This window comes from Candidatus Arthromitus sp. SFB-mouse-NL, assembly GCF_000709435.1.
GTDB lineage: Bacteria > Bacillota > Clostridia > Clostridiales > Clostridiaceae > Dwaynesavagella.
Map to the genome: position 1 here is coordinate 807,402 of NZ_CP008713.1, position 57,671 is coordinate 865,072.

Annotated in this window: 65 protein-coding genes (2 of these 65 cut by a window edge); 14 read left to right on the plus strand and 51 right to left on the minus strand. The window is 27.2% G+C overall.

Going from position 1 to position 57,671, the window contains the following annotated elements:
* Positions 1 to 667: the 5' portion of a transcriptional regulator gene (locus tag SFBMNL_RS03900; protein ID WP_042294600.1), read on the minus strand. It extends 263 nt beyond the left edge of the window; the window shows 667 of its 930 coding nt (coding positions 1–667); the start codon lies at positions 665 to 667; its stop codon lies off the left edge, out of view.
* A 154-nt stretch (positions 668 to 821) separates the two neighbouring features.
* Between SFBMNL_RS03900 and SFBMNL_RS03905 the strand changes: the two genes are divergently transcribed.
* The 6 genes from SFBMNL_RS03905 to SFBMNL_RS03925 all read left to right on the plus strand — a co-directional run bounded on the left by SFBMNL_RS03905 (position 822) and on the right by SFBMNL_RS03925 (position 4,811).
* The gene (locus tag SFBMNL_RS03905; protein WP_042294601.1) at positions 822 to 1,616 is read left to right on the plus strand and encodes a hypothetical protein; all 795 of its coding nucleotides are present in this window, start codon (positions 822 to 824) and stop codon (positions 1,614 to 1,616) included.
* Positions 1,617 to 1,778: 162 nt separating this feature from the next.
* The gene (locus SFBMNL_RS03910) at positions 1,779 to 2,126 is read left to right on the plus strand and encodes a hypothetical protein (RefSeq protein ID WP_052341890.1); all 348 of its coding nucleotides are present in this window, start codon (positions 1,779 to 1,781) and stop codon (positions 2,124 to 2,126) included.
* 48 nt (positions 2,127 to 2,174) lie between these two features.
* Positions 2,175 to 2,588 carry a hypothetical protein gene (locus SFBMNL_RS03915; RefSeq protein WP_042294602.1) on the plus strand — a complete coding sequence of 138 codons (414 nt, stop codon included), beginning with the start codon at positions 2,175 to 2,177 and terminating at the stop codon, positions 2,586 to 2,588.
* A gap of 2 nt (positions 2,589 to 2,590) precedes the next feature.
* Positions 2,591 to 2,761 (plus strand): hypothetical protein, encoded by a 171-nt coding sequence (locus SFBMNL_RS08310; RefSeq protein WP_158336021.1) that lies wholly within the window; start codon positions 2,591 to 2,593, stop codon positions 2,759 to 2,761.
* Between the two features lie 361 nt (positions 2,762 to 3,122).
* On the plus strand, positions 3,123 to 3,749 hold the full coding sequence (locus tag SFBMNL_RS03920; RefSeq protein ID WP_042294603.1) for an Ltp family lipoprotein: 627 nt from the start codon (positions 3,123 to 3,125) through the stop codon (positions 3,747 to 3,749).
* Positions 3,750 to 3,896: 147 nt separating this feature from the next.
* Positions 3,897 to 4,811, plus strand: a complete 915-nt coding sequence (locus SFBMNL_RS03925; RefSeq protein ID WP_042294604.1) for a hypothetical protein — start codon at positions 3,897 to 3,899, stop codon at positions 4,809 to 4,811.
* 81 nt (positions 4,812 to 4,892) lie between these two features.
* Here the strand turns inward: SFBMNL_RS03925 and SFBMNL_RS03930 are convergent, their stop codons facing one another.
* From SFBMNL_RS03930 to SFBMNL_RS04095, 35 genes are all read right to left on the minus strand, one after another.
* Positions 4,893 to 5,549 carry an N-acetylmuramoyl-L-alanine amidase gene (locus SFBMNL_RS03930; RefSeq protein WP_042295270.1) on the minus strand — a complete coding sequence of 219 codons (657 nt, stop codon included), beginning with the start codon at positions 5,547 to 5,549 and terminating at the stop codon, positions 4,893 to 4,895.
* A gap of 103 nt (positions 5,550 to 5,652) precedes the next feature.
* Positions 5,653 to 6,084, minus strand: coding sequence for a phage holin family protein (locus SFBMNL_RS03935; RefSeq protein ID WP_042294605.1), 432 nt, complete (start codon positions 6,082 to 6,084; stop codon positions 5,653 to 5,655).
* A 228-nt stretch (positions 6,085 to 6,312) separates the two neighbouring features.
* Complete coding sequence (locus tag SFBMNL_RS03940) at positions 6,313 to 7,449, minus strand: DUF2971 domain-containing protein (RefSeq protein ID WP_042294606.1); 1,137 nt, start codon at positions 7,447 to 7,449, stop codon at positions 6,313 to 6,315.
* Positions 7,450 to 7,594: 145 nt separating this feature from the next.
* The gene (locus SFBMNL_RS08315) at positions 7,595 to 7,738 is read right to left on the minus strand and encodes a hypothetical protein (protein WP_158336022.1); all 144 of its coding nucleotides are present in this window, start codon (positions 7,736 to 7,738) and stop codon (positions 7,595 to 7,597) included.
* 5 nt (positions 7,739 to 7,743) lie between these two features.
* On the minus strand, positions 7,744 to 8,028 hold the full coding sequence (locus SFBMNL_RS03945; protein WP_042294607.1) for a hypothetical protein: 285 nt from the start codon (positions 8,026 to 8,028) through the stop codon (positions 7,744 to 7,746).
* A complete protein-coding gene (locus SFBMNL_RS03950; protein ID WP_042294608.1) occupies positions 8,025 to 10,166 on the minus strand; it encodes a hypothetical protein in 2,142 nt (713 codons plus the stop codon). The genes SFBMNL_RS03945 and SFBMNL_RS03950 overlap by 4 nt, the downstream gene beginning before the upstream one ends.
* 24 nt (positions 10,167 to 10,190) lie before the next feature.
* On the minus strand, positions 10,191 to 10,862 hold the full coding sequence (locus tag SFBMNL_RS03955) for a hypothetical protein (protein ID WP_042294609.1): 672 nt from the start codon (positions 10,860 to 10,862) through the stop codon (positions 10,191 to 10,193).
* Complete coding sequence (locus SFBMNL_RS03960) at positions 10,855 to 11,649, minus strand: putative phage tail protein (RefSeq protein ID WP_042294610.1); 795 nt, start codon at positions 11,647 to 11,649, stop codon at positions 10,855 to 10,857. The genes SFBMNL_RS03955 and SFBMNL_RS03960 overlap by 8 nt, the downstream gene beginning before the upstream one ends.
* Positions 11,630 to 12,688 (minus strand): baseplate J/gp47 family protein, encoded by a 1,059-nt coding sequence (locus tag SFBMNL_RS03965; RefSeq protein ID WP_042294611.1) that lies wholly within the window; start codon positions 12,686 to 12,688, stop codon positions 11,630 to 11,632. The genes SFBMNL_RS03960 and SFBMNL_RS03965 overlap by 20 nt, the downstream gene beginning before the upstream one ends.
* The gene (locus tag SFBMNL_RS03970; protein WP_042294612.1) at positions 12,681 to 13,103 is read right to left on the minus strand and encodes a DUF2634 domain-containing protein; all 423 of its coding nucleotides are present in this window, start codon (positions 13,101 to 13,103) and stop codon (positions 12,681 to 12,683) included. Before SFBMNL_RS03970 ends, SFBMNL_RS03965 begins: the two co-directional genes overlap by 8 nt.
* A complete protein-coding gene (locus SFBMNL_RS03975) occupies positions 13,100 to 13,468 on the minus strand; it encodes a DUF2577 family protein (protein ID WP_158336023.1) in 369 nt (122 codons plus the stop codon). Before SFBMNL_RS03975 ends, SFBMNL_RS03970 begins: the two co-directional genes overlap by 4 nt.
* Positions 13,469 to 13,472: 4 nt before the next feature.
* Positions 13,473 to 14,441 (minus strand): XkdQ/YqbQ family protein, encoded by a 969-nt coding sequence (locus SFBMNL_RS03980; protein WP_042294614.1) that lies wholly within the window; start codon positions 14,439 to 14,441, stop codon positions 13,473 to 13,475.
* Positions 14,438 to 15,046 carry a LysM peptidoglycan-binding domain-containing protein gene (locus SFBMNL_RS03985; protein ID WP_042294615.1) on the minus strand — a complete coding sequence of 203 codons (609 nt, stop codon included), beginning with the start codon at positions 15,044 to 15,046 and terminating at the stop codon, positions 14,438 to 14,440. The genes SFBMNL_RS03980 and SFBMNL_RS03985 overlap by 4 nt, the downstream gene beginning before the upstream one ends.
* Positions 15,036 to 17,633 carry a phage tail tape measure protein gene (locus SFBMNL_RS08090; RefSeq protein WP_052341891.1) on the minus strand — a complete coding sequence of 866 codons (2,598 nt, stop codon included), beginning with the start codon at positions 17,631 to 17,633 and terminating at the stop codon, positions 15,036 to 15,038. Before SFBMNL_RS08090 ends, SFBMNL_RS03985 begins: the two co-directional genes overlap by 11 nt.
* Positions 17,634 to 17,781: 148 nt before the next feature.
* Complete coding sequence (locus SFBMNL_RS08095; RefSeq protein WP_052341892.1) at positions 17,782 to 18,168, minus strand: phage tail assembly chaperone; 387 nt, start codon at positions 18,166 to 18,168, stop codon at positions 17,782 to 17,784.
* A 2-nt stretch (positions 18,169 to 18,170) separates the two neighbouring features.
* Positions 18,171 to 18,611 (minus strand): phage tail tube protein, encoded by a 441-nt coding sequence (locus tag SFBMNL_RS04000; RefSeq protein ID WP_042294616.1) that lies wholly within the window; start codon positions 18,609 to 18,611, stop codon positions 18,171 to 18,173.
* An 11-nt stretch (positions 18,612 to 18,622) separates the two neighbouring features.
* Entirely contained in the window at positions 18,623 to 19,678 is a 1,056-nt protein-coding gene (locus SFBMNL_RS04005) for a phage tail sheath C-terminal domain-containing protein (protein WP_042294617.1), read from the minus strand.
* Positions 19,679 to 19,874: 196 nt separating this feature from the next.
* Positions 19,875 to 20,279: a phage tail terminator family protein gene (locus SFBMNL_RS04010; RefSeq protein ID WP_042294618.1), complete on the minus strand. Its 405-nt coding sequence runs from the start codon at positions 20,277 to 20,279 to the stop codon at positions 19,875 to 19,877.
* 1 nt (position 20,280) lies between these two features.
* A complete protein-coding gene (locus SFBMNL_RS08550; protein ID WP_081832587.1) occupies positions 20,281 to 20,652 on the minus strand; it encodes an HK97 gp10 family phage protein in 372 nt (123 codons plus the stop codon).
* The gene (locus SFBMNL_RS04020; RefSeq protein ID WP_052341893.1) at positions 20,642 to 20,980 is read right to left on the minus strand and encodes a phage head closure protein; all 339 of its coding nucleotides are present in this window, start codon (positions 20,978 to 20,980) and stop codon (positions 20,642 to 20,644) included. The genes SFBMNL_RS08550 and SFBMNL_RS04020 overlap by 11 nt, the downstream gene beginning before the upstream one ends.
* The gene (locus SFBMNL_RS04025; protein WP_042294620.1) at positions 20,970 to 21,254 is read right to left on the minus strand and encodes a head-tail connector protein; all 285 of its coding nucleotides are present in this window, start codon (positions 21,252 to 21,254) and stop codon (positions 20,970 to 20,972) included. Before SFBMNL_RS04025 ends, SFBMNL_RS04020 begins: the two co-directional genes overlap by 11 nt.
* Positions 21,255 to 21,256: 2 nt before the next feature.
* Entirely contained in the window at positions 21,257 to 22,072 is an 816-nt protein-coding gene (locus tag SFBMNL_RS04030; RefSeq protein ID WP_042294621.1) for a hypothetical protein, read from the minus strand.
* Positions 22,059 to 23,195: a phage major capsid protein gene (locus SFBMNL_RS04035; RefSeq protein WP_042294622.1), complete on the minus strand. Its 1,137-nt coding sequence runs from the start codon at positions 23,193 to 23,195 to the stop codon at positions 22,059 to 22,061. Before SFBMNL_RS04035 ends, SFBMNL_RS04030 begins: the two co-directional genes overlap by 14 nt.
* A complete protein-coding gene (locus tag SFBMNL_RS04040; RefSeq protein ID WP_052341894.1) occupies positions 23,188 to 23,811 on the minus strand; it encodes an HK97 family phage prohead protease in 624 nt (207 codons plus the stop codon). Before SFBMNL_RS04040 ends, SFBMNL_RS04035 begins: the two co-directional genes overlap by 8 nt.
* Position 23,812: 1 nt before the next feature.
* On the minus strand, positions 23,813 to 25,042 hold the full coding sequence (locus tag SFBMNL_RS04045) for a phage portal protein (RefSeq protein WP_144238982.1): 1,230 nt from the start codon (positions 25,040 to 25,042) through the stop codon (positions 23,813 to 23,815).
* A 10-nt stretch (positions 25,043 to 25,052) separates the two neighbouring features.
* Positions 25,053 to 26,732 carry a terminase large subunit gene (locus SFBMNL_RS04050; RefSeq protein WP_042294624.1) on the minus strand — a complete coding sequence of 560 codons (1,680 nt, stop codon included), beginning with the start codon at positions 26,730 to 26,732 and terminating at the stop codon, positions 25,053 to 25,055.
* On the minus strand, positions 26,729 to 27,217 hold the full coding sequence (locus tag SFBMNL_RS04055; protein ID WP_042294625.1) for a phage terminase small subunit P27 family: 489 nt from the start codon (positions 27,215 to 27,217) through the stop codon (positions 26,729 to 26,731). Before SFBMNL_RS04055 ends, SFBMNL_RS04050 begins: the two co-directional genes overlap by 4 nt.
* 114 nt (positions 27,218 to 27,331) lie before the next feature.
* On the minus strand, positions 27,332 to 27,577 hold the full coding sequence (locus tag SFBMNL_RS04060) for a helix-turn-helix domain-containing protein (protein WP_042294626.1): 246 nt from the start codon (positions 27,575 to 27,577) through the stop codon (positions 27,332 to 27,334).
* 1 nt (position 27,578) lies between these two features.
* A complete protein-coding gene (locus SFBMNL_RS04065; protein WP_052341904.1) occupies positions 27,579 to 27,944 on the minus strand; it encodes an HNH endonuclease in 366 nt (121 codons plus the stop codon).
* The gene (locus tag SFBMNL_RS04070) at positions 27,928 to 28,224 is read right to left on the minus strand and encodes a DUF3310 domain-containing protein (RefSeq protein WP_052341895.1); all 297 of its coding nucleotides are present in this window, start codon (positions 28,222 to 28,224) and stop codon (positions 27,928 to 27,930) included. The genes SFBMNL_RS04065 and SFBMNL_RS04070 overlap by 17 nt, the downstream gene beginning before the upstream one ends.
* Before the next feature lie 246 nt (positions 28,225 to 28,470).
* The gene (locus tag SFBMNL_RS04075; protein ID WP_042294628.1) at positions 28,471 to 29,181 is read right to left on the minus strand and encodes a Panacea domain-containing protein; all 711 of its coding nucleotides are present in this window, start codon (positions 29,179 to 29,181) and stop codon (positions 28,471 to 28,473) included.
* Positions 29,182 to 29,209: 28 nt separating this feature from the next.
* Positions 29,210 to 29,917 (minus strand): hypothetical protein, encoded by a 708-nt coding sequence (locus SFBMNL_RS08100; protein WP_052341896.1) that lies wholly within the window; start codon positions 29,915 to 29,917, stop codon positions 29,210 to 29,212.
* 227 nt (positions 29,918 to 30,144) lie between these two features.
* Positions 30,145 to 30,690 (minus strand): tyrosine-type recombinase/integrase, encoded by a 546-nt coding sequence (locus SFBMNL_RS04085; RefSeq protein ID WP_042294629.1) that lies wholly within the window; start codon positions 30,688 to 30,690, stop codon positions 30,145 to 30,147.
* On the minus strand, positions 30,687 to 31,652 hold the full coding sequence (locus SFBMNL_RS04090) for a DNA-methyltransferase (RefSeq protein ID WP_042294630.1): 966 nt from the start codon (positions 31,650 to 31,652) through the stop codon (positions 30,687 to 30,689). The genes SFBMNL_RS04085 and SFBMNL_RS04090 overlap by 4 nt, the downstream gene beginning before the upstream one ends.
* Before the next feature lie 285 nt (positions 31,653 to 31,937).
* On the minus strand, positions 31,938 to 32,339 hold the full coding sequence (locus SFBMNL_RS04095) for a hypothetical protein (RefSeq protein ID WP_042294631.1): 402 nt from the start codon (positions 32,337 to 32,339) through the stop codon (positions 31,938 to 31,940).
* A gap of 400 nt (positions 32,340 to 32,739) precedes the next feature.
* Between SFBMNL_RS04095 and SFBMNL_RS04100 the strand changes: the two genes are divergently transcribed.
* Positions 32,740 to 33,804, plus strand: coding sequence for a site-specific integrase (locus SFBMNL_RS04100; RefSeq protein ID WP_042294632.1), 1,065 nt, complete (start codon positions 32,740 to 32,742; stop codon positions 33,802 to 33,804).
* Between the two features lie 230 nt (positions 33,805 to 34,034).
* Here the strand turns inward: SFBMNL_RS04100 and miaB are convergent, their stop codons facing one another.
* On the minus strand, positions 34,035 to 35,315 hold the full coding sequence (gene miaB / locus SFBMNL_RS04105) for a tRNA (N6-isopentenyl adenosine(37)-C2)-methylthiotransferase MiaB (RefSeq protein ID WP_014518722.1): 1,281 nt from the start codon (positions 35,313 to 35,315) through the stop codon (positions 34,035 to 34,037).
* A gap of 185 nt (positions 35,316 to 35,500) precedes the next feature.
* Between miaB and SFBMNL_RS04110 the strand changes: the two genes are divergently transcribed.
* On the plus strand, positions 35,501 to 35,875 hold the full coding sequence (locus tag SFBMNL_RS04110) for a TM2 domain-containing protein (RefSeq protein WP_005806262.1): 375 nt from the start codon (positions 35,501 to 35,503) through the stop codon (positions 35,873 to 35,875).
* A 36-nt stretch (positions 35,876 to 35,911) separates the two neighbouring features.
* Here the strand turns inward: SFBMNL_RS04110 and SFBMNL_RS04115 are convergent, their stop codons facing one another.
* On the minus strand, positions 35,912 to 37,057 hold the full coding sequence (locus SFBMNL_RS04115; RefSeq protein WP_242821352.1) for a phosphatidylinositol-specific phospholipase C domain-containing protein: 1,146 nt from the start codon (positions 37,055 to 37,057) through the stop codon (positions 35,912 to 35,914).
* A gap of 206 nt (positions 37,058 to 37,263) precedes the next feature.
* Here SFBMNL_RS04115 and SFBMNL_RS04120 point away from each other — a divergent pair, with 206 nt between their 5' ends.
* From SFBMNL_RS04120 to SFBMNL_RS04145, 6 genes are all read left to right on the plus strand, one after another.
* Positions 37,264 to 37,614: a hypothetical protein gene (locus SFBMNL_RS04120; protein WP_042294633.1), complete on the plus strand. Its 351-nt coding sequence runs from the start codon at positions 37,264 to 37,266 to the stop codon at positions 37,612 to 37,614.
* 160 nt (positions 37,615 to 37,774) lie between these two features.
* On the plus strand, positions 37,775 to 38,149 hold the full coding sequence (locus SFBMNL_RS04125) for a GntR family transcriptional regulator (protein ID WP_014017927.1): 375 nt from the start codon (positions 37,775 to 37,777) through the stop codon (positions 38,147 to 38,149).
* Complete coding sequence (locus SFBMNL_RS04130) at positions 38,150 to 39,010, plus strand: ABC transporter ATP-binding protein (protein WP_005806256.1); 861 nt, start codon at positions 38,150 to 38,152, stop codon at positions 39,008 to 39,010. It abuts the gene before it with no gap.
* Positions 39,003 to 39,656 (plus strand): ABC-2 transporter permease, encoded by a 654-nt coding sequence (locus tag SFBMNL_RS04135; protein WP_042294634.1) that lies wholly within the window; start codon positions 39,003 to 39,005, stop codon positions 39,654 to 39,656. The genes SFBMNL_RS04130 and SFBMNL_RS04135 overlap by 8 nt, the downstream gene beginning before the upstream one ends.
* A 108-nt stretch (positions 39,657 to 39,764) precedes the next feature.
* Positions 39,765 to 40,073 carry a hypothetical protein gene (locus SFBMNL_RS04140; RefSeq protein ID WP_042294635.1) on the plus strand — a complete coding sequence of 103 codons (309 nt, stop codon included), beginning with the start codon at positions 39,765 to 39,767 and terminating at the stop codon, positions 40,071 to 40,073.
* A gap of 217 nt (positions 40,074 to 40,290) precedes the next feature.
* Positions 40,291 to 41,484 carry a pyridoxal phosphate-dependent aminotransferase gene (locus SFBMNL_RS04145; protein WP_042294636.1) on the plus strand — a complete coding sequence of 398 codons (1,194 nt, stop codon included), beginning with the start codon at positions 40,291 to 40,293 and terminating at the stop codon, positions 41,482 to 41,484.
* A 26-nt stretch (positions 41,485 to 41,510) separates the two neighbouring features.
* Here the strand turns inward: SFBMNL_RS04145 and SFBMNL_RS04150 are convergent, their stop codons facing one another.
* The 13 genes from SFBMNL_RS04150 to SFBMNL_RS04210 form a co-directional block, all read right to left on the minus strand.
* Positions 41,511 to 42,719, minus strand: a complete 1,209-nt coding sequence (locus SFBMNL_RS04150) for a uracil-xanthine permease family protein (protein WP_042294637.1) — start codon at positions 42,717 to 42,719, stop codon at positions 41,511 to 41,513.
* A 71-nt stretch (positions 42,720 to 42,790) separates the two neighbouring features.
* Entirely contained in the window at positions 42,791 to 43,342 is a 552-nt protein-coding gene (gene pyrR / locus SFBMNL_RS04155) for a bifunctional pyr operon transcriptional regulator/uracil phosphoribosyltransferase PyrR (RefSeq protein ID WP_005806249.1), read from the minus strand.
* 168 nt (positions 43,343 to 43,510) lie between these two features.
* A complete protein-coding gene (locus SFBMNL_RS04160; protein ID WP_005806247.1) occupies positions 43,511 to 44,248 on the minus strand; it encodes a phosphatase in 738 nt (245 codons plus the stop codon).
* Positions 44,249 to 44,266: 18 nt separating this feature from the next.
* Entirely contained in the window at positions 44,267 to 45,217 is a 951-nt protein-coding gene (locus SFBMNL_RS04165) for a TDT family transporter (RefSeq protein ID WP_242838734.1), read from the minus strand.
* A gap of 98 nt (positions 45,218 to 45,315) precedes the next feature.
* Positions 45,316 to 46,266, minus strand: a complete 951-nt coding sequence (locus SFBMNL_RS04170) for a hypothetical protein (RefSeq protein ID WP_007440030.1) — start codon at positions 46,264 to 46,266, stop codon at positions 45,316 to 45,318.
* A gap of 64 nt (positions 46,267 to 46,330) precedes the next feature.
* A complete protein-coding gene (locus tag SFBMNL_RS04175; RefSeq protein WP_005806244.1) occupies positions 46,331 to 46,693 on the minus strand; it encodes a hypothetical protein in 363 nt (120 codons plus the stop codon).
* 149 nt (positions 46,694 to 46,842) lie between these two features.
* Positions 46,843 to 49,668 carry an endo-beta-N-acetylglucosaminidase gene (locus SFBMNL_RS04180; protein ID WP_042294639.1) on the minus strand — a complete coding sequence of 942 codons (2,826 nt, stop codon included), beginning with the start codon at positions 49,666 to 49,668 and terminating at the stop codon, positions 46,843 to 46,845.
* A gap of 31 nt (positions 49,669 to 49,699) precedes the next feature.
* A complete protein-coding gene (locus SFBMNL_RS04185; protein ID WP_042294640.1) occupies positions 49,700 to 50,647 on the minus strand; it encodes an ROK family protein in 948 nt (315 codons plus the stop codon).
* An 11-nt stretch (positions 50,648 to 50,658) separates the two neighbouring features.
* Positions 50,659 to 51,768 carry an ABC transporter ATP-binding protein gene (locus tag SFBMNL_RS04190; RefSeq protein ID WP_042294641.1) on the minus strand — a complete coding sequence of 370 codons (1,110 nt, stop codon included), beginning with the start codon at positions 51,766 to 51,768 and terminating at the stop codon, positions 50,659 to 50,661.
* 28 nt (positions 51,769 to 51,796) lie between these two features.
* Positions 51,797 to 52,333, minus strand: coding sequence for a hypothetical protein (locus SFBMNL_RS04195; protein WP_005806240.1), 537 nt, complete (start codon positions 52,331 to 52,333; stop codon positions 51,797 to 51,799).
* 20 nt (positions 52,334 to 52,353) lie between these two features.
* A complete protein-coding gene (locus SFBMNL_RS04200; RefSeq protein WP_014017951.1) occupies positions 52,354 to 53,232 on the minus strand; it encodes an ROK family protein in 879 nt (292 codons plus the stop codon).
* Positions 53,233 to 53,314: 82 nt separating this feature from the next.
* The gene (locus SFBMNL_RS04205) at positions 53,315 to 54,787 is read right to left on the minus strand and encodes an ABC transporter substrate-binding protein (protein ID WP_042294642.1); all 1,473 of its coding nucleotides are present in this window, start codon (positions 54,785 to 54,787) and stop codon (positions 53,315 to 53,317) included.
* Positions 54,788 to 54,925: 138 nt separating this feature from the next.
* On the minus strand, positions 54,926 to 57,671 hold the 3' portion of the coding sequence (locus SFBMNL_RS04210; RefSeq protein WP_042294643.1) for an alpha-mannosidase. Its footprint extends 386 nt past the window's final position; only the last 2,746 of its 3,132 coding nucleotides appear in the window; its start codon lies off the right edge, out of view; the stop codon is at positions 54,926 to 54,928.

The following is a 57,671-nucleotide window of genomic DNA, read 5'->3' on the forward strand; positions in this document are numbered from 1 at the left end:
TTAAACTCTTACAAATATTCAAAAATACATGTACAGTTGGCATCATTGACCTTGTAGGTATTACGCTTTTAGCAATCTTAACTCCTCGTATATCTTCAAGCTCTGCCATTCTATTAAATATATCTTTCATTGTTATATTGATATAATTTTCATCTTTTGTTTCCTCTTTCTCTTGATTATTATCTAAAATTTTATATTCCTCATGATATTTACTTGATAATTTATAATTTTCACCATCCAAAAAAAATTGATCTGATGACATCCCTAATTTATCAAGATAACTATAAAATTTAATTAATGATAAGCCTTCCTTGTTATTTTCAAAAGCATATACTCTCCCGACACGATAACTATCTATATCAACGGCTTTCAAGCCTTTTTGCAGTCTAAGATCTTTAAATCTTTTACCTAAAAAAAATAAAAACTCCTCAAATGTTTTAAAGGAATTTTCGAAAATATAAGTATTATCATTAAACATTAATAAATTCCTTACATCAATATCTAGAAATTTTGATATCTTAAACAATGTAATAGTCTTTGTACTCCCTCTTTTAATAATTGAAGTTGGATCACCTAATCCGTTATTTCTAAAACTCATATAAGTTAAATTATTAAGTTTAATGTATTTATTAATCTTTTTATCTAAAATAATACTAAAGTTATTCATACAAAAACTCCCTAAAATAAAATATAAAATTTTATTACATCAATGTTGACATTGCGTAAAAATTTTTATATAATTCAACTTGTAACACAAAACAAATCGCCTTGAGCCTCGGAAACTTAAGCGATTTATCAAAAACACAAGAAGGAGTTAATGTATGAACTTATTAAGCGTAGTTGCAAAATCTAACCTGTTATCACACGGTTGTAAAAGATATTACGAAAAGCTCTTTAAAACCAATAATAGCTCTATAGGAAATAATTGGTTAATTATAGATGGTAAATATAAAAATCAACCATTTATAATAGTCAAAGATACAGAAGTATCTAAAGAGCTTAACATGGGATTAACAAGTATATACAACTACAAAAAAATCCTTAAATCTCTTGGTTTAATTACGACCTTGAAGAAATTTACAACTAGAACTAACCAATGCAAAAATAAGCATTTTTGTCAAATAACTGTTTTAGCCACAACTATGCCTAAAAAGTTCATCGCCAAAACTCTTAAAAGACCTGTAAACATCATCAAAGCTACATTACAAAAGACCTATAACAGTATTATAGCACAATCAAAAGAAAAGATAAATAAAATTAAGCAAAATTTACATGGTAAAATCGAAAAAATATCACACAAAATCAGTACTTTAACACCTAATAACAAAGTAGATCTTAATGATCCAACTATTAAAAAAATAAAAGAAATGCTTGATAAAAATAATGTTAATTATAAAATCAAAGATTTACAAAAATATAAAAATTTATACGAAATATCTATATCTAAATTCGAAAGTGCCTGTATGGCATGCTCAGGAGCTGATACATACTCGCCTTTTAATTATTTTAATAAAATTTTTAAAACATATAAACAAGATTATAAATATAACACTTTTAGTAATTTTCCCCAACGTAATTATGACTTTGAAAAACTAGAAAATTTATTGATTTATTGATTGAAAGAAATTGACGAAACAAGGAGGTTGTTAAAATGGAAAATATACAACAATGTGATGGACAAATATCTATGTATGATCTAATAAAAGATCTTCCGAAAGAAGATGCATACATAACAGTTTAAAAATCGAAACATAAAAGATAAACTTCGAGGTTAATACATGGATAAAATACTTTTAACTATGGACTCTACGCAAGCTTATATGCTTACAAATGGAATTAAAAAATATCATTATTGTACACGAGCATGCAAAATAGATAGCACCGCATTTATATATGTAAAACACCCTATTAACAAAGTTATAGGTAAGTGTGTTATTGTAGATGTGATCAAAAATACACCTGATAATATATGGATGATAACATCACCACAATCAGGATTTACAAAAGATAGATTTGATTTGTTATATAAAAATCGGACAAGTGCAGTAGCTCTTGAAATTAAAGATATAAAACTATATAAATATCCAAAAAGATCTGAAGATTGCAAATTTAATATGATCTTATAATTCAAACAAAAAGCAGTTATAAAATATTTTTGTGGAGGTGCATCAATATTGCACAAAAATAATTATACAAAAGAGAGAGGATGCAAAGAATATAACAGCGTATTAAGTATACGTTTAAGTAAAGATTTTTACACCTTTTTACATAAGATAAACCCTATAAATATAAGCTTAACTCTTAGATCACTTATTAGAGCAGACTTGTATGAAGGAGAAATTGAGATTACACAAAAAGAAATAAGGAAAATGTTTAATACATTTTATCTTGAAGATAGTAGGAAAGAAATATCAGAATATACATATAAACGCAAAAAAACTAAACATTTAAATATACGCTTATATGAGAGTGAAAAAAGAGAAATCATCCGTAGATCTGATAACAATATTAACAATTACATAGACCTTTTGATAATGGAATTTATCAATAATATAAGTGATAAACATGAAAAATATAGGTGGGGATAATCGTGAAAGTTATATATAAAACTAAAACAAAAATAGATCAAGATGATAATATTACACCTAAAATTGATATTGAAACTCCAAATGAAGGAACAAGCAAAACCTTATCAGATAAATTTTTGTACATATATTTAATTGTATGTACAGTAATAATAATAGCACTTAAAATATTTTAGCAATTACCAGCACTTTTTTGATAAATACATATCAAAAAATGAAGGATCGAGTTTTTCCGCAGATAAAGTTAGGTTTATTATAAATGGATTAATTGAATCACTAATTAAAAAAGAAAACCTATCTTTATATCAAACATATGAAGGAATTGAACGAATAGATAAATCTGAATGGCATAAACAAGCCTACTGGAGCCCCACAACAATTAAAGACACAGACCAAGCTTTTAAACTTTTTAATGATTGGTATTACTTCAAATAAAATAAAAAGACAAGCTATTAAATAGCTTGTCTTTTTGAATATTAGGAATATATAATATATTTGCTTATCATTTTAAAATATTATAATTATGGAGGTATCTGAATGTTACTTAAATCTAAATTACGTAAAAAACTACCCCCTGTTATCTTATCTACTATACTATGTGTAAGTATATATAGTTGTAGCTCATCCACAGAAACTAGCAATAATGAAATCCAACAAAATACAAATATAACGACAAATAAAAATGATGAAGTAAAACAACAAGTAGAAGAAGACACTAATTTAACATTAGATCAAAGAAATGCTATAAAATCTACTCAATCATATTCAAATAATATGGCTATGTCAAAGGAAGCAATATACAATCAACTGGTATCGTTTGAAGGATTTTCAGAAGATGATGCACGTTATGCTGTCGAAAATGTAAACATAGATTGGAATGAAAATGCACTAATATCTGGACAAAGGTATTCTGATAATATGGCTATGTCAAAGAAAAGAATATATGGTCAGTTGACATCTACCTTTGACAGGTTCACATCAGAAGAAGCTCAATATGCAGTTGATAACATAAAGGTAGATTGGAATAAAAATGCACTAATATCAGCAAAGAATTATGCTAATAGTCTAAACATGTCAACAACGGCAATATATAATCAATTAACATCCACATTTGATGGATTTACACCAGAAGAAGCTCAATATGCAATCGATAACTTAGAATAAATTATAACAAAAAGTAGTTTTACATAATAATTATACTAAAAGTTTGATTGTAAAAAATAAAAAGACTAGCTATTTAATGGATTGTCTTTTATTTTTATGTACACTAACTATTTATTAAATAACTTAGTCTTATAAAAAGGAGTACTCATGCTTAAAAAAAATAACGAAGACAACAAATTTTATACAAATAAATATTTTATATTTTTATCAGCATTTATTTTAACTATTATAATAGCAATATCTCTATATTCATTAATAAAATCTAATATAATTGATAGACTAATATCCATAATATCTTTAATAATATCTATAGTTACATTCTATGCCTCCATTTTATCACCCTATTTTAAAAAACATAAATTAGAAGTATCATTATTTCAACAAAGTCCTTTAAAGTTATTTTACGGAATATACGGATCTACTTTAAAATTAGGATTTGATATTTATAGTATAAATAAAGCCTGTGTTATAAATTCGATTAAAATGATTGTAAAAAGGGTTTCTGATAATAAAATATTTGAATTAAATTGGTCTGGATTAGAAAATTCATCTATAATATGGAGTGGGGATATTAATAATTCTATCAATCAATTTACATATCCTAAATATTTTAAAATTAATAGTGACCAAATAGAGCCTTTCTTCGTTGAATTCTCAAATGATCACCATTGTTACGAAGCTAATAAACTATGTTTAAATTTAAAAGAATATCTAAATTGGTCAATTAATCCTGAAAATATAAATTCATGGAAAGACGTAGAAAAAGAAATAAATAAAAACAAACATTTACCTGAAATTATAGAATTATTAAAACAAATATCCTTATATAATTTTTGGGAACATGGTGAATATATCATCGATTTAAATATATCATATAACAAAAAATCCACCCTAAATAAATCATTTGTTTTTGGAATATCACGAGAAGAAGCATCAAGAATTAAAAATTATGATTTTTTGAAAAATTTTACGTTAGATGTATTACGAAGTCATGGTAAATATAGAGAATCAATAGTCTATAGTAGTGCTATAAATGTTAAAGCAAAAGAATTAAAAAATTAATCAATATAAAATTACTTATTGTTATTTCTATAAAAAATAAAACAACATACTAGATTAAGAAGGTATACCAAATGGTATACCTTAATTTACAATTAAATATAACTCCCTAAATTCCTCGCTCTCCCCCATAGCCTTTAACATATCTCCAAAACTTAACCCACTATTCAATTTATCATTCCAATAATTGATTCCTTCGCTATCCCCTTCTCTCTGAAATAGATTTTTATACACTAAATTAATATTAGTTGTATAATCCTTTTTAACTTGTAAATCACTTTTAAATTTATCCCACCTATCCCAATTGTTTGTAGCCCAACTATTAGGACAACTTTTTCTGGATGCATCATAATGCCTAACTACTTTATCAATTGATATATTATATTTATCCATTAGATGTTTAACTAAATCTAGTGTGTTTTGATAGGTTTTATTAAAATCTCCATCGCTATTGATACACATTTCAATTCCAATACTATTTTCATTTGTTATGCCATATTTACCATGACCATCTCCACAATGCCAACTTTTATCTTCATCTCTTATAATCCTTAATATCTGTTTATCATCAACAAAATAATGTGCTGATGCTCCCCTATCTGCTCTGTCATGTAATTTAAAATGTGCCTCAGCATCGGCACCTCTATCTGGATTACCTGTATCATGAATAGTTATGTATTTTATCTTTTCGCCCTTGCGACTCGAAAAATTATATTTTACCAGCTTTTCATTTATTTTTATCATTGACTGTAACTCCTTTATATTATATAATTCAATAATAATTCGTATTTTTTACTTAATGACATAGTTAGAGAGGTATGTGATTACTCACATACCTCTCTTCTTATTTTTTATTTTTAAAGATCTTTAAAGCCTGAGATACCATATGGGTTATGTCCAATCCCATTAGCTTACTATTTTCTAGGATCGATATAATCTCGTTAAGTACAAAAGCTATAACAATGATATCTTTTATATACTTAACATGCAGTCCCATACCTATTAAAAAGTTTTCAATTATCACGGCAACCCCAACAAGTAATAACATATTAATCTTTTTAACTAGTCCCTTATACCCTATATGACTTGATAACCCTCCGTCACCATGCTTAGATTTATCGCTTATCGCAAGAGATAACCCCAAAACATAATCAACACACATAACAAGTATTAATGTCCTTATCGCAAAATCTATTCCAATCCAAAGACTTAACCCTATCGCAAAAACTAATATTAAAATTAGTAATCCAATTTTTACAAATCTACTATTCTTCATTTGTTTTCCTCATTTACATAATTTTCTATTTTTTGTCCAATCTCTAAAAAAACCACCTCACCATTTAGCCTGTAAGGCTTTTATTTTAATACTTTAATGTAATAACATTGCTTAAATAAAAATCCTCTTAAAATGCCTATAAATGCATAATAAGAGGATTGAATAAATCTAATTTTATAATTACATAAAAACATAGCTAATTTTAACAAATAATCATAATAATTAACGTTATTTTAAATTATTACAAGATTGCATTTCGAATACGTTTGAATTCAGTATAACGCATTCATATTGAATATTCCTTTTTTTACAAATGTTAATAATTTTTAAACGTTCTTTTTTACTCATTCTGTTACCCAAAAAAACTCTTGTAATTGGAAAAAAATTAACTTTAAAGTCTGAAATATTTTCATCACCTTCTGGTAATAATAACCTCCATTCATTTTGAAATACCCAATCAATGCTCTTCCTTAACGCTCCATGGAGATAAATAACTCTTAAATGCTCCTCTGTTATATCAAAATCAAAAACATTAAATAGATCTTCAGATACACTCGGACGTATTTTACAGTAAATCATAGGAAAAAGATTATAATAAATATCATGATATCTCTCTTCATTTTGTAAAATTGAATATTCAACACAAAATCCCTTGTGATGATTAGAATATAACGCCCACATAGGTTGGGAATATGGATTCGTAGAAAAACAACTAGTTCTAAAAATATCTTTTAATTTTGAAGATTTTTCATTGTAATCTTCACAAATTATTTTAGGCACGACTTTTCCTAAATCAAAACTCTTTGATTTAATTTGTGATTGGTTTAGCTCATCTTGTAATTTAAAACAGAATAGTTTAATTGATCCCTTTCCTATCTCTGTAATCGGTTGTTTTTTAAAAGCCGAATAAAAATTTCCGTTGTCCATATATGATTGATGTAATGATTTAACAAATTCATCGCCAATTTCTTCAAGAGACGATTTTTGAGATATATCAATTTCACAATATTTACAATATTCTTTTAATATTAAAATTTGGTACTCATCAAAGTCTAAATTCAAACCCGAATCATAAACATCATCAAATTCACTTGGTTTTTGCATAAACACAGTATTATTCTCTAAGGCTTGAATTGAATAATTTACTTCCTCATTGTTTTTTCGAATTGTTGAATTGCTAAAATATTTGTACAACTTAATTGGAACGTTTTTTCTAACCCTATAATTAAAATTTTCAAGACTCATTTTTTGTATCTCTTCTAAAGACTGATAGCTACCATTAATAATACAGTAAGAATTTAAAAAATCTGATATCAGTTTATATCCTTTGTTATTAATTTGTGAAATAATTTCATGTATATCCATACAAAACTCCTTCTTAAACAAATACAATTTAAGCTAAGAAATAGTCTAATACATTCACATATTAATTTCACTAAATCAATTAAAAATTTTTAAGAATATTTTATTTTTCTTTATTACCCGACCTTTAAACGTCTTTTAATAATAATTATAATTCATTACTATTTTTTATGTATTCATACTCTTCCTCACTTAAGATTCCCAATTCTTTATATTTCTCTAATTGTTTGTCTGTTACCCCATTTCTTAAATATCTTCTTCTTATTTCAACTGCCTTATCTCTTAATTTCATATTATCTACACTCCTAATTCTAAAATTTTTAAATCTATATCTGTTAACATTTGTTCAATCTGAATTTGATTCAAATCTAATTCTGTTATAAGTTGTTCACTTTCAATTTGTTTATTGTCTAAATATTCTATAATCTCATTTCCTTCAAGTTGTATTTCATCGTACACATACAATTCTTCTTGATCTTCATCCAATTCTTTGTGTACATTACTCCTTATATATAGAGTATTGTAGTTAATCTCTTTTAACTTTGGTTTATCCTTAGATGATACACCTATATATTTTCTCATTGTTGACTCTCTCCTTTTATGTATGTTAAATACGTTGAATAAGATGCAGATACTGTACTATTAACTGCCCCACATAAATTTAAAAATCCTTTATATGCCCCTGAATAATATAAATGTACGCATAACACAAGATCTAAGTTAGCAGTAGTTTGTGGTATACCACTCATATAAGAGCAAAAATATGTTGATGCAGATCCTCCAGATTGATCGGATGAAGGGAACATTATTATCGCATTACGTGCATCAACATATTTTGTATATCCACTAAACCCCGAACATTGGCTATTAGTAGCTCCCGATGCATTATTATAATAGGAATATTGAGACTTTGTAAGCCACCCAGCTTGTGTAACATTTACGGTATAAAAATTTCTAGGTTCCAATATTACAATATTTTGCCTATAAACAGTCCCGCTAACATCAGATGAGAGTTTTGCTCCTGCAAGATATAGATAACTTGAACTTATAGCCCACTCGATCCCTGCAAATTTACCTCCATCTGATTTAAACCACATACCATTTTGATTAAATACACCAGTTTCATTTTTCCACGTGTTAGTTGATAAGGTTAGATTCTCAAATGGCGATCTTGTTCGAAATCTCATCATATATAAAAATACAAGTAATTGATGTATCATGAAGGAATATGGTAGATAATTTCTACCCCTAGCTCTACAAGCATCAAATATTTGATTAAGAGAGTATTTTACATTAGCATTTTTACCTGAATTTGAAAATAGTTCCCCATTTTCGATGGTAGCTTGATAAACTCCAACGTATATTTTATCAGCTATATTATTATCTACATCATAAAAAGCATATGCCGTATAACCTAGATTAGATTTAATAAGGTTTTTATCTGTACTTAAAGATATATTAAATATATTCCCACTTCTACTCAATTTGTGGCAAATGAATGGTATCTCCACCATTACGTCACCATCAACACCACTTAAATTAGAAGGAGTTCCATCAATCTTTTTAGTGTAATCATCCTTATTTAAATAATAATTAACCTGACCATCTTTAAAAAGACACGGCTTAATCTGGAATATATCTGTTCTATCCCAAGCATTACCAACACTTATGTTAACTGCATCATCTAAATATGTACACGCTCCCGATGGAGATGAATTATCCATATTAATACTAAGTGTATATATTTTCCCTGTTGCTGGTACTGCACTTGCTACATTTTCAATATTTGTATTATAATGACCTTCTCTTGAATATGGGAAAAATCCATAAAAATACTCTACATTTTGAGTTGCTGTATCATCTATAAAATACGTATTTCTGTACTTATCCCTATTTGTGTTATCGAGTATTAAGGTTCCATCCGTTTCAGTCGATGGAGGGGCTCCTATCTTACGAACAACTCTAGTACCTGCCCAAGTTGCTTCATTTGTTGATAGTCCATCTGTCCATAATAACTTTATGCTCTTTATATCTGGCAATACACGTATAGTAGTTGTGTTTGCAGGCACGCTTTCGCTCTGCCTATAAAACTTACGTATATTTAAGATATCATAGTTATATACACCATTTTGGTCATATGGGAATAACGCATAATAATATATAGTGTCATTTGATATATTCCCATCTACAAAACCATTTAATTTATAATAATCTCTATCCGTATTATCAACTAAAACTTCTCCATCATTTTCATTAAGTGGTGGTGCATCCTGCTTTCTAATTAATTTAGTACCTGCCCATATAGATATAGTAGCACCATTTAATGTTTGATTATCTGCATCTTCCCACTTTACGGTAACTGATGTATCGTTAGATAATATCTCAATAAACTTAGTTGGTGGTAATTTTATTCCACCATTTCCTCCCATAGCTCCTGCAATTTCTATATCTTCCCATTCTCCAATCTCATTTTTGTGTGAGAATTTATTATCATGAAATCTAAAATTATGAGCTCCATCTTCTGAATTTATTTTTGATAGATTATGTTCTGTATTATCAACTATAATTCCCCCATCTTCACCTATAGAAAAGGACTCTATCTTTCTATTTATATTATCTATCTCATCTTTAACATTTGAATCATTTAAACGAACATTTTCTGCTCTCGTTGTTATATCAAAAGTAATATCGCCCTTCTTAAACGTTAGATTCTTATTCATTTAATACTCCTTTCTGATAAAAAATTAAAGATTTAGAATAAAGTCATCTTCTCCGACCTCTTCCAAATCTTTATCTTTAATAAGTCCTACATAGCTATTTTCATTTTCTTCAATTAATTCAAATTTGCCATTTGATGAAATATTTGGTGTATGTTCCTTTATAAGTTCCATCACTCTTTCATCAATATAATTTTTAACGCTATTATCAAGCATATTTATATTAATACTATTTTCTACAATTATTGTATTATTGAGTGTTACATCAATATTTTCTGCATCTCCAACAACTATATATAAATTTAATATATTTGTTGTAAAATCTCTCTGATTTGTTTTATATAAAGGAACTATATAATCAAATTGTTCTCCACTATTTATATAAGCATATAATATTTCCTCGTTTCCTATCCTTGAATAAATTCCAATTTCTCTATATAAAGTAGCTTTTGTAAGTCCATCACTATCAATACTGCAAGTAAGTTTTACTTGATGTCCTTCTTGCACGACAGAAATAATACTTCCAGTTGTAACAATATTTTTTATTCCAGTAAAATTTTTTAAATCCTCAAATTCTTCTACTTTACCATCCCCAACCTCAATCCTTGTAAACTCCATCCTTTCTCCTGCTAGTACTCTAGTTTGAAATTCAAAGGACTTTCTAGTTAAAACAATATGTTCATAGAACTCGTTATTCAATTGTACACCTCCTTATTTTTACTCTATTTATAATAATTCCATTATAATCAAAACCTTTAGATTTACTTTCCTTATTAAAAATAACTTCTTTAATTTTCACCTTATTAAATAAACTTCCAACAAAAATAGGATTATAAATCTTATCAGAAACCACTTTGATATAAGTAGTTATTTTTCTTATTTTATTAATTGCAAGTTCAGTATATACACTTGTTCTTCCTTTATTTGAGTAAGGTTTAACATTAATATTTGTATACTTGGTATTTTGAAATATCAATGCTGTATTAAAATTTTTGCATATATTCCTATAAATTTCTAAATTAAATCCAATATGAGCCGGTTTGTAATCATGAATTATATCCATAAAATTTAAAAGATTTGCATAACTCATAGGAATATATGTTTTAATTAAAATTCTATATTCATTTATGAATTCTTTTAACTCTGCTTTTTGATCAAAACTTTTAAGCATAGAAAGAAAATTAAAATAATTAGCATGGATTTGAAAAGAAAATTTCTTAATAACAGAATTAACTCTTTCTTCTATAGATAAATTTTCATTATTAAGACCTATGAATTTTTCCCACTTATCAATACTCTTTTCTGTTACTGTTGATATAGAAAGTTCTTTTAATAACTCTTTAGCATATTTATTTAAATAATAACTCTCAAATATTTCACTATTAAATATTTCCTTTAAATAAGGAGCTTTTAAAATAAATTCTGGTAAATAATTATCAAATCTAGATTTAATATTTTCTAAATCATTATTCATACAATATCTCATCTAAAATTCCCTTCTCATGAAACTCAAGAGTTCTATTTTCTCTAGAATTATTTATATAAATATCATCAAAATCCAGCACTCCATAACTATCAATCACAATAGAAATTATTTCATTATATCTAATAATATCTTTTACTTTAAGTAAATAGTTTTGAATACTTTCTTTAAGCTTTAATTTAATAATATCCAAATCATATGTATCCTCTATCTTTAATCCATTTATCTTTATTCTAATCGATACTTTTTCAAATGTTGTTACTATTACAGTTGCACCTATCGGAGCTTTTCCTTGTCCATATTTTTCACCCAATGGACAAATGTAGTCTTGAACTTTTTGAACCAATTCATTATTTAACACACTTCCATATTCTCCTCCAACAATAACTTTTACTGTTCCATTGCCGTAAAAACAAGGTAATGCTTTAGCTATTTTAACTCCATCAACTTCTAATGCCCATCTTTCATAATCTGTTACTGTTCCCACTCCCTCAGGATTAGCAACAACAAAATATACACGTTTCCTTAATTCATCATCACTTTCAATATTTTCTCCTCCTATTATATCTTCAATTATTTCAATTTCCCCTATTTTTAAATTATCCTTAAATAAAACTAGTTTATTACCTTTAATCAAATTATAATTAGACCCAATATCTTCAGCTACAACTCTACATAAATTATTACTATTAGAATCCTCTTTAATTATATATCTTAAACCAGTTCTTTCATTAATAATAATTGTGCCTTCTTCTATTTCTATATCTTCATTACTTTTTAAAATAACTATTCCTTTAGCCTTTTCTCCCTGTTTTCTATATACTCCATGTTCCTTACATCTTAAATCTAAAAATTCTCCCTTAGCTGTTTCAATAAATGAAGCTAAAAATCCATTCTTAAAAAATACTTGATTATTAATTATTTCTAGAGTGATTGCAGATACAATATCATTTAATATGCTTCCTTCACTTTTATCTAAATCGCTTTTTATATTTTTAAATATTCTCTCTTTAATTTCTTGTTCTGTATGAATATCAAACATTAAAACTCACCTCAAAATTTAGAGTTTTATCTGTCTTTGTTTCAATATTTAAATTTAAAAACAATTTAGTATATTCCAGTTTGTACTCTACAAAAAAGACACTTTCTATATATTTGTTTATAATCAGTGCTTCTATTATTTCCTTTTTAAAATCATTTTTAACTTTTTCAGTAAATACTTTCCCTATAAAACTCTTAATAGATGTTCCATAAGAATTAGAATATACCAAATATTTAAATCTAATAGTTTTAATAGTTTTGTAAATCCAAACCTTTAAAGCCTCTATCCCTTCTACAACAATAAAATTATTATTTTTAAATAGTGGTTCATCTTTTTTAAAATCCCATCCAATTTCTTTCAAACTATTTAGTTTCAATCGACTTGTTTCTTTTGCTTTAATATTTGGAAAAATCATAATACCACTACCCTATCAATTACAATAAATTTTTGACCATCTTCAATACTATATAAAACTACTTTTTCTCCAATTTTAAGTTTATCTTCTTCGTATTTATCTTGCTTGATCTTTGCTTCACAACTACAACTGCATTCTCCTGTACAATAAACATTACACTCTATATCTAGTATTAATGGTTCAAGTAATTTCTGTATTTTGTCAGTTAAAATAATATCATCTTCATCTAATGAAATATCACTTAAAGAAATAGACATTGGCTTTAAACTTTTAACTTCTCCAATGTCTATAACATTATTTGTAACTTTAGTATTACTATCTATCTCTTTTGCCAAAGACGAATAAACATTCAATAATATTCTCACCTCTTTATTTTTTAGATTGTGTTTTATTATTTTCTTTTGATTCTTCTTCTCCTGAATTCTGTTCATCCATTATTTTTTCAAAGCTAAGTTCAAGAGTTGTTGTATGAGTACTATTTTCAAAATTATGAGTATCACTTTTAATATAAAATAATCCCTTAATATTTGTATCTTTTTCTGTTATATGCACACATTTACCTGTTGTTAAAGATAAATCTCCAATACATTCAACACTTAAAGTTTTTTCAATATCCTTAAGTTTTAAATTATAATCCTCTTCTTCTCCATCTTTATTCTTTTCAAAACTTAAACTAAGTTTCCCATACAAAGAAATCCAAGAGTCATTTTTAATCTCTTGGATCTGTTCTTGTTTTTCATTATAGACAATAACTGCATTTATCATATTTTGTAAATCCTCAGAATGAGAAACTTTAATAATATTTAATCCTTCTTTTAAGTTGACCCCATTTTCTATAAATGCTTCTTTTATAGTTAATCCATTATTATAAATCATATAGTATTTCTTTTTAGTTTTCTCACTTGCCATTGTATAAGCTGTCTGAATAATTGAATATAAATCTACATTTCTAAATTTTCTATTTATAGTTATTCCTGTACTCTCTATATGATTTACTTTTATATCAAACTCATTACAAATTTTATTTGTAATTCCTTCTGGGGTTTGATTCTTAAAATTATAACTAGCTTGATTCTTTTTTAAATAAATTAACTTATTAAAGCAAATCAAAGTCATCTGTTCCCCTTCTGAATCTATGTCTTTTTTAAAAATATGGTACTCAATTCCATTAAACTCTATTATCTCTCCAAGAAAAATTTCTCTATATTCTTTACAATATAAATTTAAATCAAGGGTTCTAGATACCTCACTTAAGCTAGAACTAATACTCATTTTTATCCTTAGATTACTTATATCTATCTTATTACCATCTCTCTTAATATGATATATCTTAATCATAATTTAAGCTCCCGACCATCTAATATTAAATTGGGATTAGCAATACCATTTTTTTCAGCAATTTCCATATATCTACTACCATCTCCATAATATTTTTTAGCTATATTATATAGCGTATCGCCTGATTTAACTGTATGTGTTTGTACATTTTCTATCTCAAAATTTGCTTCTTTATCTCTATTTACTTTAATTTCATTAATACTTAGTTCCTTGCATTCTATGAGTGTAATATTATAATACATGTCACCTGTACCATCTTTAGATATCCATTCATACTTGCTTATCTGTACCGTTGTATCAACATCCATTCCAAATATCTTAAATGGTACAACTTTATTACTCCTTTGTATGTTATGCAAAAACCAATTAATATCTTCCATAGTATTTATTGACCTCGTATACTCTTTCGCGTATGATGGTTTCGGCTTTGTTGGATCATAAAAAAAAGAACTTATTTCAAAAGTTCTTAATTTCATATTTGTTGTTTTAGAGATTTCCCCAAACCCATCTATAGTAACGGATGCTATATCGTTTTCCTCGTATACATTGAGTTCTGTTTGCCTAACTGGAAATCTAAAATCATCAAGCCATATTTCATATAACATTAATCTTTGCCATCCTTATTTTATTTGCTATTATGTTAGCTACTTGATTAGCCATATTATTTATATCAATATTATTATTTGATCCTACATTAGCATTAACATTAATAGTTATATTGCTACTATTATTACTTGTTGTATTATTAGTAGTCGTAGTAGTTCTAGATCCGCCACTATTAACCATATTAACAATTCTATTATTAGATTTAACAGGTTCCAACCTATCCCTAAAATATAAACTATTATATAATTTATTTTCTTGTTCCGTTAATACTCTTTCACCTTTATGGAGCTGTGCAATATATCCATCATAAGGCACATATGATAATCCAGTTTTATGTGATCCATTAATTAAGGGAGTATTATATCCTGGTGCAGCTAAAGGATTATCCCTAGACACACCTAAAGCATTACCACTTGCTTTAAAATTATCTAACCTTTGTTGCTTAGACTTATCACTCCACTCTACATGTCCAATAGTCTTAATATTAACCATAGGTATAGCATTAAGCTTATCAATTACCCAGTTAACTCCATCTATTATTTTGTTAGTTGCCCATTCAACCTTCTCCACTATACTCTGCCATATATTATGTACAGCATCTCTAAAATTTTCATTTGTCTGCCACAAATGCATAATGACTAATACAATTCCTACCAATGCTCCTACAATAACCACAACAGGATTAGCTGCCAAAAAGCTAAATGCTCCGCCTAATAAATTTATTGCCTTAGATAATCCTCCTATAAGTCCTGGTAAATTACCAATTAATGTGCTTACCATCTTAAAACCACTAACGATTGACCCAACAGAACTAATAAGTGCACCTCCAACTATAATAAGAGGTGGTATAACTGCTGCCAATAAACCAAATTTAACTATATTACTTTGAGTCTCAGGTGATAAACTTCTAAATTTATCAACTAATCCTCCAACAATTTCAATCCCCTTTTTAAGATAAGGCAGTAATATTTCCGATATGCCTATACCAACATCTTCGAGTTTACTTTTAAGACCTGATAATCCACCCGATGCATTATTTTGCATGGTTAATGCCATATCATTAAGAGCTCCGTCAGAATTTCTAATATCACCAGTAAGACCTTCATACTCTTTAGCTAATCCATCAAGTATCCCATTTAGTTCAGTTCCATGTTCTTTACCAGCTATCATTGATAAGTATGTAACTCTTTGTTCTTGAGTCATTCCTTTTAAAGCATTTTCTAATTTGTATAAAGTTCTCCCTAATCCTATAAAATTCCCTTGTGAATCAAATGCTGAAAAATTAAGTTCTTCTAAAGCCTCTTTCGCTTGTCCAATTGGAGATGTTAAATTTGTTAAAAGTGCAGATAGTCCTCGTCCTGCTTGTGCTCCCTTATATCCCCTGCTTGCCATAACTCCTAGTACTGAAGATAATTCTGATAAATCAATTCCCAGTGAATTCGCTTTACCTCCTGATGTTATAAAAGCCTCCATTAATTCAATTACCGATGTATTAGCAGATGTTGAAGTTTTTGCTACCTTATCTAAAAATCCTTCTAATTCATTTACTTCAATTCCTAAGGCAGACATACTATCTGTAACAAGGTCTGATGTTGTAGCTAAATCTGCCTTACTGGCTTCAGATAATCTAAGTATAGGCTCTATTCCCCCTATAATTTGAGTAGTATCCCAACCAGCTAATGCCATATATTCCATTGCTTGAGCACTTTCAGTTGCAGATTTAGTTGTACTTGCTCCCATATCTCTTGCTTTATCCTTTAATAATTGCATATTTTCAATGCTTGCTTTGTCTCCAAGAGTTGCCTCAACTGATGACATCTGAGACTCAAATTCAACCCCTACTTTTAGTGATGCACCAATTCCCAAAGATACAGGGGCAGTAATACCAGCAGTTAATCCCTTTCCTATACCCTTAACGCTATCTCCAAGTTTATTAAAACCTGAGTACTTATCTTTTTCATTTTTAGATTTATCATAAAAACTATTTATGTTATCACTTGCACCTTCTAAATTAATAATTTTTTTATTATTAGATACAGATGAAATTTCTTTTAGTTTTTTGCTTAAAGCTCCTATACTTACATCAAGTTTGGATACCTCTTTTTCAGATTCTCTTAATTCTTTTGCGTACTTATTTTGTTCTGATTTCGCCTTATTTAGAGTTGTTGTTTTTTCTTTTAATGTTTTATTAATATCATCTAGAGCATACTCATATTTAGACAGTGCATTTGTATCACTAGATTCTTTAACCTTGTCCATCTCTTTAATAAGTCTTTGTTTCTTAAGAGATAAATCCTGTACTTCTTTGGATAAACTTTTAACTACTGGTGTAGAATTACTTAATAATTCTTTCCACTTATTCATAGTAGTCTGAGTTTCCTTAAGTTTTTCTTTATTCTTATTTATTGCATCATTAATACTATTTATTGCACTAGTTATATTTTTATCATCTAATTTATACGCATTACTTAATACACCTGATACGCCTTTGGCATTAGAGATAAATTCCGTTTGTTCTTTTTTGATTTTACTTAAAGTACTGGTAAAAGCATCTTTAAGTGTTATTATTGCATTTAAATATTTCATTCGTTTATCCTTTGATCTAATTCAATTTTAGCTATCATACTAGATCTCATAAATAATTCTGATCTTATATCTAATGATAATAAATACTCTAACTTAAACCCTTTTTGCAAATAATAATGATAAAAGTATGCATCATCATTAGATTTAATTAGTTTTTTAGATTATCAACTATAGTAGCTCCATCTGAATCATATAATCCAGTATCTTGCGTAAGTATTTTAGATATACTCGCTATTTCTCCAAGTGTAAATATTTTATCTATTACTTTATATGGTATAGTTACATTATAAGCTTTATGTAATTTAGTATCCTTGAAATTAGGATCAACGATTGAATTATATATTAAATATAAATCACCATCATGTGCATTATCCTTAGCTGTATCCAGTGCATCTAACATTAATTCTGTATCAGGTTTCTTAGCCTTAATTGTACTATCTAAACTTTTTATATATATCTCTATATATTTATCTCTTTTATCATTTTCAGTCGCCATATTTATTAATTCATCAAGCGTTAATCTTTTAGTATTCATATTTACCCCCTTATTAATTCATCGAATCTTATACCACTTGCGGTACATCCAAATTTATATTCTTCTTCGGTTACTTTTTTCTTTTCAAATTGGATTATTGCCGTCTCGTTAAACCAAACATTCTCTATTGTTACTCTTTCAGACCCAAAGGTATCTGGATCCGCTAGTTTAGCTATTATTGTTGATCTAGGATCCAATCCTTGCAACCAATTTTTAATAAGCTTATCAACAGCCCTTGAATGCAATTTTTTAACTGTAAAACTACCTTCTACTTTAATTGCAACAATTTTAGCATCCATATCAAGACCATCTCCTGGTACATCTTCTCGTTCTGGTGTTAGTTTAAGTTCGAATTTATTAATACCTGCAATCTTTTCTCCATCCCACCAGAGTTCGCCATAAGATCCATTTATATATCTTCTTCCCGATAATCTTTCATCCATAATTAAACCTCCTATATGTTAAAATTAATCTTAATATCTTCAATGCAATCCACTGGTTTTATACTACCTGTTAAATATAAATTACTTCCTACATTGCATTTCCTCAGATTAGTTTCATCCATTTGATTAACTTCTTCCTCCGTTTTACCTATAGACATTAAATAAGATCTATGAGCGTCAATATCTATATCAACTCTATTATCTCCCTCCAAAATACCATTACTCTTTAATTCTTCTAAATATGAATTAATACTAGAAATACATATCATTTTATTATCATAAGTATTGGATACCTTACCTATATAGTTATCCTTTACAGTCTTATAGATATCTTCTTTAATCATATCTAATATTTCTACTACGCGTATTTTTTTTAAACTATCTTCTGATTTTACTTGTGTAATCAAAGAGTTTATTCCTCTAGCTATTTTTACAACTCCATCATCTTTAATTAAAATCAGTTTTCCTTTATCTATTTCTGTACTAGGATCAGATATATTTTCAACATCAAGTATATCTTTGAGCTCATAATATGTTGATGATCTAGTAAATGGCATTGATGCAAGTATTCCTGATATTCTAGATACAAATTTATCAGGTGTATAAACTTTACCTGTATTGTCTGTACAAGTAGATATATAATTAATTATTCCTTCGTAATCTGCATCTATATTAGATAATACTGCTTTAAATACTTTACCCTTTTTTCTCTGTTCTTTTATAAAAGATACTATTTTTTGATTATCATCATTTTGTGGTGCTGGATAACATAAATAATTAAAACTCTCTTTAGATAAATTATCTAATGCCTTTTCTAATGTGTTTTCTTCAGTTATCCTCTCTATAATTACTTTATTTAAATTATCTTTAAAAACCTGTTCTATATAATCATTACTATCTTCTGAAAATTTTTCCTTATCTACCTTAACTAAGGATGTGTAGTTATATCTTGTTATATTTATATCGGTATCATCTTTAAGTATCATAGCTACGACTCCCCTACTACTCCTGGTTATTGCAGTTGATGATTTAGTTTTAAAATCTATAATAATCTCTGGTAATCCCACTCTTTATCCTCCTTTAAACTTTTAATTTTTACTCTCCCCTACTTTCAATTCCTTAAAATTATTTTAGTAATTTTTGTGTTACGATATCGTCACACAATTTGTCACACAATTTGTAACACAAAATTTTTCTAGAATCGATAGGGTAGGGTAACAATTTTTGGTAAATAAAAAGCACCATATTTTTAAAATACGATGCTTAAATATTTAATTCAAAATTTTCTATAAATTCTGATTCAGGTTCCAAAATTCCTTCATAGAATTCAATATCAAAATTTAATTCCACATACTCATCTTTAAATAAATTAATTTTATTATGTAATGTAAATATTCGATCTTTAACCTCAAGTGTTTTTACAAATAACAAATTAATATTATCTAGTACATCTAATCTATTAATTTCATCTTTATCTATATATCTCACATAAATATCTAGATACTTCTTTATGGTATTTGAATTATCTAAACTATTTTCATATTTTTCTACGGATACAAAAATACAAGGTGTATCAAATCCTTCTTTGATATTATCAGAGTAAACCTTAATATTAAGAGTTTTAATTTTATCTATTATAGCTTTCTTAATATCCTTAACCTTAACCATTTTACTTAAAAAATTCCTTCATAAAATCGTCTTCTAGACCCTCTTTAACCTCTTTTAATGCACTTTTTAGCATATGTTCTCCCGCTTTAAATCCTTTAACTTGTCCATTTTTATCTTTAATAACATGCCCATCTTCTAGTAGATGTGATACTGGAGACGTATTGTATACTGTTATAGATGTAATAGATCCACTGGATAAATTTTTAATTTTCCAGCTCCTACGAGTTCTACCAGTTTTAACAGGAGTACTATCTCTTGCTATTTTAGATGTTTTACTCGCTATTTTGCCAACAAATCTCTTAACATTAACACTATATCCTTTATTTAATGACTCTAAATAGTCCTTAAATTCATCAAATCCTTTAAGTTCTATGGCTTGCCACCTCCAGAGTCATCTCTTTATTAAGATAATTATAATTATCAATACTTGTAATAAAATAATCTTTATCCTTAAATCTGATCATCATATTAGTATTAATATCTTTATAATATCTTATCTTAATTCTAAGATACTCAATATTATTTACCTTATCATTTATATATTTACCCTCTTTACCTGTCTTATTTTCAACTTTTGCCCATAATTTCTTATATATTACTGGTATTTTGATAATTTCTCCTAAATCATTTTCTGATTCCATATAATCAATAATACTTATTCTATGTCTTAATTTACCTATATTAATTGTATTACTTATCATCTATCTCACCATCTATAATCCAAGTATCTTTTAACTGATATATTATAGATTCCAAACTATACTTAATTAGATCCGTTGATCCTATTAAACCTCTATTATCATACCAATGTGCTATTAATATCCTAATAGCATGTTTATATAGCTCATTATCATAATTTTTAATGCATCCAGCATTATATAAATAATCTTCAGCTGCTTTTTGCAAACTTAATATAAAACTATCTTCATCATCATGATCAACTTTTAAGTATAATTTTATATCCTGAACATTCATAATTAATTATATTTTTTATCAGTTTTAGATACTGATGCTATACGAAATGTAGAAGTTAATAATAATCTAATATCAAAATTTCCAGAAACAATAATTTTATTAAAATTATCTGTTACATTAACATCCTTTTCAAATAAAATACCATTTTCATAATTTATATGTAATTTAGAAAAATCCCCTATTACTGGATTTTCTGCAAATTCACAAAATATTAATTTAACACCTAATATTGATTCAAACTGTTTATTATAAAAATTGTTATTCTCATCAGATAAATCACATATCATTTTTATATAATCAGTTTTACGCATAACTATTGCAGTATTTTCGCAATACATATCCCCTAAATCGGCTAATGAATTTTTTATTGTTTTGAATAAATTTTCTCCCTCAATTTCTTTGATAGCATTTTGAGAGGAATATATATTCATATGTTCTTCTTCTGTATTTATATTTTTAAATATACAATATTTTTCTCTATATTCTAATGCTTGTCTTAATTTATCCTTTAAATATGTTATGACCCATTTATTATCTACATCATTTACTATATTAGGTATGTTAACACTTATTTTAAACTTATTTTTAGTAAACTTTATTAAATCACTTTTTGTTTTAAGTTCTTGTTCTACTTCATTTTCATATTCAATACCATCAACCTTATATGATATACGAGGTAAAATTAAATCATTAATATTTGTTATTGTTACTACTTCTCTTAATGATGTTTTATCTTTTTTAAATAAATCCCTTTTTAATTCATTTTCATGCATTAAAACATTTCCCATATTTATTTCATCTCCTTTACTTATCTTCAATCTTTTTACTTCTTGTAGAAGCTACTTTAGCTATTCTAAAGGCTGATTTTAATTTTATCCGTATATCTGCCCAAGCTGTTAAAACAAATAATTCCTGACCATTTTCAATATCTTTTCCAGAATCAAATACAGAATCTATATCGTAATTTAAATGCAATTGAGAAAAATCACCTATTATTGGCTTTTCTGCGTATTCACAAAATATAACATTAACTCCTAATACTTGTTCTGGTTGTTTGTTATAAAAATCAGTATTAAAATTTGATAACTTGTCTATCATGTTTGTATAATCACTTCTTTTCATAACTATACTGGCTCTTTCATAATATTTATCTTCCAGATCTGATAATGCTGTTTTTATTGCTTTAAATAAATCTTCTCCTTCAACCTCTTTAATCGCATTTTGAGAAGAATATATATTCATATGTTCCTCGCCTGAATTTGTAGTTTTAAATATACAAATTTTCTCCTTCTCTGCTAACCCTTCTTTTAACGCTCCTTCTATATAAGATACTAAATCAGCATTAGTGCCGTATAATACAGTATCAGAAACCCTACATTTAACTTTAAATTTAAACCTTCCAAAACTAATTTTATCACCAGTTAATTTTAATTCTTTTGCAGTTTCATTATCTTTTATAAAGTTATTATCTTCTAATTCATAGGATACTTTTTGTATCTCAAGTCCTCTTGTATTAGTAATTGTCATTATACTTCTAAGTGGATTATCTTTAAGAGGTTCTCGTAAAAGTTCGTTAGCCAATGTCGTAGGTATTAACTTTTCTCCTCCAGTGCTTGGAGTAAGATTTGCTCCAAATAAACTTCTTTTAACATCTTCTGGTATTTCATTTCCTAAAATTATACTTTTATAATAAATTCCCCTACAAATAATCGGATCATCATTATTTATTTGTACTTTTATAGACTCTTTTTCCCTCCTTTCAAGTTCTCCTTTAAGAACTTCAAGGCTTGTTGTAATTGTATCAATATCTTTCTTATTTCTTGTTATTCCTTCTGAATCATTGGATAAAGCAAGTTCTACATTCTCACTATAAAGTTTTTGTAATTGCTCATTAAAATTTTGTAGTTCTCTTTTAATCTCATAAACTGTTCTTTTACTCATTTAAATTCATCTCACTTTCTCTAATTTCTTTTAATTTTCTTTTTGATTCTCTAATAATCTCTTCAAAATCTACATTATTTTCTCTATTTTGGTTTTTGCATTTAATTTCTCTACTCCTTTTAACTTCTGCTTCTGTTACTTCATAAGCTGGTATTGGAGTTATAGTTATTTCAATTAAATCAATTTCAAGAATTTCTCTAAGGATATTCCCTCCATCATCTTTACTCCAAATATTTTTTCTAACATATCCTGCAAAACTACACTGATTAACTATACCTTTATCAATAAGTTCATATAAATCATTCCCTTGAGTTGTGTTTGGAAGTTCAATTTCAAAATAAAGTCCTCTATCTTCTTCAATAAGTTTCATATTTACATCTTTACGAGCTAAAATATTGTTAAAATCGTGATTATATAACGCAAGTATAGAATTTTCTTTAAGACTTTGAGTAAATGCTCCCTTTCGTATACACTCTTTCCACGATTCTCCAAAGCTATTTATATCTGTCCAAGTATTAAATACAACTGCATAACCCTGTATTATTTTCTTATTATCATTATCTTTTTTAGCTCTATAGGTGATTTCAAAACTCCTTTTAATACTCATATCTTCCATATTAATCACCTCCATTTAAAATTCTTTCATGTTGATCAAGCGTATCTAAGTATGAATAATTAAGAGATATTACTGGTCTCTCACCTATTTCTCCATAACTTTCTAAATCTTCTAAACTCCTAACTTCGTTTAGTGTCATAGCCCCCATTGAAACCATTTCTCTGTAAAATTGGGCTCTAGTAGTCATGTCAGCACGCATTAAAGCATTAACATTAAATTTGAAATAATACCCATCTTTTATTTGTTGTTCATTTAATAATTTTTTATTAAGTTCTTGCTCTATTAAGACAACTTCTGGAGCTATACAATTTTGAACAAAATCTATTGTTTGGTGTTCCATATTTGCATATTTCCCATCGGTTTCTCCTAACATAAAAAGAGGTAGCCCAGAAACTGAACTTACCTCTTTAGCGGTTATTTTATTTATATCTGATTGTTTTAAATCATTAATATCGTACTTTATTTGCTCAAAAACCATACCAGAATCTAGTACTACAAGACCATTAAATCCTTGAGAATAACTTTTTTCAAATTGTTCTTTATATTCCTTCATTTTCTCAATAGATAAATTACTAGGAAGTTTTAATGTCGCTCCTGCCTTTATTGATTTTTCCATCTGCTCAGAATTTATTTTAATAACATTTTCTTTAAAGTTTAATTGACTCCTTAAACACTCTAAAAAACTAATTCCTTTATACCCTGAAACATAAATGCTCGAGAAATGGAGAATATCTAAATTATGTAAATATAACTCTTTATCATTATATGGTTTATAATAAACCTCACCTAGTTTATCTAAATATATGCCTACCTTTGATGGATCTAAAATATTAAGTTCTACCACCTCCCCTATACTATTCCTCTTAATATAAACATAGGAATTCCCATATATTTCTTTTTGAGCTATAACAGTTCTCCAAAATATATACGGTGTCATATTGTTATTAGGAGACGTATCTAAAATATAAGATATATCGTTATTAACTGTACTCTTACGTTTAAATACACATTTATTTTCTTTAACCATATCATTTTTATATAGTCTTAACGGTAATTGAGCAATAGCTTTACTCTTTCTATCAACTACTGCATAAATTAAACTATGTATTTCTAATAATTTTTCTCTATATCCACCATTTAAAGAAGGTAATAAATTCAAGTTATTTCTTAAATTAATTCCAATGATTGGACTTTTGTTCCTCTTAAAAAATTCAAATATCTTCTTAAACATATATCCTCCATTAATCAAATTTCCATATATCAAATATTAATTCTTTCTCATTTTGACTATACATAGCTCTTACAAAAGCATTAATAACTGATGCAAGTGGATCTATTCTCTCTTTTGCCTTTCTCTTATCTAATTTAAAGTTACCATTAGTATCACTTATAGTAATAGCATTTAAAACAGCAAAATTAAGTATTGGGTTATTATCATGTACTATTTCTTGATTGTATACTTTTTCTCTAAATGTTTTAGTTGCTTCTCCAAGCGTCCTTATACCTTGTCTTATTTCAACAGTGTTATAACCTAAATCATTTAAATCTCTTGCAAGTATACTAGCATTCCATGGATCGTAACATATTTCTTGTATTTCTAATCCATATTCTTGCTCTATCTTCTGTATATATCTAATCAATACTCTATAGTCAACTGTATAACCTGATGTTAGTGTTATATATCCTTGTTTTTCCCATAAATCATATGGTTTTTTCTCTAACTTTATTTTTTCATCTATATACTCTAATGGGCTAAAATTATGATTAAATATAAAAAACTTATCATCTCTAACACCTATTATACCTATACTTGTCAGGTCAATAGTTGATGATAAATCTATACCTATCCATACTTTACATTCTCTTAAATACTCTAAGGTAATATCTTTTACACACTTACTCCACTTATCTATATCAAGGTATGTGTTATTGGATGTTCCTATCTGTACCCACTTATTCATATGTTTGGTTAGGTAATTACGCATATTTTCTGGTTTGTCCAATGATTCCCTTAAAAATGTTCTAATATTATTGATACCCTCTTCATACGTAGCAAGTAGTGGATTGGCTTTAATCCAGTTTTTCTCATCTTTTATATCGTCTTCTTTTTCAAGCTCGCAAATCAAGGAAAAATATTCGTCATTATGTATTGAACCAGATAATAGCATACCAGAGTATTCATACTCCTTGTGACATGGAGAATATAAATCAAATCCAGCAGTAGTTATTATAAGTGTTAATGGTTCAGTTCTTGCAATCATACCACCCTCTAAGACATTTAATATCTCATCTGTTTTATGGCAATGATACTCATCAATTATCGCAAGGCTAACATCCTTACCATCTCCAGTGTTTATAGCTCCAAGGGATAAAGGCTCAACAATAGATCCTGTTTTTTTGTTAGTAAGTTTATCTCTAATAGCATAGTAAGATCCATCTAAATATTTATTTGTCTTAATAAGTCTAGAAACTTCACGAAAGCATATTTCAGACTGTGATAATCCCCAACCTGTTATATATATCTCTTGTTGTTCCTTAACTACAAACAAAAAATAGCTTGCTATTATAGATATTAATTGTGTCTTACCATTTTTACGCCCTAATTGTATATAAGCCTTTTTGTACTTTCTATAGTTTGTAATTTTATCTTTAATGCACAATATATTAACTATAATAAATAACTGAAAATCCGTAAGTTCTATATTTTGTCCCTTAAGTACACCTTTAGAATATGTAAAATAACTTGCCCATAAATTAATGAGTCTTAACTCTTCTATATCTAAATAATAATTGCTATCCTCTCTTATGTCACTAAAGAATCTGGAACAGGCTTGTTTATGTTTTTTACAAGCGTTAATTTTACCGTTGAGTATCTTATTACAATACTTGATAACTCTATTTTTAAGTTCTGTGCTTGTCATAACTTAAATGCCCCATTGAAATTATGTATTTCGCTTTCTTTCTCATTGCTATGTACTGTTAATCTTAATCTTGATAATGGACTTAGACCAAATTCTTTTGATAGCTTGTTTAAAATCTCAAAATACTTATTCTTAATCTTTAATTTAGGATTTTCTACAACATTAGTAAATCCTTCTCTATTAGTGTATTCAATGGTTTCTCCTTCTTTTTTAATCTCCTTTTCAAGCTCTAAAAATTTTGTATAGTGATGGCAATACAAAGCAAGAGAATTAATATCCAAATTGTTTAATACATTTAAATCTATTAAATCTTCAGATAGATCATTAAATAAGGTTTTAGCTTTTGCAGATAACCAAGAAGGAGGTTTAATTTTATCAATTTTATTACTCTTTAATAACTTATCTTCTCTCTCTTTCCTTTTTCGTTTTTCATCTTTTGTCAAGTGTTTTTTGTTAACTAGTGTTAATTTCGGTGGTCTCCCCATACTCTCCCCCCTTTCAACGATTTTTTAGGGAATTTGTTGAAAACGAAACTGCCCCCCACGGTACCCTTAGACCCATATTAAAACAATTAAACATAGGGGGGACATAAGATATTATTAATCATCCCAAAACTTAATAAATTTATTTTCATTCAATATAATCATTTCATCTACATCCAATATCTCTGCTATTATCTTGATTTTAGATATTGGTATATCATTAATACCAGTTTCTATTTTATTTATTGCAGACCTAGATTTATATCCACACCTTTTAGCTAATTCATCTTGTGATAATCCACGTAATATTCTAACCTTTCTAATACGCTTACCAACATTTTTCAAATATTCAAACCTATCCATATTAAAACCTATTATGTACTTTATTATGACAATCAGCACAAAGTGTTATTAAATTATTTTCATCTAACGCTTTAGAGTAATCTTCTTTAACCTCAATAATATGATGGACTGTATTACATATAGTTATTTTGTTATCTTTTATACAATCTTGACAAATATAGTTATCCCTTTTAAGTATGTAATCTCTAACTATTCTCCACTGTACACTTTTATAAAATTTTCTGTATTTGTCGCCCTTACGTTTATCATCATAATCCTTACGCCATCTCTTTACTTGATTCTGAATTTCCCTTTTATGTTCATTGCAATATTTATCTTTTAAGTTTATTAAGTTATTACATCCAAACTTATTACATAACTTTTTCATTGTCAATACCATGTACTAACCACAAATAGTATGTAAATCCTTTTAGTAAATCCTCTTTTGTACTTCCTTTCTTTTCACACCTACTCAAATATTTTAAAATATTCCCTTTTAAATAACCTATGTACTGTTCCTTAGTTAATTTATCATTTATAAAATCTATAGTTTCAATCCTACCTGAATAATGTTCAGAATTTAAAATTAAATCCTTAACCTTATCAAACATTTTCCCTAATTCATTTACATCAATTTCGTTATTATCTTGTTTAACATTATTATTCATTTTTAAAATCTCCTTTTTCCCCAAAATAAAAAGCTACTGAAATAAATTCAGTAACTTTTTTAATTCAAATACTTTTTAATTTTTTCTTCATTCAAGCTATATTTTTTAACTAGTTTTTATTTTATTATATTCTAATCAGTACCTAATTCTTTTAAGCTTTAAATTAAATTATTAATACTTCATTCTAATCCTTATTTAATATATAAAAATGGTGATTAAATATATAAATCACCATTAAACTTTCAACTAATCATTACAGCTTTTCATAAGATCCCATGATATTGTATTATTACCTAGTTTTTGACTTTCCCTCCATGCTCCACCACTTTTATGAGATATATCAACTAAAGTTTTAGGAAGACAGTTCTTATACTCTTCGAGTACATCATCAATTATATACAATAAATCATAATAATGATCAAATCTTGATAGTTTACTAAATACAATTACCTTAAATTTATTATCTATAGATATCCTTTTCTTACCATATTCCTTATAATTATGATAAACACTTGAAACTACAGGTCCAAACTCCCAACATCCGAATTCTTCCTCAAATAATTGTATGTCATATTTCTTTAAAAATCTAACCGCTACGAAATATAATATCTTTTGCAATTCCAAATTACTTAAATCCTTTTTACATAATATAGCTTTAGCTACATCTATCGCACTAATTTTTGTATCCTTACTAATATAGCTAATAAATTTTTTATAATCTAAATAATCGATAAATTCAGTATCCTCAAAATAACTATCTATATCATATATAGAATTAAAATTACTTGAAGCTGTATATACAACATGAATATTAAAATCAAGGTGGGAAAATTGATTCTTTACATTATCTATAATATCTGTATACTTTTTAACGTTAATACCATCATAACAATAATGTAATGCTAACTTTTTCTTACAAAAATAGCTGGTATACAAAAATATAACGTGTTTATACATCTTATTCTCACCCCTATATAAATAAATTCTATATATCGTTATATTGATTAGTCCAATCCATATATCCTCTCTTATATATTTTATGAGATCTCTCATTAAGTTCCGTGTTTAAACTATCCCAAATCTGTAATTCAATTGGAAAAATATTATTATTTAATCTACTCGAAAAATAAACATGATCAGCTATATATGGACTGATATCATTATATCCTTTAGATGTTAATTTGATTTTATTTCTAAATTTCCCTTCTTGATTTATGCGTATATCCAAATAATCTATAAATTCTCTACGTAATTTATTGTAATCATCTATAATAAATCTAATTCCAAACAAATCATTTAAACATTTATTTATTTTAATTTTGCCATTCTCTTTACGATCTGTGTATTTAGCTAACTTATTCATAATAGATTCAGGACTCTTTATTCTATAACGTGCCTGCTTAACGAAATAAATACCCTCTTCTATTTGTGAAAGTATATTATCTACTGCTTTCAAATCATTTGTGATAAATACATTATTAAAAGAATTTATATAAAATTGAATATAATCATTAAATTCTTTATCTACTATATAGTTAGAAAAAATATCGTCTACTCTTTTTTTATTCAAATTTATCTTATCTAAATTTTTATAACTATCAGTTTTTATAATTGAATTTTCATAAACATAATATAAAGAATCTACTATTCCTACTAATCTTACATAATTGTCTATCATTATACTTAATTTCATTAATCCACCATTAGTTAGAACTTAATATTATATGTCTTATATAATTAAATTATACCATAGATATTTATAATTAAACATATTGTAATATTGTGTTAAATTCCATTACATCTTACAAACCTGCTTATTTACTAGATTATGTATTTTTTACACCTTTGAATTAAACCTGCTCTCAATATGGATAGTTCTATTCAAAAAAATAAAAAAGACCTTCATTTTTAAATGAAAATCTACCAAAATTTTAAATTATTTATTGATTTTTTTATAGTCTCAGAATTTACACCAATATATCTAAAGGTAATATCAGCGTGAGAATGATTAAATATTTTTTGAAGAATTATGATATCTTTATTAGTTTTATAATGAAAATATCCAAATGTTTTACGTAGACTGTGTGGTGATATTCTCAAGTCAAATCTATCTCCACAACTTTTGATTATTTGGAATGCTCTAGCTCTACTTATTGGTCTATCGCCATTATCTCTATAAGATATTATATACTCTTTATCATCCCTATTTTTAATAAATGATTTTAAAATATTTTGTAGATTAGGATTAATATTTAAAGTCTTTCTCTTACCTGTTTTTTTCTCAACTAATATAAATTCATTTCTGTTTTTAACATCTTTAACTTTCAAATTTAAAATATCAGTTATCCTTAATCCTGAGTAAACAGCAAGTGAAAATAGTACATAATCCCTTTTATTATTAGATTTTAAATATCTCGCTATCTCCCCTAATAATTCCTTGTCTCTTATTGGTTCTGTATAATTCATCTGTCATCTATAAAATCTAATGATTTTTTATAATATTCTTTATTTAATTCAAACCCTATATATTTCCTGTTCAATTCTTTCGCCACCTTTGGTATCATCCCACTCCCTGAAAATAAATCTAATACAGTATCTCCTGTATTCGTGCTAATTCTTGTATATCTTTCTATTACTTCCCTTGGTTTTTGACATGGATGTATTCTATTTGAATTCTTTATAGTTGTTTCTATAAAATTTTCCATTTCTAAATCAAACTTATTAAAAGTCACACCTATCTCTTTATAATACTCTTCTTTTTGTCTTAAATATTCTTGTTTTAATTCCTCATATTCTTTCTTAAAACATCCAGTTACTACCTGTAGTTTTTTGTAGTCTTTTTCACTTGGAAAAATAAAATTATAGTCAGAAAAATAATGCTTAAAAGTGTGAGATTTTAAAATGTGATACATCTCTTTATATTTTAACTTAGATTTAATCTTTTCTTCTTTAAGATAATCTCTAATTTCTCTAAATTTGTTTTTATCTCTATGTACTATAGTCCTAGTATCTAGATTACTTTTAGTGTAATAAAGGATGTACTCACATGTTTGAAAAAACTTATTTAAGCAAGTCTTCTTGTTCCTACTAGGATATCCCCAATTTTTAATTAATAAATTCTTCTTATGCCAAGTTATAAAATTTTTGCAATAAAAACTTGTATTATTATCAATAATATCCTGTAATACATGAATTGTATAATATTGATTATGAAAAAAATAAAATGACCCTGTATCCTTAAGTACACGATCACACTCTACAAACACCTTTTCCATGAAACCTAGATAATCATCTCTAAAATCCCATCCCTCATTTTTATATTTGATATTATATGGTGGGTCAGTAAAAATTAAGTCTATTGATCTATCATCTATTTCTTTAAGTCCATCCAAGCAGTCAATATTATATATCTTATTTAATCTTAGCATGAACACCTCTTAATAAAAAAACAATAAATCCTCATTCATTGAAACAAGGATTTAGCAGTTTATAAAATATTTTGATTAGTATCTAATCATTTTGTTACAAATCATTTTATTTAACAATATAAAATTTTATGGAGTACTGTGTAAATATATTTCTTTACAATTCGGTACTTTATCATTTTAACACATTTTCTTTTAAAAAAGCGGACATCTTTTGGACATTTTTTCGGACATCAATTTTCTATTTTTGTTATTAATTTTATGATTTTCTTTATTTACATCTAATTTTCAAATAAATACGCTTAAACTCATAATAGCATCATCCCTCTTACGTCTAACTTGTCGTTCCGAGTATCCTACACTCGATGCAATACTATTTATCGTATATTTTTTACAATAAATATCAACTAAAATTTGTTTATCCCTTTTATCAATCATATTTAATGCACTATCCATATAATCTTTTTCAAGATATTTAATATTTAGTCTTTTAACTAAATCCACTTTATCATCTATTAACTTCTCAAGTATGTACCCATCACTTTGATTTACAGTATCATCTAATCTGCTTGTCTTAATTTTAGTTATCTTATTATCAATAATATTTATTTTATTCCTAAGATGCAGTATATCTTTCTCCACGCTCCCATATTCCTTTAGTTTTTTAATAGTTCTTATCTTTTTGTCCATCGCAAACAACCTCACCAATTATAATACTGATAAGTAGACCACATAAACATTACAAACTAACAAACTTAACTAAAATAATTCAATCTACATCAATTTTACATGCGTACTTAAAATTTATAACTTACCTTATCTAATGCAACAATTATAAAGACTTAATTTTTTAATTGTCAAATAGACTCATCACAAATTAATTATCTTATCCTTCACTATAAACTCTATTTCAATTTTTCATCTTAACAAGAGAGATGTTATATTTATAGTTATATTCATATTATGTTTAGAACCTTCACTTTTTGAATGTTCAACATTCACTTTTTGAATATTCGACCTTCAGAAAAAGTATAAAATCACCTAAAAACAACAAAATAAATTTTATATTTTATCTAGGGGTAATGTTGTTATGGTGATTAAACAAAAAAATAATGGGAAGTGGGAATATTGTGTATATCTTGGGTTGGATGAACGTGGTAAGAAAAAATACAAGAGAAAATCTGGATTTACAACGAAAAAGGCTTGCATAAAAGAGGCAAATAAGATACAAAATGGTGAGAATATTAAATCATCGTATAAAACGTTCGAGGATATTTGTAAATTGTATCTAAAAGATTGTGAATTAAGATTTCTAAGAAAAACAACTATAAGAACATATAAGCATCATATTAATTTTTTCAAAAAACATTTTAAGGAGTATTATACGGATATTAGAAAAATTAAAACACAGGATATAATAGATTTTATGATGCAGTGTAGTTTAATAACACATAGAGGTTTTACAAGGTATATAGCTATAAAATTAAAAGCATTTTTTAATTTTGCCATAAAAAACAAATATATAGATAGTGATATTTTTATTGATGTAACCTTACCTCCGAAATATAGAGGTATTAAAAAAATTTGGAGTAAATCAGATTTAGAAAAGTATTTACCTTTATTGGAGAGATTCAAATATGCAGATGTGATTATATTATTACTCGAAACTGGTCTTAGGCGTGGTGAATTATGTGCATTAACTTGGGATTGTGTAGATTTAGATAGAGGATTAATTTCAATCGATAAATCTTATGTTGTTGTCAGTGGTATGCGTATTATTAATCCGCCAAAAACAAAATCTAGTATTAGAACTATAGTATTGTTACAACGTAGTTTAGATATTTTAAGGAGACGCAATTTGAATAAAAAATCTAAGTATGTTTTTTATGATGATAAGAATTGTGAAGAACCATTAAATCCTTCAAATTTATATAAATCATTTGAATATTTTATAAGAAAACATAAATTAAAACGTATTACTTTACATGATTTGCGCCATATACATGCCACTCTACTTCTTAATAATAATATTGATTATAAGATGTTATCTAAAAGATTGGGGCATTCTGATGTTGCTTTTACTTTGCAAACATACACTCATATATTGCCAGATCATGAAATTAATACCTTTAAAGATATTGGAAATATATTTTAAAAAACAAGCAGATAAAATATTATTAATGTGATATTAATTGTCTGCTTGTTTTTGTACAATTATACACAATGCATTTAAAATCATATTGCCAATGTATCAGAATGTAAATATAATGAATTTCTCCTATCGATATTTAACTCTTTATTTTTGTTAGTTTTTTCATTGACTTCTTCCAAAAATAGTTTTACATCAATATTTGGTAGTTGTTATAAAACAACTACCATTAAGATTTAAATTTGTTCTCCTTCTAATGAAAATGATTTAGGATTTGTAATTTTAACATCCACAATCTTTCCTATAGAATTTTTATCACCAATAAAGTTTACAAGTTTACCATTATCAGTTCTTCCAGAAAGTTTAGTTTCATCATTTTTAGAATTTCCTTCAACAAGAACCTTAACAATTTTACCTTCATAAGTTTTATTTATTTCAGCACAAATTTGATTAACTGTTTCAACAAGCCTATTAAACCTTTTATGTTTAACTTCATCAGGAATTTGATTAGGCATCATGTCAGCACCTGTGAACTTCCTATTTGAATATAGAAACATGAATGCTGAATCGTATCTAACCTCACGAACAAGATCTAATGTTTCTTCAAAATCTTCTTCAGTTTCTCCAGGAAAACCAACAATTATATCTGTTGTTATAGCAAGATCAGGAATTAGGCTTTTAATTTTTTTGATTTTATCTAGATATTCTTCTTTTTTATAATGCCTATTCATAACTCTTAATATTCTATTTGAACCACTTTGAACAGGAAGATGCAATTGACTGCAAACCTTATCACAATTTTTCATAACTTCAATTAAATCATCAGAAAAATCTTTAGGATGTGATGTCATATATCTAATTCTCTCTATACCATCAACCTCATTTACTTTCTTTAAAAGTTTAGGAAAATCAATATCTTCTTCTAATCCTTTTCCATAAGAGTTAACATTCTGACCTAAAAGAGTTATTTCCTTATATCCATCTTTAGCAAGTTCTCTGATTTCATTTATTATATCTTCAGATTTCCTAGATTTTTCACGTCCACGAACTTGAGGAACAATACAATAAGTACAGAAATTATCGCAACCATACATTATAGTAACGAAAGCTTTTAAAGAGCTTTTTCTGTCTATTGTCAGTCCTTCTATAATTTCATCAGAGCCAGCCTCAATCTCGAGTATTCTTTCATCGTTCATTAAAACACGATTTAAATACTCAGGGAATTTATGTAGGTTATGTGTTCCAAATATTATGTCTACAAAAGGATATTTTTTAGATATTTCTTGTGGTATACCTTTTTGTTGCATCATACAACCGCATACAGCTATTATTAAATCTTTTTTAGATTTCTTTAATCCCTTAAGTTGTCCCAAGTTTCCATGAACTTTAAGTTCTGCATTCTCACGGACACAGCAAGTATTAAATATTATTATGTCAGCATCGTTTCGATTTTCGCACGATGAGTATCCCATAGAGATGAGCATCCCAGATAATTTTTCAGAGTCTTCTTCATTCATCTGACATCCCCATGTTTCAATGAAATACAGTTTGTCTTTTTTGTTAGTTTGTAAAAAATTCAATATTAAATTTACTCTCCTTTCTTTTCATAGGAATTTGTACTAATTATAACATAAAAGGCTGAATAATTTCTAATAAAGTATGATATAATGTATCATTGTTTAGTATTAATGGAGGATGAATTATGGATCAGACAAACATAAAAACAGAAAATATAATTAAAAATGAATCATTTATAAATTTGTTTTTATTAACTAATAAAAGATTTTTACCTGCATCAAAGATGGATTTAATCAGAGAAAAACTAATGAGGATGGATAAGAATGGACTTAATAGTTTGCTATCTTTAGATTTTAAAGATCCAATAACGACTTTTATGTTTTCAATTGCTTTTGGAATATTTGGTATAGATAGATTTACTATTGGGAGTATAGGAATAGGAATTTTAAAGCTATTAACATTTTGGTTTTTTGGACTAGCATTTTTTATAGATTTATTTTTTATCCAGAATGCGACAAAAGAATATAACTATAAGAAGTTATTAGAGATTACTAGGTAAATAAAAAGGAGCAAATTTATTGCTCCTTTTTATTTTTTAAGAATTCATGAATGTAAATCCCCATCCATCTTTATTAGTTGTACTTGAACTTGATCCAGAATTATTTCCACTTCCACTTGTATTATTAGATGAACTGTTTGTTTTATAGTTGAGATCTATAATTTCTTCTATAAGTCCTGCTCCTGGAAAGTCTGAAACAACAATTCCAGTAAATCTTACGTCTTTTTCTACAATATAGTTAAGTGTTAAAACATTTGTTCCTTCAAAGGCAATTGAAGAAAAGATACCAAATCTACTAACTCTTGGGAAATCTGGATAATATGATTTAAATCCTGGTTCAGTAAGTCCAGTTAACAGCCTGCTATCTCCAGTTCCAGAACTAGAATGACCACTTGCAACAAAATAAGGTAAAACTCCACCATGACCATTCAAATAATTTATATATCTAGTACTTTTACTATGAGAGTTATTTGTATCTGTTAAATGTTTTTTAACCTTTTCCCATTTTGAATATAAATCCCAATTAGTCGAAAGATAATTGCTATCCTGTATTCTTGCATTTTGGCTATAAGGTATAGTTTTCCACCTTTTACCAGAATAGTCAGATAAAATAATTATTTGTCCTCTTGCTTCTCCTAGAGTAGGATTACTTGTACTGGAACCATCAAATATATATTGACTATAACCTGATTTTTCAAGAGTCCTCTGAACTTCTGATGCAAAATTTCCTGTCTTATCCCCATATTCAGAAATTTTAACTAGTACCACTTCTTCTTGATGTCTGTTGAGAAATTCGGAAATAGTTTTAATTACATCATTTAGACTATATCCTAAATATACCATATCTTTATGTATACCAAGATTTAATTCTCCATTATTTTTAACTGATAAATCAATAAATCGTATTCCAGACTTTAATTGAGTTTCAAGATCCATACTTTGAGTTAAAGTAAAGTCAGTATGATTTCCATATGCCATTGAATCATGAGTTCCTGGTATAGATAACTCATTCATTGTTAGATTATCTGATAACCCAGACATCCAGTTTGATTTGTTTAAATTTACACTCGAATCGTGAGAATATCCACTGTGAGTGTGGGAGCTTGCCTTAATAGGTACCATAAAAAAGCACAAACATAAAAATAAAGATAGAATTCTTATAACTTTTTTCAATTGTTTCACCTCTTGAAAATTTACAAATTTTATTAAAAAATTTGAATTTATTAAACTTTCGTTTACCTTTCATTAATACTTTACCATTTATAAGAAATTTTTTAAATAGTTTTAAAGATATTTTAAAAATTATGAATAAATAGTTAAAAAATAATTTACCAATTATTAATATTATGTTATTATGTGCTCATAATTTTTATATATGGAGTTTTAAAATGAATAAAAATAAATTTGTAATTGACTCTATTGTAACGCTATCATCGTCTATCATTTTTTTAAGTAGTACATACCAAATGGTTTATGCAATAAAACCAAATCCAATAAAATTGCCTACTAATTTTCCAGATGTTACAGCTAAATCTAGTAGTTCTAGAAAACCATCACCATTTCAAAGAACATCACTAGGTAGGACACCTATAAAAGATCCAAGCACTTCAAATAAATTTGGATTGCAAAGAGATGGATTTGCTAGAAGTCCTGTAAGATACCCAGATAGCAGCAGGGATCCACGAAAAGTACCGAGAATTACTAGGGATAGATATAACAATTTTGGATTTAAAAAATGAAATAAATAAATATATAGTGTCTCTTTATTCCTATATAGGAAAAGAGGCACTTTTTTTGTCTATTTTATGGTCTGTGAGAAAAAGATTGATATATAACTGTTCTATGTGTTATACTGTTATCATTAATAATATAACAGTATAGTCAGTTGGGAGGGTGATTGTGAAACTCATTATTTCAAATATATCGGGAGTACCAATATATGAGCAAATTAAACAACAAATTAAATCAGCTATAATGTCTGGTGATTTGAAAAAAGATGAAACACTTCCTTCACTACGCACGCTTTCTAAAGAATTAAAAATTAGTGTTTTGACTGTAACTAGAGCGTATACGGAATTGGAACAAGAAGGTTTCGTAAAGAATATCCAAGGACGAGGTTGTTTTGTCTTAGGGCAAGGTTCTGAACTTTTAAGGGAACAACTTATTTGTAAAATAGAAAACAATTTATTGGAAGCAATAAATACGGCACGTGTTGCGAACATTTCTAAAGAAGAATTACATAACCTTTTAAATATTTTAATGGAGGAAAAATAAATGGATAATTATCTAGAGGTAATAAATCTATCAAAGTCTTTTAAAAGTTTCCAATTACACGATATTACCTTTACACTTCCCAAAGGATATATTATGGGATTGATTGGACCGAATGGATCTGGGAAAACAACTACAATAAAACTTATATTAAATATGATAAAACGTACGGATGGTGAAGTGAAAATTTTAGGGTTTGATAATATCATCGATGAAAAGGAAGCAAAGAAAAATTTAGGAGTTGTTTTTGACTCTAATTATTTTAATGATGAATGGAAAGTTTCACAAATTGAAAAATCTATATCATCATTTTATAAAAATTGGGATACGCAAAAATTTTCAAAAATACTAAAGCAGTTTCATATTTTGCCTTCTAAGAAAGTAAAAGAATTATCGAAAGGTATGCAAATGAAACTTATGCTTGCATGTGCTTTTTCATATGACGCAAAATTATTGATATTAGATGAGCCCACTAGTGGTCTTGATCCTGTTTCAAGAGATGAACTTCTTGATATTTTATTGGAATATATCGAAGATGGTGAACACAGTGTTTTATTCTCTACACATATTACTGAGGATTTAGAACGTGTTGCTGATTATATTACTTATATCAATTATGGAGAATTATTTTTTAGTGGAAATAAAGATGAATTCGTAGATATGTTTCAGATAGTCAAAGGAGGATGTGAAGAATTATCTGAATATTTAAGTAAAAAAATGATTAATATCAGAAATTTTGCTACTGGATTTGAAGCTCTTATTAAAACTGAGGATTCAAATTACTTTGCACATTTAAATATTGAACCAGCAACTATTAATGATATTATTATATTTACTAGTAATAGAGGTGAAAGGTATGAGTAATATTTGGAAATTAACAAAATTGGACTTTTATATAATAAAACCATATATGAAATCAATATATTTAAGAATGTTAATACCTATTATTTTTGCTGCTATTAATCGTTCTTTGATAGCAGGAATTTCATTTGCAATGTTTTTTGTACCTACAACAATAACTCTATATACTTTTTCCATTATAGAAAAGAATTCTATGGAACGACTTTATAGTATTTTGCCAATCCAAAAGAGTGAAGAAGTTATTGGAAGATATACTTCTTCCATTATAATAGGTTTAATTTCATTAATATTTTCTTTAATTTCTCAATCTATTATATTAATGATTTTAGGGGAATTTGTTAGTGTGTTTGAATTTATATTGTCTACTTTTATAGGAATAATACTCTTTATTTTTTATCTCTCTTTTCAATTACCTGGATATTATAAATTCGGGTTTATTAAAGGCAAAATATTTATGTATATTCCTCTTGTTGGATTCCTCATAACGTTTTTTTTAATTATAAAAGTTTCTACCAATATAATTAATTTATTTTCAGTTATTGATAATTCACCTACCTTATTTATGTCGTCGTTCATAATTTTTACAATTATAACACTTATTATTTCTGTATTAATATCTATTAAAATATTGAAAAATAAAGAGATATGATAAAAAATATGGATTTTAGTATATTAACTCTTCTATAATAAATTTGAATTCTTTGTTAATAATATATTATAATTAATTCATAAGTTTTATATGTAGGAGTTAATAATAATGAATAGAAATAAACGTTCAATTATCTACAAATCAGTTGCAGCATTGTCATTATCTATTATATTTTTAGGACTTGGGAAACAAACATCTCAGGCATTAAAATTAAGTTCAATTAAAGTGACTAATTGGTTACCGACTTTTAAATTTAACACAAGTAGTTATGGGGGTAGTAGTTTAGGTAAATCAAAAAGCCAAATACCTACTAATGATAATGTAGGTGTAAATTTGAAAGGTATTAGTGGTTCTAATGGTGATTTTCTTAGTAAGACTGCTCCTAGTGGTTTAGTATTTAGACTTAAATGTTTATAGACTAAATTTAGTTTTAACTTCAAAACAGCAAATATCTGAATGAATACAGTATAATTATTCTTATACAGAATGTTATACTGTTTTTTTATTATTTATTTAGGTTAACTATTAAAAAATTGATAAAATCATTATTTAATTCTAAAATATTGATATAATACATAATGAAATATTTTAATAATTTTTAAATTGTTTACTAAATAAGTTAGGATGTGATTATTTGTTAATTTCAAACAGAATAAAAAATACAAAAATATCAGCTATTAGAAAATTAACACCATTTGCAAAAGAAGCTAAACAAAAAGGATTAAAGGTTTATCATATGAACATAGGACAGCCTGATGTTGCTACTCCTAAAGAATATTTCGAAGGACTTAAAAGTTATGATAAAAAAGTTTTAGGTTATGAGTCATCTGAAGGAATTGATGAGTTAAGATCGGCATTCTCAGATTTTCTTAAGAAAAATAACATATACTATTCTCCCGAAGAAATTTATATAACAAATGGTGGTAGTGAGGCTTTATTATTTTCATTTCTTATTATGTGTGATGAGGGAGATGAAATACTTGTTCCTGAACCATATTACAGTAACTATAACACAATCGCAAGTTCTTGTGGAGTAAAATTAGTACCATTTAAAACTTCAATAGATGATGGTTTTCACATTAAAAATAAGGAATCTATAGAACTAGGAGTTACAGCAAAAACAAGGGCAATTTTATATTCAAATCCATCAAACCCTACTGGAGTTGTTTATTCAATAAATGAACTCCAAATGATTGCAGATGTAGCTTATGAAAAAGAACTATATATTATATCTGATGAGGTTTATCGTGAGCTTGTGTATGATGGAATAAAATATGAATCCATATTTTCTATTGAAAAGATAAGAGAAAATCTAGTGTTAGTAGATAGCTTATCCAAGAGATATAGTGTTTGCGGTTCAAGGGTTGGAATGATAGCAACTAAAAATAAAAATTTAAGAGAAGAAATTGTTAAACTTTGTCAATCACGCCTTAGTACATCATCCGTTGAACAATATACAGCCTTATCTTTATTGAAAATTCCTATGTCTTATATAGAAAGTGTTAGGGATTTATATCAAGAAAGAAGGAATGAGGTTTGCAGAATTCTAGAAAAGATAGAAGGAGTTAAAATATATAAACCTGAAGGAGCATTTTATTTAATAGCCTCATTACCTGTTGATGATGCTGAGGATTTTTGTAAATGGCTTTTAACCGATTTTAGTATAAATAATGAAACGGTTATGTTCGCACCTGCTGAAGGATTTTATATTGATAGAGAACTTGGAAAATCTCAAATAAGGTTATCCTATTGTATATCAGTTGAAGATTTAGAGAAAGCACTTCATATTCTAGAAGAAGGACTAAAAGTTTATAATAGTAAAAATTAAAGGAGAGTTAATTAACTCCCCTTTTTTTATTTTGAAGTTTTGAATTCCTTATTATTTATTATTCTATTTAATATCAATCCAACAATAGCTGCTAAACTTAATCCTGTTATAGATACATTTGAAGTTATTGGAATACCGATTGATATTCCCTTATTTCCTAAATAGCTTGTTCCTATTCCTATTATTAAAATAGATGCTATTATTATTAAATTTCGTTTATTTTTAAAACATTTGCTATCTTTTATTGTTTTTGCTCCTATAAAAGCTATCATTGAAAATAACATTATACTTATCCCACCCATAACTGCTGATGGTATACTTTGAAGAAATGCACCAAATACTCCTATGAATGAAAGAAGTATTGCGTATATAGCAGTAAATCTTAATAAAGATGGGTTATAGTTTTTGGTAATTGCTAGTACTGCAGTATTCTCTCCATATGTTGTATTTGCAGGTCCTCCTATAAGACCTGATATAATTGTAGCAAGTCCATCTCCAAGTAAAGTTTTATTTAATCCTGGATCTTCTATAAAGTTCTTTCCAACAACTGTTCCATTAGTTGTCATGTCTCCTACATGCTCCATAAATACAGCTATTACTATTGGCGCAATTATTATTATTGCTTCCAAACTAAATTTTGGTAATGTAAAATTTGGAATTTGGAATAAGTTAGCGTTTAATATAGAAGTTATATCAACTTCACCAAAAATTAAACTTATTATATATCCAGATGTAACAGCAAGTAAAATTCCTAGTTGTTTTATAAATCCTTTACCATACACATTTATTAATATTGCTATACTTAGTGTTATTATAGATATCATTAAGTTTTCTATTGCCATATCAATAGCACTAGGCAATAAATTAAGACCTATAACGGCAATCATAGCACCTGTTACTTGAGGAGGAAAATATTTTTTGATTTTATCGATACCGATAAATTTAATTAGGAAGGAAAGTATAACATATATAAGACCAGCAATAATGATACCACCTTGTGCAAAAGCCCTATCACCATTTGAAATTTGATTTGCTGATATAACGACTGGTATGAATGCAAAACTTGAACCTAAAAATACTGGAACCTTACCTTTTGTACAAAGGTGGAAAATTAAAGTCCCAAGACCTGCACAAAATATTGCAACAGATGGATCGAACCCTGTAAGTATTGGAACGAGTACCGTTGCACCAAACATAGCTAGAAGATGTTGAATTGACAAAATAAAATTTTTCATAAGAAACCTCCTTATAATCAGGAGAACACGTCTCCTTTTTTAGCATCTCTGTACTAATTTAAAAGGGTATATTAATTTGATTTTTTAGTTATTGTGATAGAATCTTCTACATCGTCAATTTCTTTTAAATTCACATGTATAATTTCATCTTTTGATGTTGGAATATTTTTACCTACATAATCAGGACGTATTGGAAGTTCTCTATGACCTCTATCAACTAACACAGCTAATTGAATTGACTTTGGTCTTGCAATATCTATTAAAGCGTCTAATGCACTTCTAATTGTCCTTCCTGTATATAAAACATCATCAATAAGAATAATAACCTTGTTTTTTATATCGAAATTTATCTTTGAACCATTTATAGTTGGCTCTTCTGAGATGGTTTGGAGATCATCTCTGTAAAGACTTATATCAAGCTCTCCAATATCCAAAGTTTTATTTTCGAAACGTTTTATTTCTTCACCGATTCTTCTTGCAAGATAAATTCCTCTCGTTTTAATACCGATAAGTACAATGTTATCAGAGCCTTTATTTTTTTCGATTATTTCATGACTTATTCTTGTTATAGATCTACTGATAGATTTTTCATCTAATAACTTCCTCACAATTATCCTCCTCATAAAACAAAATAAAACAAAAATAATCCCCTATCACAAGGATAGAGGACTATATAAACAAAATGGAGCAAATATCTATTTGATATGACAAAATAATTTTCAACGTAATCCTGATCCTTATGATATCACTGTATCATTTAAAAAACCCTTTACACCATTATAAATATTAATTTATATTTTTTCAATAATATTTTTACGTTTTATTTGTATAAATTCTTTAAATTTTTGAACATTTGTATTAATTATTAGTTCATGAGGAAAATTAACCTCATTTATTAATTTAATAGCAAGTTCATTTTCTCCAACTTGTGTATAAAAATGGGAATCACTCCCAATTGTAATAAATGCTCCAATTTTTTTGCATGTTTCTAAAAGTTTTTTAAGATTCTCATGAGTATTAGTCCTACTACTATTTGGTTTTAGAGAAGAATTATTTACTTCTATTAGAGTATTTGTATTTTTAGCTTTTTCAACAATTGCCTCAAAATTAATTGGAACACTTCCATTTTCAGGATGTCCAATTATATTTACATATGGGTTATCCATAACTTTAAGAAAAGTATTTGTATTTTCTTCAAGTGTTCCAGATTTTAAACAAATAGTATGAAAGCTTGCAATGCAAACATCTAACCGACGTAATACATTAACTGGAAGATCAACTCCCCCTTCATAATCTATGAGATTTAATTCTGCCCCCATAAAAACCTCAACACCATGAAGAAACCTATCTATTACCTTAAAATTTCTGAAATATATTTCGTGAGCAGCACCTGGCATATTAGGTGTATGATCTGTAATACATAAAAGCTTTAACCCCTTTTTACTTGCAGCTAATATCATTTCATTTATTGTAGAATAAGCATGACCACTGGCAATTGTATGTGAATGAGTATCTATTAAAAACTTCATATTTTAAAACTCCAATCTTTAACTTTGACTTTTTAATCTATTCATTGGTAAGATTTTGTATAAATAAATTAAATAATGAATTACTGAATAAGAAACTAATATTATTGCTATGAATATTTCAATATTAACAAGTGCTGTCATCCATATAGGAATTGTTGCAACTGTACTTATATTAGCCACAACTTGTTTTAACGCTGTCGCAGTAATCACAAAAGGAAATGTAAATGCAGCAAAACTAGGATAAAATTGTGATCTTAATAATTTTGGTAATTGAGTCAAAACAATTAAATACAAAAGTTGAGCTATACATCCAGCAATAAATAAAAATTTAAGTGACTTCTGTTCAAAGACAGCACTATACCCAGCAATCGCTAAACTCATAGGTGCTGTATAAATACAAAACAAAGGTTTTAATGACACATGAACTTCATGTTTAATGTATCTAAGTGTAATTAGGATAAACAAAACGACATAAGCAGCTAATCCGAAAACAAAAATTACTTTTCCTACAGGTTGCATTTTAAAGGGAACAGATGTGATCGCTGCAACTATAATTCCAACATAAGTAACAAAATAAGTTGGGAAAATATCTTTAAGTGAGAAATTATATACTCTACGTATTGTGAAATATATGATAAGAATAATGTGACCGATAACACTAAAAACCCAAATTATAAATGCAAATGTAATGAATCGATCTGCTATATAATTTGTTAATACCATAACAGCCATAAAGAATGAGGCGAATACACTCGACGTTACAGGCATTCTAAACTCTTCTATAAAAGTTGGAGCACAAAAAATAATTTTAGATATCATTAATAGTAAAAAAATAAGTGCAAGAATACCACAGAATGCATACAGAAATTTGGAGGACGGTTTTAATAAATTTCCTAGAGATGCTAATCCTAAACTAACCGCAACTATAGGCACTGGTATTTTTGATAAAAAATCTTTCATGTTATTCATTCCTTCTAAAATTTAATTGTTATACTAATAAGTTTAATAAAAATTATTTAAAAATTACAAGTACAATTTTTATATATAAAAAGCAACTAGAGCTCATTCTAGTTGCTTAATTCGTATTCTGCATACTTTTTTAATTTATTTATCAATTTTTCACGCTCAAATTGCTTATTTCTTAAATAAAACCTTATTCCAAATTTTATAAATTTATAAGGATACTTCATATATAAATTGAACAAATGTTTTTCTGTATCATTAAACTTATAATATAAATTATAATAATCAAACATTTCATTCAATAATCGCATATTAAATTTATTTTTATAAAATACTCTTCGAGCGAACTTAGACAAATCATAAATGGAATTATTGATGCACACTCCACCAAAATCTATCAAATAAATATTGTTCTTTTTCAATATGAGGTTTTGATAGTAAAGGCTATCATGACATATTGACTTGTTGTTAATTAAAAAGTCTTTTATATCATTGTTGTATAATTCTGAAACAATGTTATGTAATATTCTCAGTGCTGTATCTATATTTTCATAATAAAATCTATCTATACAACACCATACATCCTTATTTAAAATGATATTTTTTATATTATAAAGATTAATGATGCTTTCTTCAAATTTTAAATCCCAACTTGAATTATCTTTTATATCCATACATGAATAATCTAAATCACTAAGATATTTATGAAATAAATAAATAGATTTTATAGACCTCTTAATGTTTTTAATTTCTCTAAGATCAACCTCTTTCCCATTTATCCATGAGAAACAAGAATAGTACTTATCATTAAGCTTAAAATAAAATCTATCATTATTATTATAAAAAATTTTTTGACAAAATTTAAAATTCTTATTGCATAAATGAGAAATTATAATTTTAGTATTTAAAACTTTTGTTTTGGATTTAAATCCTTTTAATAGAATATTGCGATCTTTCGTTGATATTTTATAAACACTTCTGAATTTTTGAATTTTATAATTTGTTATATTATAACTCTTTAGAATTTCATCTAAGCTTTCACTAAATTCTATCATATTAAATTCCTCTAAATAATTATAATACAACATATTAATATATAGATGTTATTATAACCAAATATTATAAATTAATGTTTAAATGGTTAACTCCTATAATTATATCGGATATCTTCATATATTTGAAATTAAAATTTTCATTCACACGTTTAAATTCATCTAGTTCATAGAAATAATCTTTAAATTCATTCTTGCCAAAAATATATCGACACCTACCGAAATCATATGAAATTTCATCTATGTAATTATCAAAAACATTTTTCTTTAATTGATCTTGTGAAAAATTTATATACATAAGATTATCATAGTTTATATCTATATCAAAAGATTTATTAACTTTTATTTCTTCTGAATCATTGATAATACTATAATTAATTATTATATTACTCTCATTTAAATAACTATTATTTATTAAACAATAAACCATAAAACTATACCTAACTTTCTAAAAAAAGAAGTAATAGGTACTATTATATTCATATTTTTTTTATTTATTATTGAAAATTTTAACAAGCTAATTAAGCAATTTATACTAAGTTTTTAAATAAAAAAGAGGTGTTTATTAACACCTCTTTTTTATTTTTGAATACCACTAACTTCAATTTCGTAAATTCTAACAGCAGAATCTGAACCTTGCGTTGGTTTTGTTGCTATTACTCTTACATATCTTGCAGGAATTGCTTTAAATGTATCTATTGTATTAGCTTTAGAATTCTTCTTAACATTAACAATTTCAGTAAAATTATCACCATCTTCACTAACCTCTATGATATAGGCTGATGTATTCATAGAGTCACTTTCTCCTCCAGCTTCAGCGTGAGCTATTTTAACTTCACTAATAAGTGATACACTTCCGAGATCGACAGTTATATTATGAGGAGGTGTACCAGTAGCACACCACTTAGTATCTAATTTACCATCAAAGGCAAAGTTTGGAGCTTCATTGCTGTTAACAAAGCTTGATGCTTCAGCATTTTTTGAATTAGATAAATTTTTAAAATTTTCGGCATCTTTTGTCACAGTGATATAATTTTCAATTGTTTTAATATCTTCACCAGAAGAATTTTTAGCTTTTAATGAAACTTTATATGTTCCTTCATTTTCGTACTTTACTGTTGGTGAAATTTCAGTACTGTTTTGTACAGTTGCTCCTTCAAACGTCCATTCTAAATTTTCAGTAACTTGTGAACTTAAGTTTGTAAATGTTATTTCTTCACCTGGTGAAATAAGTGTTTTTGATGCTGTAAAATCTGACTTGGGAATACTATTATCAGGCCATTCTATCTTAGTTCTCATACCATTTCCCCTAGATAAATCATTATTTACAGCTACAACTTCAAAAGTTGTAGTGTTAGATTTATTATCTCTTGTTAGTGCATTTACAAAATAATTTTCATTAATTGATGCACCTAAAAATGTTAAAGATTCATCCTCATTTACTTTATAGATTTCATAATGTTTGACATCATTTTTATTTGATGCATCAAATGAAAGTCTAACTCCTGCATACATATCTTCTTCTTCAAATACAACATTATCTACATTAACAGATATAATATCTGAAACGTTTGCATTTTTAGAATTTATACTAATATTTCCAAAATTAACAGATATATTGGAAACATCTTTATCACTTAAAATTTTATAAGATATAGAACGTATGACTTTACCGGTAAATTTCGATACATCAAAATTCACTTTTGTCCAATCACTAGATACGATAGTATTACCTTCAATTTCTTCAGAACTTCCATCATCAAAATCTAAAATTAATTTTATGGAAACATCAGAACTAGCAGAAAGTATTGTTGTAAATTGAGTATCGTTTTCTATTTTTAAATCTGAACTAAATAATTTTATTTCACTAGGAGTATTAGCTTTAAGATTTCCTGCTAATTTTATGGAATTTCCTCCATAATAAGCTTTTGAATAATCAATTGAAGCCTTAAGAGAATTATCTCCTTCATTATCTATTATCCATCTATAAGTTGGCATGACATCAGCAAGACTTCGGTTATTCCAATCCATTGATGAAACCTTTTCACCATTCACAAAAAAATTATATCCATTACCTATATTAAAGTTTGTTGTGAATGGTATCGAATTAATTACTGTATTTTCAACAGCATAAGTGGACATTCCTATAAATCCTGCATCTTCAATATTTGCTCTTGGATCTCCAAGCTCATTAACCCATAAACGATTTTCTTTTGACATAAATTCATCTACATTATTTGAAGAAAAGAATGTCCAGCTTGGACAATATATACCTAATGAAGTGTAAGGTATATTATTATCATCAGTTAAAAGACCCCAACGAATTTGAGTATTTGTGCCATTTGCTTGTATATCTATACCAGCATACAAACTATATGGATTGATGCCGAGAGAAATTGCTCTTAAATTAGATTCTCTTAAAAGCTCTTGTTCTGCTAAACGATTAGTTGTCCACCAAAAATTCAAAAACATACTATCAGCGACTTTTTCCTTATCTGCATCAATTAAAAAATAATCATTTTTTTCGGTTAATGCATTTTGCCAATCCATTTCCCCATCTTTTGTTAAAGAATCATACCACATAATTTCATAATCAGATTTTTTATTAAATTCTCTTATAAATTCTTGCATGAGTTCAGCATGAGTTTTTGTGATTTTTGCTCCCTCTTGTACTGTTTCACTTTGGTCTATAAAATTATTTTCTTTAATAGTAAGTCCTGTTTCTTGATTTATAAACCATCCATCAAATCCTAAAACTTCACAAACCTCAATAAGTTTATCGATCATTGGGAAATTTCCATTTTCATCTTTGTATAAAAATTGTTCAACCCACTCAGCCTTTCCACCATGTTCTGTGGTTGGGAAGAATATAGTGCCTAATACAGGAACTCCATTTTTGTGAGCTGAGTTAATAACATCTGCACTAGGAGGAACTATTATTCCTTCACCTGAAGATCCTCCCCAATAAACTAACTTATCTATATACTGCCAATAAGAAAATGTGTTAGAATCAAATTTATTTAAACCTTGAGGAGAATTGCCACTTGTGCTTTCATTCATCATAGATAAAACAACTATATTAAAATCTTTATTTTGAGTTTTGTTAATTAATGGAAGGTTTTCTTTAGAAACTCTTTCAGCTAGAGGAATAGTAGCTTTATTGTACTTAATATCCTCATCTTTAGTTGGATCCCATTTTAGGAGTTCTTCGGGAAACCAAAAAGGAGTTATTGGCATGTTTGAGATCTTTATATTTTCTGCTTCTTCTGCTTCTCCAGTTACGCTGTAATTTATAGTTGAAATATTATTTGATGATGTTGTTACAGTTCTTTCACTGCAAGACATAATACCAATAGCTAAAAACATGGACATGGCAATAATTGTTTTTAATTTTAGCTTATTCATAATTTACCTCCGAAAAAATAATAGTGATTATTTATTTATTTTTAGATTCTATCATAGCAAGTGCAATAGCCCCTAAAACTCCAATCTTTGAACCTAAACTAGACTTTGATATTTTACAATTTCTAAGTATTGGTCCTAAACATCTTTTTTTCATTTCTTTATGAATAATTTCAAACATTAAATCTCCACTATCAGTAATACCTCCTCCTATTATTATTAAGTCTGGATCTAATATGTTAGCATAATTTGATATTGCAACCCCTAAATAGCTCATAGCTGTTTCAACTATTTCCATTGATACTTTATCACCTTTATTAGCTTCTAAAAATAATTCTTTTGCCGTTATATTATTATAATTTTTTAATGAAGTTTCAACTCTGCTTGATATCGCATCTTTTGCTGCCTTCATCATAGCAGTACCAGATGACATTGCCTCAACACATCCAATATTACCACAACCACATCTTCTTCCATAAACAGATACTGTTGTATGTCCTACTTCTAAAGCATTTGATGTGCTTCCCCTATATATTTTACCATTTAATATGGCACCTCCACCAACTCCTGTGCTAACTGTAACATAAACCATATTATTTGTTCCTTTTCCAACACCAAACATATACTCAGCCAAAGTTGCAACATTCGCATCATTATCTAAATAAATTTTTATATTAAATTCACTAAATAACTCATCAACTATGGGAAAGTTAACGAATGGTAAATTAGCAGGTTCAGCAATTAATCCATTTTTAATATCTAATGGACCTGGAGATCCTAATCCTATTGCTTTTATTTTAGATTTATCTATATCTTTTATAACATATTTAATACTATCTTTTATTTTTTGTACTATTTGTTCTGCTCCCTTTTCTGCTTCTGTTTTAAGAATTATCTCATTAATGAATTTTCCATTTCCATAACACAAAGCAGTGTAGATTTTTGTCCCACCTAAATCTACACCTACATATAAATTATCCATTTTTAATCCCCCTAAAATATAGTTTTTTGCTCATTTTCATCAAATAAATGAATTTTATCAATATCTATTACGAATCTAATTTTTCCGATAGTACTTATATTATCTGATGTAGGTGTTTTAATAACCATATTTCTACTTCCAGCTTTTGCATAGATATATGTTTCTGCTCCAAGATTTTCTGTAATATCTATATCGAGTTTAAAAATTGTATTTGATTCATTTTTAAGATCTTCTTCTTTACAACTAATATTTTCAGGTCTAATTCCAACAATAAGCTTAGTATTCAAATTATTCGTATCATTTAAAATTTTAGCTTTATCTTTAGGTAATATAATTTCTCTATCTAAAACTTTAAGAATAATACTATTATCTTTTTTATAAGTTTCCCCATATAAAATATTCATTTGTGGGCTTCCTATAAAGCTTGCAACAAATAAATTCTTAGGATGATCATATATACGTTTTGGTGTGTCTACTTGTTGTATAACACCATCATTCATTACAACTATTCTAGTACCTAAAGTCATAGCTTCCGTTTGATCATGAGTAACATATATAAAAGTTGTTGCTAATTGATTATACAATTTTGCAATTTCTGTTCTCATTTGTACCCTTAATTTTGCATCTAAATTAGATAAAGGTTCATCCATCAAAAAAACTTTAGGATGTCTAACTATTGCACGTCCCATAGCAACCCTTTGTCTTTGCCCTCCAGATAATGCTTTTGGTTTCCTATCAAGCAAATGTTCTATATCTAAAATTTTAGCAGCTTCGCGAACTTTTTTGTCAATTTCATCTTTTGGTACTTTTCTTAATTTAAGTGCAAAAGCCATATTTCCATAAACTGTCATATGAGGATATAATGCATAATTTTGGAATACCATTGCTATATCTCTGTCTTTAGGAGCGATATCATTCACCATAACACCATCTATGTATAATTCGCCACCAGAAATTTCTTCAAGTCCAGCAATCATTCTTAAAGTAGTTGATTTACCACAACCTGAAGGTCCTACAAAAACTATAAATTCCTTATCTTTTATTTCTAAATTAAAATTATTTACAGCCTTATAACCATTTTCATAAATTTTATCTATATTTTTTAATAATAATCCTGCCATAATAATTCTCTCCCTAAAAATTTAATATTTATTTCAAAATATCTAAATCATGCTTAAATATCATTGGATTAATCTTTTCACACATCTTCTGAAGATTTTTGTCCATTGCAAGCTTATATCCAATTGAATTTGAATCATTAACTCTAACAATTAAAATATTTTCTGTTAGTTTTTTTGTTTTAATTCCACTTAAAGTTAAATTGATAATCTTAATGTCTTCATTGATATATGAATTTGAAGATTTAATTTTAATTACATCATTAATATTTATGTTAGCAACAATTTTTCTATTTTTTTTGTTAAATATCTTTGATACAATTAGTTCACTTCCTGTCAACTCATACTCAAATTCTATAAACTTATTACGAGCAATTATTGAAAGAATGACATAAACTAAAAATGTCAGTATTGCTATGATTTTTCCTAAAAAAATCATATTGAGTAATGTAAGAATCAATAGTGCCTGTTTAGCTGATTCAACTTTCTTTCTTTTAAATTCATAATCTTTTGTTAAGAATTGTTCGTAAAAAATATCCATATACTCACTTCTTTCATTTATATTCATAATAAACGTTTTTATAATTTTTAATAATATTCTTTCTTAAAATTTGATAATGCACCTATAAGATTTGCATCTTTTTTATAAGTACAAGTCCTTATTTGTGGTTTTATTTTTGCTAATTCAATTTTGTTCACTAAATAATCTAAATTATCATTTATTTTATCTAAGAAGTCTTCTCTTTCAGATATAGCACCACCAAGTAAAATAAGTTCAGGATCATACATATATTGAAGATTATAAATTCCTTTTGCCAAATTCAAATAAAATTTATTAATTGCATTAATGCAAATCATATTTCCACATTCCGCTTCTCTAAATATTTTTTCTCCATCCCAATCTCCACTATAAAATCTCTTTACTCTTGTAACCATAGATATTGTGGAAGAAATTTCACTAAATGTACGAAATTTATCATCTTCATTTTCCATTATCATAAATCCAAATTCTCCACAATGAAGATTTTTACCATTAATTATTTCCCCATTATAGACTATAGATCCACCTATTCCAGTTCCACAAACAATAAATATCATGTTATTTACATCTTTTGCTGAACCATTAAAAACTTCAGCAAGAGCTGCACAATTTGCATCATTTTCAATACTTACATTAAGATTTAATCTTTCTCCTAATATTTTTTTAAAGTTAGGACCATGGATACAATTTAAAGCGCTTGATCCATAAATTACACCTTCTTTTGTGTCTACTGCACCAGGAGAACTTATAGCTAAACCTTCAATTAAAAAATTTCTTTTAGATCTCTCGACAAAATTTACTATGATATCAAATAATTTATCTATATCATCAATAATTTTTAAAGTTTCTCTAAATTTAATTTTACCATTTTTATCTAAAACTCCTGCCTTTATTGATGTTCCTCCAATATCAATACAAGCTATCATATTTAAAACACCTCATAATGAAATATAATTAAAGGAGATATAAATTCAATAAAACGAATAAATACCTCCTCCAAAAGTTATATTAGTTATTACTTTTCCAGGCATCAAGTTGGGATTGCATCTCATTAATTACTTTATCAATACCTTGTTCTTTTAATTTATTATTTAATTTAGTTAAATACTCATCAACATCAACAGATCCACTATATAAAGTGGCTTTAAATTCTTCGAGAACATTATTAATAGTGGCAATTTCACTAGATACTCTAGATGCATCAAATTTAAATCCTAATGCTGGAGATACTTTAGCTTTATCATTAAATTCTTTGAACTCTTCCCATTTTGTGTCAGGCTCATTATCTAAAGTATAAGTTATAAACATATTTCCTAATCCAAAATAAGGAATTTCATATCTACGTTGATCTTGGTTAAGAAGTTTAATACTGTTTTCAGATACTTTTTCATAATGGACACCTTCTATACCATAGTTAAGTAAATTTCTCAATTTCTTATCAGTATTTAATAGTGTCAAAAATTCAAACGATTTCTCTTTGTTTTTGGAATTTTGAGATATAGCTATTAGCGCTCCAGTTGCTGATGCGTTTGTAACTAATGTATCCACTATCGGAGATGCTACAACTTCATATTTCAAATCTTTAGACCAAATTTTTTCAGCATAAGGCTGACCATCGCCTTTAGTAACAAGTCTTTTGACTGATTTATCGTCTTGAGCAGTTGCTGAATCTGCATTTATATAACCAAGCTGATAATATCTTCTTAATGTATCTAAAGATTTTTTCATTTCAGCTGTTTCAAACATATTTCTAATTGTAAGAGTTTCATCATCAGATAAAATCCCCACAGGATCTACTAATTGATCAAAGAATACAGTATAAGAGAATCCTTTAGTTATATATAAAGGAACTACCCCTGGTTCATTTTCTTTTATAATTTTTAGCCATGGCTCTAAATCCTCTAAGGAATGAATGCTTTCATAAGGTATATTATATTTATCTACATATTCCTTAGTAAAAACCCACATAGGAGCAACTCCCAATTCTTTTTGATTAGGAACCCCATATATTTTTCCATCTATAGATGCACCATCCCAAAATCTTTTATCGATTGTAGTAAATAAAAGATTCCCAGAATCAGAATTTAACATATCATTTAGTTCTAAAAATGCACCCTTTCTAGAATTACCTAAATAGTCACCAGCCCATGAACACGTAAATGCTAAATCATAGTCTTCGCCAGAATTTATAATAACAGACATTTTTTGAGTATAATCACCAAAATCTATGAATTTCATATTTAGATGTACATTTATCTTCTCTTCTAAATATTTGTTAACTTCCGTAATAACTTGTTTGTAATCTTTAGGTTCAAGACCTATTGTATACCAAGTTAATTCAGTAATTTTTTGACCACCTGAACCAACTTTGTTTGAATTATTCCCACAACTTGTAAAAAAAGTTAATGTCATGATGAAAAATAAGACAATTGATAATGATGATATAAGTTTCTTGGTTTTAATACATTTAATTCTTCCCATTTCATTACTCCTTTCAGTAAAATTAGAAAGAGTTTTTATAACGTTTACAATCGAATTATATCATATGAATTAGCTATATTTGTAGTGTACTTTTTATATATTTAGTTGAAAATTTCCCACTATAAAGACAATTAATTTTTATAATTTAATTTTAAATGTTTTAATTTCAAATGGTTTAATCTCAAAGTCAAATTTATTGGCATTTGGAGTAATAATTTCTAGATTATTTTCTAATAAATCACACTCATATGCTAATTGTATATTTTTTATAAACTCTATAGATACACTAGTACGTTTATTATGGAACTCATACAATCTAACTATTAAATAATCTGAGTCTTCTGCTTTTTTAATTACTTCAATTATTACATTTTCTTTATTTAATTTAGCTAAACTTAAGTTATTATTAAATTCTCCACTATGAGCATTACATACTTTTGAAAATAATTTTGTATTTAAATTATATGCAAGTTGTACTGTTTTTGCTTCTTGCCATGTTTTATCATGTGCATATATTGAATATGTGAAAAAATGTTCTTCTTTATCAGCATCTGGATTTGGATCTCCTGTTGACTTCAATAATGTAAGTCTCATATTTCCATTTTTAATATCATGTCCGTATTTAGAATCATTCAACAACGATACTCCAAAATTTCCTTCAGATAAGTCAACCCATTTGTGTCCACAAACCTCAAATGCTGCAAGATCCCATGAAGTATTGTTATGTGTAGGTCTTGTTACATTTCCATATTGTATTTCATAAGTAGCATCTTTTGCATTAACTTCAATTGGAAATGAAACCTTAACAAGAATGTCATTTTCTTTCCAATCAACATAAGTATTAAAATCCACTCTCTCAATATCATTATAGATATACACATACTGAATAATAATTGAATCCAAAAATTTTCTTTTAATTCTAAGGGTACTTCTAACGGGTCCATTTTCTATAACTTCAATGTCTTGAATATCGTCAATTAACCACATTTTTTCTTTATAATAAATATCTATATCCCAGTTATCAAAACACATTGGTTTATCTTCAAATGCCTGAAGTTGATTCCCAATATGTCCAATTTTAATGATTTCTCTATTTTGCATTTTATTTATAAATGATGTTATTTGCCCTTTATTATCAAACTTAATTTTGAAAAATCTATTTTCAGCGAAATCAGTTGTAAGTATAGTATCAGTTTTAATTTCTTTATTCATAGATTCTATAATTTTGAATGTTTTATATCCATTAGCAGGTATAGCTTTGGCGAAAAATATAGCTTTAGATTCACTTATTAACTGACAAACAATTTCATTTCCATTATCATCAATTAATAGAGGATTTTTAATATTCTTTGGAATATCAAATTCAACAATATCATCTCTTTCGAAACCTAAAGTATTAAATACAACAACACTTTGATTTTTTAAGTTTATTTTATCTGAGATACTATCAATAGTCTTATCTATTAATTGAGTAACTTTATCTAACAATTCTTTATACTCAACTTTGGTTACATCGTAAACATCCTTTATAGATGATCCTGGTATTATATCATGGAATTGATTTAGTAATATTGTTTCCCATGCATCATTTATTTCTTTTTGAGTGTAGTTATCTCCAAAAATCATAGATAATGAATTGAGTTTTTCTAAAGCTAGGTATAAATTTTCACATTTTCTGTTATCTCTCTTATTTCTAGCCATAGATGTATAAGTACCTCTGTGATACTCGAGATATAATTCACCGACCCATTTTGGAAGTTTTTTATGATTTGAAATTTTATTTTCTAATTTCTGGAAAAATTCTAGAGAAGTACCCATTTTAACTCTAGGAGCTCCTGGTATACCTTTGGCAAGTCTTCTTCCATTTTCTAGCATTTCAAGGGTAGCTCCACCGCCACCGTCTCCCCATCCAAAAGAAATTAAAACATCATTTGTTAAATTTTTATTTTGAAATCTTCTCCAACTTCCCATTACAGCATCTGGTTGAATGTGTCCATTATACGTAGTAAAGAATGATGATTTATCTTGTCCTGGTCCTGATGTAGTTATAAAATAAGTAAGCACTTCACTTCCATCTATCCCCTGCCACATAAATGTATCATTAGGAATTTTATTAAATTGATTCCATGAAATTTTAGTTGTCATAAAATATTTAATTCCAGATTTTTTTAGAATTTGTGGAATTGCTGCAGAATATCCAAATACGTCGGGAAGCCATAAAATTTTATTATCAACCTCAAACTCTTCTTTGAAAAACCTTTTTCCATGAACAATTTGTCTAATTAACGATTCTCCAGAAGTTACATTACAATCTGATTCAACCCACATGGCACCTTCTGATTCCCAAACTCCTTGCTTAATTTTTTCTTTAACTCTTTTATAAACTTTAGGATGATCCTCCTTTAGCATTTTATATAATTGCGGCTGTGATGACATGAATATATATTCCGGATATTCTTCCATTAATTTAAGAACTGTTGAAAAACTCCTAGCAACCTTTTCTCTTGTCTGAGCTACTGTCCATAGCCAAGCAACATCTATATGAGTATGTCCAACACATGTAGCTATAACATCTTCATGACCACATAATTCTCCATAGAATTTAGTATTTAAAAATTCATTAGCTTTCTTTATACTATCATCATATTCTTTGGAGTATGGCTTTCTTAAATCAATGATATTTATAGCATCATTTAATACTGTTATCATATCTACCATATTTTTATCTTCTTTATCTAGTTCTTTACAAACATCAAGAGGAACTTTTAAATTCCAATAAAGTTCTCTAGCATTCATATCAATAACAGTAAATTTTCCATTTAATGTTGCTTTTTTATCTGCAAGCATTCCTGCATATGCATGTAAATCAATATCATATTTTTTG

Bases quoted from the DNA above. Each gene is read 5' to 3' on its own strand.
- SFBMNL_RS04010 (WP_042294618.1), bottom strand. From the start codon at position 20,279: ATGGTTAAGGTTAAGGATATTAAGAAAGCTATAATAGATAAAATTAAA.
- SFBMNL_RS04185 (WP_042294640.1), bottom strand. From the start codon at position 50,647: ATGGATAATTTATATGTAGGTGTAGATTTAGGTGGGACAAAAATCTAC.
- SFBMNL_RS03965 (WP_042294611.1), bottom strand. From the start codon at position 12,688: ATGTTTGATATTCATACAGAACAAGAAATTAAAGAGAGAATATTTAAA.
- miaB (WP_014518722.1), bottom strand. From the start codon at position 35,315: ATGAATGAAGAAGACTCTGAAAAATTATCTGGGATGCTCATCTCTATG.
- SFBMNL_RS08095 (WP_052341892.1), bottom strand. From the start codon at position 18,168: ATGAATACTAAAAGATTAACGCTTGATGAATTAATAAATATGGCGACT.
- SFBMNL_RS04025 (WP_042294620.1), bottom strand. From the start codon at position 21,254: ATGAATGTTCAGGATATAAAATTATACTTAAAAGTTGATCATGATGAT.
- SFBMNL_RS04180 (WP_042294639.1), bottom strand. From the start codon at position 49,668: ATGAATAAGCTAAAATTAAAAACAATTATTGCCATGTCCATGTTTTTA.
- SFBMNL_RS04050 (WP_042294624.1), bottom strand. From the start codon at position 26,732: ATGACAAGCACAGAACTTAAAAATAGAGTTATCAAGTATTGTAATAAG.
- SFBMNL_RS03970 (WP_042294612.1), bottom strand. From the start codon at position 13,103: ATGATTTTTCCAAATATTAAAGCAAAAGAAACAAGTCGATTGAAACTA.
- SFBMNL_RS04195 (WP_005806240.1), bottom strand. From the start codon at position 52,333: ATGAATATAAATGAAAGAAGTGAGTATATGGATATTTTTTACGAACAA.
- SFBMNL_RS03985 (WP_042294615.1), bottom strand. From the start codon at position 15,046: ATGTTATATGAAATATGGCTTGATGATTTTAGATTTCCAGTTAGGCAA.
- SFBMNL_RS04045 (WP_144238982.1), bottom strand. From the start codon at position 25,042: ATGTTTAAGAAGATATTTGAATTTTTTAAGAGGAACAAAAGTCCAATC.
- SFBMNL_RS03950 (WP_042294608.1), bottom strand. From the start codon at position 10,166: ATGAATAAGAATCTAACGTTTAAGAAGGGCGATATTACTTTTGATATA.
- pyrR (WP_005806249.1), bottom strand. From the start codon at position 43,342: ATGAGGAGGATAATTGTGAGGAAGTTATTAGATGAAAAATCTATCAGT.
- SFBMNL_RS04060 (WP_042294626.1), bottom strand. From the start codon at position 27,577: ATGGATAGGTTTGAATATTTGAAAAATGTTGGTAAGCGTATTAGAAAG.
- SFBMNL_RS04135 (WP_042294634.1), top strand. From the start codon at position 39,003: ATGAGTAATATTTGGAAATTAACAAAATTGGACTTTTATATAATAAAA.
- SFBMNL_RS04150 (WP_042294637.1), bottom strand. From the start codon at position 42,719: ATGAAAAATTTTATTTTGTCAATTCAACATCTTCTAGCTATGTTTGGT.
- SFBMNL_RS04020 (WP_052341893.1), bottom strand. From the start codon at position 20,980: ATGATAAGTAATACAATTAATATAGGTAAATTAAGACATAGAATAAGT.
- SFBMNL_RS03925 (WP_042294604.1), top strand. From the start codon at position 3,897: ATGCTTAAAAAAAATAACGAAGACAACAAATTTTATACAAATAAATAT.
- SFBMNL_RS04205 (WP_042294642.1), bottom strand. From the start codon at position 54,787: ATGGGAAGAATTAAATGTATTAAAACCAAGAAACTTATATCATCATTA.
- SFBMNL_RS04165 (WP_242838734.1), bottom strand. From the start codon at position 45,217: ATGAATAACATGAAAGATTTTTTATCAAAAATACCAGTGCCTATAGTT.
- SFBMNL_RS04000 (WP_042294616.1), bottom strand. From the start codon at position 18,611: ATGGATGAAAGATTATCGGGAAGAAGATATATAAATGGATCTTATGGC.
- SFBMNL_RS04175 (WP_005806244.1), bottom strand. From the start codon at position 46,693: ATGGTTTATTGTTTAATAAATAATAGTTATTTAAATGAGAGTAATATA.
- SFBMNL_RS03905 (WP_042294601.1), top strand. From the start codon at position 822: ATGAACTTATTAAGCGTAGTTGCAAAATCTAACCTGTTATCACACGGT.
- SFBMNL_RS04200 (WP_014017951.1), bottom strand. From the start codon at position 53,232: ATGATAGCTTGTATTGATATTGGAGGAACATCAATAAAGGCAGGAGTT.
- SFBMNL_RS03945 (WP_042294607.1), bottom strand. From the start codon at position 8,028: ATGAGAAAATATATAGGTGTATCATCTAAGGATAAACCAAAGTTAAAA.
- SFBMNL_RS08100 (WP_052341896.1), bottom strand. From the start codon at position 29,917: ATGAAATTAAGTATAATGATAGACAATTATGTAAGATTAGTAGGAATA.
- SFBMNL_RS04090 (WP_042294630.1), bottom strand. From the start codon at position 31,652: ATGCTAAGATTAAATAAGATATATAATATTGACTGCTTGGATGGACTT.
- SFBMNL_RS04085 (WP_042294629.1), bottom strand. From the start codon at position 30,690: ATGAATTATACAGAACCAATAAGAGACAAGGAATTATTAGGGGAGATA.
- SFBMNL_RS03980 (WP_042294614.1), bottom strand. From the start codon at position 14,441: ATGATTAAGATATATCATATTAAGAGAGATGGTAATAAGATAGATATA.
- SFBMNL_RS03960 (WP_042294610.1), bottom strand. From the start codon at position 11,649: ATGAGATATTGTATGAATAATGATTTAGAAAATATTAAATCTAGATTT.
- SFBMNL_RS04110 (WP_005806262.1), top strand. From the start codon at position 35,501: ATGGATCAGACAAACATAAAAACAGAAAATATAATTAAAAATGAATCA.
- SFBMNL_RS04070 (WP_052341895.1), bottom strand. From the start codon at position 28,224: ATGAATAATAATGTTAAACAAGATAATAACGAAATTGATGTAAATGAA.
- SFBMNL_RS04190 (WP_042294641.1), bottom strand. From the start codon at position 51,768: ATGGCAGGATTATTATTAAAAAATATAGATAAAATTTATGAAAATGGT.
- SFBMNL_RS04100 (WP_042294632.1), top strand. From the start codon at position 32,740: ATGGTGATTAAACAAAAAAATAATGGGAAGTGGGAATATTGTGTATAT.
- SFBMNL_RS04130 (WP_005806256.1), top strand. From the start codon at position 38,150: ATGGATAATTATCTAGAGGTAATAAATCTATCAAAGTCTTTTAAAAGT.
- SFBMNL_RS03920 (WP_042294603.1), top strand. From the start codon at position 3,123: ATGTTACTTAAATCTAAATTACGTAAAAAACTACCCCCTGTTATCTTA.
- SFBMNL_RS04040 (WP_052341894.1), bottom strand. From the start codon at position 23,811: ATGGAAGATATGAGTATTAAAAGGAGTTTTGAAATCACCTATAGAGCT.
- SFBMNL_RS03910 (WP_052341890.1), top strand. From the start codon at position 1,779: ATGGATAAAATACTTTTAACTATGGACTCTACGCAAGCTTATATGCTT.
- SFBMNL_RS03935 (WP_042294605.1), bottom strand. From the start codon at position 6,084: ATGAAGAATAGTAGATTTGTAAAAATTGGATTACTAATTTTAATATTA.
- SFBMNL_RS03940 (WP_042294606.1), bottom strand. From the start codon at position 7,449: ATGGATATACATGAAATTATTTCACAAATTAATAACAAAGGATATAAA.
- SFBMNL_RS04140 (WP_042294635.1), top strand. From the start codon at position 39,765: ATGAATAGAAATAAACGTTCAATTATCTACAAATCAGTTGCAGCATTG.
- SFBMNL_RS04170 (WP_007440030.1), bottom strand. From the start codon at position 46,266: ATGATAGAATTTAGTGAAAGCTTAGATGAAATTCTAAAGAGTTATAAT.
- SFBMNL_RS04055 (WP_042294625.1), bottom strand. From the start codon at position 27,217: ATGGGGAGACCACCGAAATTAACACTAGTTAACAAAAAACACTTGACA.
- SFBMNL_RS04075 (WP_042294628.1), bottom strand. From the start codon at position 29,181: ATGTATAAACACGTTATATTTTTGTATACCAGCTATTTTTGTAAGAAA.
- SFBMNL_RS08090 (WP_052341891.1), bottom strand. From the start codon at position 17,633: ATGAAATATTTAAATGCAATAATAACACTTAAAGATGCTTTTACCAGT.
- SFBMNL_RS04035 (WP_042294622.1), bottom strand. From the start codon at position 23,195: ATGAGTAAAAGAACAGTTTATGAGATTAAAAGAGAACTACAAAATTTT.
- SFBMNL_RS04065 (WP_052341904.1), bottom strand. From the start codon at position 27,944: ATGAAAAAGTTATGTAATAAGTTTGGATGTAATAACTTAATAAACTTA.
- SFBMNL_RS04095 (WP_042294631.1), bottom strand. From the start codon at position 32,339: ATGGACAAAAAGATAAGAACTATTAAAAAACTAAAGGAATATGGGAGC.
- SFBMNL_RS08315 (WP_158336022.1), bottom strand. From the start codon at position 7,738: ATGAAATTAAGAGATAAGGCAGTTGAAATAAGAAGAAGATATTTAAGA.
- SFBMNL_RS04120 (WP_042294633.1), top strand. From the start codon at position 37,264: ATGAATAAAAATAAATTTGTAATTGACTCTATTGTAACGCTATCATCG.
- SFBMNL_RS04160 (WP_005806247.1), bottom strand. From the start codon at position 44,248: ATGAAGTTTTTAATAGATACTCATTCACATACAATTGCCAGTGGTCAT.